The 56,894-nt window shown below is 61.8% G+C and carries 55 protein-coding genes and 2 pseudogenes (1 of these 57 running past the window's edge); 23 read left to right on the forward strand and 34 right to left on the reverse strand.

What is annotated here, in order from left to right; all coding sequences use genetic code 11:
• Positions 1–99 (reverse strand): annotated as a pseudogene (locus OZ411_RS14370) (antitoxin); the annotation flags it as partial.
• A 249-nt stretch (positions 100–348) separates the two neighbouring features.
• Between OZ411_RS14370 and OZ411_RS14375 the strand changes: the two are divergent.
• On the forward strand, positions 349–549 hold the full coding sequence (locus OZ411_RS14375) for a hypothetical protein (RefSeq protein WP_282528476.1): 201 nt from the start codon (positions 349–351) through the stop codon (positions 547–549).
• A 100-nt stretch (positions 550–649) separates the two neighbouring features.
• Here the strand turns inward: OZ411_RS14375 and OZ411_RS14380 are convergent, their stop codons facing one another.
• Positions 650–1,414 carry an MBL fold metallo-hydrolase gene (locus tag OZ411_RS14380; protein WP_282528477.1) on the reverse strand — a complete coding sequence of 255 codons (765 nt, stop codon included), beginning with the start codon at positions 1,412–1,414 and terminating at the stop codon, positions 650–652.
• Positions 1,415–1,425: 11 nt separating this feature from the next.
• Positions 1,426–1,863, reverse strand: coding sequence for an MSMEG_1061 family FMN-dependent PPOX-type flavoprotein (locus OZ411_RS14385; RefSeq protein WP_282528478.1), 438 nt, complete (start codon positions 1,861–1,863; stop codon positions 1,426–1,428).
• A gap of 259 nt (positions 1,864–2,122) precedes the next feature.
• Between OZ411_RS14385 and OZ411_RS14390 the strand changes: the two genes are divergently transcribed.
• Both OZ411_RS14390 and OZ411_RS43365 read left to right on the forward strand, forming a co-directional pair.
• The gene (locus tag OZ411_RS14390) at positions 2,123–3,133 is read left to right on the forward strand and encodes a helix-turn-helix domain-containing protein (RefSeq protein ID WP_282528479.1); all 1,011 of its coding nucleotides are present in this window, start codon (positions 2,123–2,125) and stop codon (positions 3,131–3,133) included.
• A gap of 241 nt (positions 3,134–3,374) precedes the next feature.
• Complete coding sequence (locus OZ411_RS43365) at positions 3,375–3,545, forward strand: hypothetical protein (protein ID WP_349017012.1); 171 nt, start codon at positions 3,375–3,377, stop codon at positions 3,543–3,545.
• A 1-nt stretch (position 3,546) separates the two neighbouring features.
• Here OZ411_RS43365 and OZ411_RS14395 read toward each other — a convergent pair whose 3' ends face one another.
• From OZ411_RS14395 to OZ411_RS14415, 5 genes are all read right to left on the reverse strand, one after another.
• The gene (locus OZ411_RS14395; protein ID WP_282528480.1) at positions 3,547–4,932 is read right to left on the reverse strand and encodes an MFS transporter; all 1,386 of its coding nucleotides are present in this window, start codon (positions 4,930–4,932) and stop codon (positions 3,547–3,549) included.
• 283 nt (positions 4,933–5,215) lie between these two features.
• Positions 5,216–6,688: an amidase gene (locus tag OZ411_RS14400; protein ID WP_282528481.1), complete on the reverse strand. Its 1,473-nt coding sequence runs from the start codon at positions 6,686–6,688 to the stop codon at positions 5,216–5,218.
• On the reverse strand, positions 6,685–7,461 hold the full coding sequence (locus OZ411_RS14405) for an ABC transporter permease (protein WP_282528482.1): 777 nt from the start codon (positions 7,459–7,461) through the stop codon (positions 6,685–6,687). Before OZ411_RS14405 ends, OZ411_RS14400 begins: the two co-directional genes overlap by 4 nt.
• A 5-nt stretch (positions 7,462–7,466) precedes the next feature.
• Positions 7,467–8,276, reverse strand: a complete 810-nt coding sequence (locus tag OZ411_RS14410; RefSeq protein WP_130225767.1) for an ABC transporter ATP-binding protein — start codon at positions 8,274–8,276, stop codon at positions 7,467–7,469.
• Complete coding sequence (locus OZ411_RS14415; RefSeq protein WP_282528483.1) at positions 8,273–9,427, reverse strand: ABC transporter substrate-binding protein; 1,155 nt, start codon at positions 9,425–9,427, stop codon at positions 8,273–8,275. Before OZ411_RS14415 ends, OZ411_RS14410 begins: the two co-directional genes overlap by 4 nt.
• 374 nt (positions 9,428–9,801) lie before the next feature.
• Between OZ411_RS14415 and OZ411_RS14420 the strand changes: the two genes are divergently transcribed.
• Genes OZ411_RS14420 through OZ411_RS14450 form a run of 7 tightly spaced genes read left to right on the forward strand, consistent with a single transcriptional unit; the run spans position 9,802 to position 16,128 of the window.
• Complete coding sequence (locus OZ411_RS14420) at positions 9,802–10,566, forward strand: ABC transporter ATP-binding protein (protein WP_282528484.1); 765 nt, start codon at positions 9,802–9,804, stop codon at positions 10,564–10,566.
• 2 nt (positions 10,567–10,568) lie between these two features.
• Positions 10,569–11,330: an ABC transporter permease gene (locus tag OZ411_RS14425; RefSeq protein WP_282528485.1), complete on the forward strand. Its 762-nt coding sequence runs from the start codon at positions 10,569–10,571 to the stop codon at positions 11,328–11,330.
• 24 nt (positions 11,331–11,354) lie between these two features.
• The gene (locus OZ411_RS14430; protein ID WP_282528486.1) at positions 11,355–12,344 is read left to right on the forward strand and encodes an ABC transporter substrate-binding protein; all 990 of its coding nucleotides are present in this window, start codon (positions 11,355–11,357) and stop codon (positions 12,342–12,344) included.
• Between the two features lie 14 nt (positions 12,345–12,358).
• The gene (locus OZ411_RS14435) at positions 12,359–13,375 is read left to right on the forward strand and encodes a zinc-binding dehydrogenase (RefSeq protein ID WP_282528487.1); all 1,017 of its coding nucleotides are present in this window, start codon (positions 12,359–12,361) and stop codon (positions 13,373–13,375) included.
• A 36-nt stretch (positions 13,376–13,411) separates the two neighbouring features.
• Positions 13,412–13,834 carry a PaaI family thioesterase gene (locus OZ411_RS14440; RefSeq protein WP_282528488.1) on the forward strand — a complete coding sequence of 141 codons (423 nt, stop codon included), beginning with the start codon at positions 13,412–13,414 and terminating at the stop codon, positions 13,832–13,834.
• Positions 13,835–14,626: a VOC family protein gene (locus OZ411_RS14445; RefSeq protein WP_282528489.1), complete on the forward strand. Its 792-nt coding sequence runs from the start codon at positions 13,835–13,837 to the stop codon at positions 14,624–14,626.
• Positions 14,623–16,128 (forward strand): class I adenylate-forming enzyme family protein, encoded by a 1,506-nt coding sequence (locus OZ411_RS14450; RefSeq protein WP_282528490.1) that lies wholly within the window; start codon positions 14,623–14,625, stop codon positions 16,126–16,128. Before OZ411_RS14445 ends, OZ411_RS14450 begins: the two co-directional genes overlap by 4 nt.
• 423 nt (positions 16,129–16,551) lie before the next feature.
• Here OZ411_RS14450 and OZ411_RS14455 read toward each other — a convergent pair whose 3' ends face one another.
• From OZ411_RS14455 to OZ411_RS14470, 4 genes are read right to left on the reverse strand one after another with little or no spacing between them, the layout of a single operon-like run.
• Positions 16,552–17,760, reverse strand: coding sequence for an LLM class flavin-dependent oxidoreductase (locus OZ411_RS14455; protein WP_349017013.1), 1,209 nt, complete (start codon positions 17,758–17,760; stop codon positions 16,552–16,554).
• A gap of 10 nt (positions 17,761–17,770) precedes the next feature.
• The gene (locus tag OZ411_RS14460; protein ID WP_282528491.1) at positions 17,771–18,832 is read right to left on the reverse strand and encodes a hypothetical protein; all 1,062 of its coding nucleotides are present in this window, start codon (positions 18,830–18,832) and stop codon (positions 17,771–17,773) included.
• A gap of 29 nt (positions 18,833–18,861) precedes the next feature.
• Entirely contained in the window at positions 18,862–19,698 is an 837-nt protein-coding gene (locus tag OZ411_RS14465) for an ABC transporter permease (protein WP_282528492.1), read from the reverse strand.
• Positions 19,698–20,480, reverse strand: a complete 783-nt coding sequence (locus OZ411_RS14470) for an ABC transporter ATP-binding protein (protein WP_282528493.1) — start codon at positions 20,478–20,480, stop codon at positions 19,698–19,700. The genes OZ411_RS14465 and OZ411_RS14470 overlap by 1 nt, the downstream gene beginning before the upstream one ends.
• 352 nt (positions 20,481–20,832) lie before the next feature.
• On the opposite strand from OZ411_RS14470, the gene OZ411_RS14475 reads away from it, so the two are divergent.
• The 3 genes from OZ411_RS14475 to OZ411_RS14485 are packed head-to-tail and all read left to right on the forward strand — an operon-like array spanning position 20,833 to position 23,483.
• Entirely contained in the window at positions 20,833–21,831 is a 999-nt protein-coding gene (locus OZ411_RS14475) for an ABC transporter substrate-binding protein (protein ID WP_282528494.1), read from the forward strand.
• A gap of 6 nt (positions 21,832–21,837) precedes the next feature.
• Positions 21,838–22,644 carry an ABC transporter ATP-binding protein gene (locus OZ411_RS14480; RefSeq protein ID WP_282528495.1) on the forward strand — a complete coding sequence of 269 codons (807 nt, stop codon included), beginning with the start codon at positions 21,838–21,840 and terminating at the stop codon, positions 22,642–22,644.
• Positions 22,641–23,483 carry an ABC transporter permease gene (locus tag OZ411_RS14485; protein WP_282528496.1) on the forward strand — a complete coding sequence of 281 codons (843 nt, stop codon included), beginning with the start codon at positions 22,641–22,643 and terminating at the stop codon, positions 23,481–23,483. Before OZ411_RS14480 ends, OZ411_RS14485 begins: the two co-directional genes overlap by 4 nt.
• Before the next feature lie 101 nt (positions 23,484–23,584).
• Here the strand turns inward: OZ411_RS14485 and OZ411_RS14490 are convergent, their stop codons facing one another.
• From OZ411_RS14490 to OZ411_RS14505, 4 genes are all read right to left on the reverse strand, one after another.
• Positions 23,585–24,367, reverse strand: a complete 783-nt coding sequence (locus OZ411_RS14490) for a class II aldolase/adducin family protein (protein ID WP_282528497.1) — start codon at positions 24,365–24,367, stop codon at positions 23,585–23,587.
• 16 nt (positions 24,368–24,383) lie between these two features.
• Positions 24,384–25,202, reverse strand: coding sequence for an NAD(P)-dependent oxidoreductase (locus OZ411_RS14495; RefSeq protein WP_282528498.1), 819 nt, complete (start codon positions 25,200–25,202; stop codon positions 24,384–24,386).
• 395 nt (positions 25,203–25,597) lie between these two features.
• Complete coding sequence (locus OZ411_RS14500) at positions 25,598–26,920, reverse strand: PLP-dependent transferase (RefSeq protein ID WP_282528499.1); 1,323 nt, start codon at positions 26,918–26,920, stop codon at positions 25,598–25,600.
• Positions 26,921–27,242: 322 nt separating this feature from the next.
• A complete protein-coding gene (locus OZ411_RS14505; RefSeq protein ID WP_282528500.1) occupies positions 27,243–27,824 on the reverse strand; it encodes a DUF4865 family protein in 582 nt (193 codons plus the stop codon).
• Between the two features lie 112 nt (positions 27,825–27,936).
• Between OZ411_RS14505 and OZ411_RS14510 the strand changes: the two genes are divergently transcribed.
• Positions 27,937–28,794 (forward strand): LysR substrate-binding domain-containing protein, encoded by an 858-nt coding sequence (locus OZ411_RS14510; RefSeq protein ID WP_282528501.1) that lies wholly within the window; start codon positions 27,937–27,939, stop codon positions 28,792–28,794.
• Between the two features lie 42 nt (positions 28,795–28,836).
• On the opposite strand, the pseudogene OZ411_RS14515 reads toward OZ411_RS14510, so the two are convergent.
• From OZ411_RS14515 to OZ411_RS14540, 6 genes and pseudogenes are all read right to left on the reverse strand, one after another.
• Positions 28,837–29,145, reverse strand: a pseudogene (locus OZ411_RS14515) (ferredoxin family protein); the annotation flags it as partial.
• Positions 29,142–30,770: an FAD-binding protein gene (locus OZ411_RS14520; RefSeq protein WP_282528502.1), complete on the reverse strand. Its 1,629-nt coding sequence runs from the start codon at positions 30,768–30,770 to the stop codon at positions 29,142–29,144. The pseudogene OZ411_RS14515 and the gene OZ411_RS14520, both read right to left, overlap by 4 nt.
• A gap of 328 nt (positions 30,771–31,098) precedes the next feature.
• A complete protein-coding gene (locus OZ411_RS14525) occupies positions 31,099–32,442 on the reverse strand; it encodes a phenylacetate--CoA ligase (RefSeq protein ID WP_282528503.1) in 1,344 nt (447 codons plus the stop codon).
• Positions 32,443–32,711: 269 nt separating this feature from the next.
• Positions 32,712–32,864, reverse strand: a complete 153-nt coding sequence (locus OZ411_RS14530; RefSeq protein ID WP_282528504.1) for a hypothetical protein — start codon at positions 32,862–32,864, stop codon at positions 32,712–32,714.
• A gap of 21 nt (positions 32,865–32,885) precedes the next feature.
• Positions 32,886–34,358, reverse strand: a complete 1,473-nt coding sequence (locus tag OZ411_RS14535; RefSeq protein ID WP_282528505.1) for a putative sulfate exporter family transporter — start codon at positions 34,356–34,358, stop codon at positions 32,886–32,888.
• Between the two features lie 175 nt (positions 34,359–34,533).
• Complete coding sequence (locus tag OZ411_RS14540) at positions 34,534–34,884, reverse strand: hypothetical protein (protein ID WP_282528506.1); 351 nt, start codon at positions 34,882–34,884, stop codon at positions 34,534–34,536.
• A 208-nt stretch (positions 34,885–35,092) separates the two neighbouring features.
• Between OZ411_RS14540 and OZ411_RS14545 the strand changes: the two genes are divergently transcribed.
• The 5 genes from OZ411_RS14545 (at position 35,093) to OZ411_RS14565 (ending at position 39,389) form a co-directional block, all read left to right on the forward strand.
• Positions 35,093–35,665: a flavin reductase family protein gene (locus OZ411_RS14545; RefSeq protein WP_282528507.1), complete on the forward strand. Its 573-nt coding sequence runs from the start codon at positions 35,093–35,095 to the stop codon at positions 35,663–35,665.
• 21 nt (positions 35,666–35,686) lie between these two features.
• The gene (epsC, locus tag OZ411_RS14550) at positions 35,687–36,652 is read left to right on the forward strand and encodes a serine O-acetyltransferase EpsC (protein WP_282528508.1); all 966 of its coding nucleotides are present in this window, start codon (positions 35,687–35,689) and stop codon (positions 36,650–36,652) included.
• Positions 36,653–36,842: 190 nt separating this feature from the next.
• Positions 36,843–37,859 (forward strand): ABC transporter substrate-binding protein, encoded by a 1,017-nt coding sequence (locus OZ411_RS14555; protein ID WP_282528509.1) that lies wholly within the window; start codon positions 36,843–36,845, stop codon positions 37,857–37,859.
• A 103-nt stretch (positions 37,860–37,962) separates the two neighbouring features.
• Positions 37,963–38,646 carry an ABC transporter permease gene (locus tag OZ411_RS14560; RefSeq protein WP_282528586.1) on the forward strand — a complete coding sequence of 228 codons (684 nt, stop codon included), beginning with the start codon at positions 37,963–37,965 and terminating at the stop codon, positions 38,644–38,646.
• Positions 38,634–39,389: an ABC transporter ATP-binding protein gene (locus OZ411_RS14565; protein WP_282528510.1), complete on the forward strand. Its 756-nt coding sequence runs from the start codon at positions 38,634–38,636 to the stop codon at positions 39,387–39,389. Before OZ411_RS14560 ends, OZ411_RS14565 begins: the two co-directional genes overlap by 13 nt.
• A gap of 286 nt (positions 39,390–39,675) precedes the next feature.
• Here the strand turns inward: OZ411_RS14565 and OZ411_RS14570 are convergent, their stop codons facing one another.
• Both OZ411_RS14570 and OZ411_RS14575 read right to left on the reverse strand, forming a co-directional pair.
• Complete coding sequence (locus OZ411_RS14570; RefSeq protein WP_282528511.1) at positions 39,676–40,605, reverse strand: TauD/TfdA family dioxygenase; 930 nt, start codon at positions 40,603–40,605, stop codon at positions 39,676–39,678.
• Between the two features lie 11 nt (positions 40,606–40,616).
• A complete protein-coding gene (locus OZ411_RS14575) occupies positions 40,617–42,011 on the reverse strand; it encodes an NAD(P)/FAD-dependent oxidoreductase (RefSeq protein ID WP_282528512.1) in 1,395 nt (464 codons plus the stop codon).
• Positions 42,012–42,475: 464 nt separating this feature from the next.
• On the opposite strand from OZ411_RS14575, the gene OZ411_RS14580 reads away from it, so the two are divergent.
• From OZ411_RS14580 to OZ411_RS14590, 3 genes are all read left to right on the forward strand, one after another.
• Positions 42,476–43,303: a methyltransferase domain-containing protein gene (locus OZ411_RS14580; protein WP_282528513.1), complete on the forward strand. Its 828-nt coding sequence runs from the start codon at positions 42,476–42,478 to the stop codon at positions 43,301–43,303.
• A 22-nt stretch (positions 43,304–43,325) separates the two neighbouring features.
• Positions 43,326–44,669 carry an LLM class flavin-dependent oxidoreductase gene (locus tag OZ411_RS14585; protein ID WP_282528514.1) on the forward strand — a complete coding sequence of 448 codons (1,344 nt, stop codon included), beginning with the start codon at positions 43,326–43,328 and terminating at the stop codon, positions 44,667–44,669.
• A gap of 82 nt (positions 44,670–44,751) precedes the next feature.
• Positions 44,752–45,567, forward strand: coding sequence for a MetQ/NlpA family ABC transporter substrate-binding protein (locus OZ411_RS14590; protein WP_282528515.1), 816 nt, complete (start codon positions 44,752–44,754; stop codon positions 45,565–45,567).
• A 13-nt stretch (positions 45,568–45,580) separates the two neighbouring features.
• Here OZ411_RS14590 and OZ411_RS14595 read toward each other — a convergent pair whose 3' ends face one another.
• From OZ411_RS14595 to OZ411_RS14640, 10 genes are all read right to left on the reverse strand, one after another.
• Positions 45,581–45,730, reverse strand: a complete 150-nt coding sequence (locus OZ411_RS14595) for a hypothetical protein (RefSeq protein ID WP_349017014.1) — start codon at positions 45,728–45,730, stop codon at positions 45,581–45,583.
• 61 nt (positions 45,731–45,791) lie between these two features.
• Positions 45,792–46,634: a MetQ/NlpA family ABC transporter substrate-binding protein gene (locus tag OZ411_RS14600; protein WP_282528516.1), complete on the reverse strand. Its 843-nt coding sequence runs from the start codon at positions 46,632–46,634 to the stop codon at positions 45,792–45,794.
• 170 nt (positions 46,635–46,804) lie between these two features.
• Positions 46,805–48,430 (reverse strand): chaperonin GroEL, encoded by a 1,626-nt coding sequence (gene groL / locus OZ411_RS14605; protein WP_282528517.1) that lies wholly within the window; start codon positions 48,428–48,430, stop codon positions 46,805–46,807.
• A 106-nt stretch (positions 48,431–48,536) separates the two neighbouring features.
• Positions 48,537–48,824, reverse strand: coding sequence for a co-chaperone GroES (gene groES / locus OZ411_RS14610; protein ID WP_282528518.1), 288 nt, complete (start codon positions 48,822–48,824; stop codon positions 48,537–48,539).
• Positions 48,825–49,101: 277 nt separating this feature from the next.
• Complete coding sequence (locus OZ411_RS14615) at positions 49,102–50,199, reverse strand: ABC transporter substrate-binding protein (RefSeq protein WP_282528519.1); 1,098 nt, start codon at positions 50,197–50,199, stop codon at positions 49,102–49,104.
• A 222-nt stretch (positions 50,200–50,421) separates the two neighbouring features.
• Positions 50,422–51,615, reverse strand: coding sequence for an MFS transporter (locus OZ411_RS14620; protein WP_282528520.1), 1,194 nt, complete (start codon positions 51,613–51,615; stop codon positions 50,422–50,424).
• A 27-nt stretch (positions 51,616–51,642) separates the two neighbouring features.
• Complete coding sequence (locus tag OZ411_RS14625; protein ID WP_282528521.1) at positions 51,643–52,425, reverse strand: ABC transporter permease; 783 nt, start codon at positions 52,423–52,425, stop codon at positions 51,643–51,645.
• Positions 52,415–53,272, reverse strand: a complete 858-nt coding sequence (locus OZ411_RS14630; RefSeq protein ID WP_282528522.1) for an ABC transporter permease — start codon at positions 53,270–53,272, stop codon at positions 52,415–52,417. The genes OZ411_RS14625 and OZ411_RS14630 overlap by 11 nt, the downstream gene beginning before the upstream one ends.
• Positions 53,269–54,090, reverse strand: coding sequence for an ABC transporter ATP-binding protein (locus tag OZ411_RS14635; RefSeq protein WP_282528523.1), 822 nt, complete (start codon positions 54,088–54,090; stop codon positions 53,269–53,271). The genes OZ411_RS14630 and OZ411_RS14635 overlap by 4 nt, the downstream gene beginning before the upstream one ends.
• A 29-nt stretch (positions 54,091–54,119) precedes the next feature.
• A complete protein-coding gene (locus OZ411_RS14640) occupies positions 54,120–55,196 on the reverse strand; it encodes an ABC transporter substrate-binding protein (RefSeq protein WP_282528524.1) in 1,077 nt (358 codons plus the stop codon).
• Positions 55,197–55,664: 468 nt separating this feature from the next.
• On the opposite strand from OZ411_RS14640, the gene OZ411_RS14645 reads away from it, so the two are divergent.
• A protein-coding gene (locus OZ411_RS14645) for an ABC transporter substrate-binding protein (protein ID WP_282528525.1) crosses the window boundary here: on the forward strand, positions 55,665–56,894 show its 5' portion. 96 nt of this gene lie beyond the right edge of the window; the window shows 1,230 of its 1,326 coding nt (coding positions 1–1,230); it begins with the start codon at positions 55,665–55,667; its stop codon lies off the right edge, out of view.

A 56,894-nucleotide genomic window follows, 5' to 3' on the forward strand; every position in this document is an offset into this window, starting at 1 on the left:
AATATCGATGACCAACTCGGCCCCGAATTCGCTTTGGATGACGACGTCGATGGGCCGCTTGTCCTCGATCACGGGATGCGGCCGGAACAGAAAGTCGCGGTGTGAGAGATCAAGGAATGGAAGCCGCGATTTTCGAACAGTTTCAGGATGTTATCGTCGATCTCGTATCAAGGTGGCCTAGGGAGAAGCTTCGATCATCGTTGAGCCGCATTTATGATGAAGCGACACACATCGTCCGCGACGCCAAGCGCGCCAAACAGAAGGGCGAGCTCAGCACGAACGATGCTGGCCCGACACGGACGCAAACGACGCACCACACTCGCTCATGTCGTCGCGGTGCCGTCTGCAGTGGCCGGCATCGATCTCCTGGCGACCATGGCTGAGCGAATCGGCTTCCGCTTCGCGGCAGTCGCGGGAGTATCGGTCGTTCCTATTCCCTATGGCGCGGAGAGATTTACTATTGACCTTCTCCACACGCGCCGCGCCATGAACGACCCGACGCTGCGCTGGTTCAGCGAACTGGTGAGTCGTGTCTGCAAGAAGCTATGAGATCGATACCCCAAAGTGCAGACCGCACCCGATCTTTCGAGCGCGTGTCAATGATCGATGCAACACCGACGTGGCGAGCCATCAATACCGAGACTAGCAATCATCCGTTCCTGCCGGCGGTCAAAGTCAACTGATCGCCGTCCTGCGGGACCAGCAGCTGCTGCGGTCCAATCTCCTCGTTGCGCGCGTATTTCAGCAGGTCGTCCCGGCTTACCGTCGCATGATCCAGGGCCTCCATATGTGTTGCGATCACCACCGTGTCGGGCGCGAGCCGGCATGTCGCGACTGCTTCCGCGGCATCCATCGTGATGAGATCACCATCCCATTTTGCGCCGCAGGGGTGGATGACGATGATTTCCGGTCGGCTTTCTACGATAGTAGCCTCGACCGCCGGATAAAGCACGGTGTCGCCGGCCCAATACAGTGACGGCTCGTCCTTCGCCGTCATGGTAAAGCCCATCACGGATCCCATCTTCTGCACGACCGGCCCCAAACCATGGCTGCCCTCGCGCCGCTGGAAGTGGATGCCTTGCCAAATAACTGTATCGACGAGAGGTGTGACGTTGTTGAATCCATGGGCCCGGATCTTGTCTTCATCGCCGGGCTGACAAATCAACGGAAGATGTTTTGGCACCAGCTCCTGCGCGATAGGATCGAAATGGTCGGCGTGCAGGTGCGATACAACGACGAGTTCGACCCCATCGAGGATCTCCTCCGGGCTCATCGGCAGGTCGACGAGCGGATTAGGGGCGCGCCCGGTGAAGGAGGGCCGGGAGCCCTTTGGCGCAAAGAATGGATCAATCAGCACCGATCTGCCCAGAATGTCCAGCTTCAGGGTCGCATTGCGCAAGAGCCTGAACTTCATCATCGTCTCCTTTAATAGAGGTTGTTGCGCGCGTCGGCGTCGATGCGAGCCTCGATATCGACGACACTCACGCCTGATGCTCCCGTCTGGTCCGCCAGTATCCGGCCAAGCGTCGGAAACTCCGAGCGGTCGAGGCGATACTCGCCGCTCCACAACCGCGCGCGCTTTAGCGCCTTGCTGCAATGGAGAAATGCCTCCTGAACGGTGACGACGATTGCGAGTTTTGGCACCCTGTCGCGCACCGCCATCGAGTCCAGCAGCGGCTGCGATCGTGTCAGGCGTGCCGTTCCGTTCACGCGGAGCAACTCGTCAATGCCCGGTATGATGAACAACAGACCGATGGAGGAATCAGTGAAGAGGTTTTCGATCGTGTCGAGGCGGTTGTTTCCGGGTCGATCCGGAATGGCCAAATGCTGCGGATCGAGGATGCGGACGAAGCCCGGGCGCATCGCCGCGCGGGCTCACGTCGTGGCCGCGTGCGGGATGGGATGAGCCGACGATCACCAGTGGCGACTTCGCAATGAAACGGCAGCAATGGGCATCGAGCCGATCGAGCTGCTTGGCGCGAACTAGGGCGGAAGGCTGCGCATATGGCGGCCGCAGTTCGTCGGTCCCGGCGAGATAAGTCAGATCTTCAAGCATCGGACGACAGGCTCCTCAAACGCCGAGGAAGCTGTGGCATGTCCGAGCCGTTGACCAGTGGCACGAATGCCGGCTATCGTAAAAATAATGCCAAACCCAGCGACCCGTTCCAGCAGGTCCGATACGTCACGGCGCAAGCAAACCGTGGCCGTGCTCGCCTATGACGGGGTCAACGCCTTCGAGCTTGGCCTGGCAGTCGAGGTCTTCGGCATGGCGACCAACTGGTACCGTGTCGTGATCTGCTCGGAACGGCCGGGACAGCCCTTGAAGGCCAATAACGGTCTCAAGGTCATTGTCGACGGAGGAATCCGGACATTGTTCCGCGCCGACACGATCATCGTGCCGGGCTCGCTCGATATCGTGGACTCCCCACCTCCGGTCTTGCTCGAGGCGCTCAGGCGCGCGCACCGGCGCGGCGCGCGGATGGCCTCGATCTGCGCCGGCGCCTTCATCCTTGCCGCGGCAGGACTCCTCGACGGCCGGCGCGCCACCGCGCATTGGGCGCATACTGAGACCCTTGCACGGAGATATCCGCATATTCAAGTCGACGCCAACGTGCTCTACGTCGAGGACGGCAATGTCATTAGTTCGGCCGGCCGCGCCGCGGGGCTCGACCTATGCCTCCACATCGTGCGCCGGGACTATGGCGCCGAGATCGCCAATCGTGTCGCGCAGCGGCTCGTGATTGCTCCGCACCGCGACGGAGGACAGGCGCAATTCATTCCGCAGCCGGTTCGCAAGGCTGAAGGTGATGTCCTCGCCTCGACATTTGTCTGGGCCCAACGCCATCTCGACCGCGACCTGACCATCGCAAATCTGGCGTCGCGAGCAAGGATGAGCCGTCGCACCTTCATCCGCCGGTTCGAGGACGCCACCGGCATGTCGCCGGGCGAGTGGGTCGTACAGGCGCGCGTGGCCAAAGCACGCGAGCTCCTGGAGGGAACACGGCTCCCGATCGAGACCGTCGCGACGGAGACCGGATTCGGCTCGGCGGATGCGATGAGGCACCATTTCAGGACACGCCTTGGCACCAGCCCCGCGCTCTACCGGGCTGCTTTTCGAGCGCCGGCGCGATAGCGACCAGGCCAGCAGATAAAGTAATTCTACCGAAAGTCATTTCGATGGCAAACGACCGCTTCCGATCGGGCTGAGCAAAAACATCACCCTTGTCCGACGATCAACGCATTTGAGCCATAGAACTAACCGCAGTCCTGCGACGTTGACCGATCAATCATAACGGGGGCGGCACGATGGGTCCGGAGGGTGGCACGCGATTGTCATAGGTAGTGGCGCCCGCGGCGTCCTGCTGGCCTTTCAATTGCTGACGACGTCCCCGTCCAACTTCCGCGCAACGCTGATCGAGAAGCGGCCCGAAATCGTCCGCGGCCAAATCGCGCCGCAAGGATGCATCAAGTGCGCTCATCGGCTCATCGAGCAACAACAATTCCCGCTCGAAAGAGAGTGCGCGCGCCCTCTCTTGGAATGGTGACTTACCTTGTTCGGACGATGCCAATCCAAGCAATAGCGGCGGCGACAACAAGCATAGCTGCTGAAAGCACGGCGGCAGCATGCATCCCTGGCACGATGTGTTCGTTACCACCAGCAATCAGCGCGCCGAAGACGGCCACGCCGATAGCTCCCCCTGCCTGTCGCGCAGAGTTGAGCACCGCGGAAGCCGTGCCGGACCAGCTTTTTTCCACACTGGACAGCATCGCGTTGGTCATCGCTGGGACAGCCAGACCCATACCGGCTGGAATCGCAAGGAACGGTAGCAGCATAGCGAAATAGCTGCTTTGCGAATCGAGTTGCAGCAACAGGGCAAAGCCAGCAGCACAAACAAGCGCACCCAACACCATTGGTCTGCGATCACCATACTGACCAGCCATCCAACCGCTGAACAGATTAGCCACGATAAGGGTAGCCGTAAGTGGTAGGAAAGCAAATCCAGCTCGATCGGCAGTGTAGCCCTGAACGTTTTGCAGATACAGGCTGACAATGAATATCAGACCGTAATAAGTGAAGTTGATGGCAATGCCGAATAGTACGGTCGGACTAAAGTTGGGGCGGCGAAACAAACTTAGAGGCAGCATCGGATAAGCCGCATTACCTTCGATGTACACGAATATCAGTGTGCACAGGACGGCAGATGCCAAACCGCCAAATACCCATGGGTGAAAGAAGCCGAGTGCACCGGATTTGATCACTGACGCGATCAGACAAGTCAGCGCCACAACAGCGAAAATTTGCCCACCTATGTCAAAGTATCGTCGCCGGTCGCGCGGGACTTCCGTGAGACGCGCCGTTGTTGCTACGCCTAGCAGACAAAGTGGTAGGTTAACGAAAAAAATACTGCGCCAGCCCAGCGTACTAAGCAGCAGCCCGCCAACAATGGGGCCACAAGCTACTGAAACTCCGGCGGTTGCGGTCCAGATGCCGACAGCGCGAGCCCGCAACCGTGTATTGTTTGCGCAAGCGTGATTGAGAAGAGCGAGCGAAGGAGGAACCAATATAGCCGCGCCAATGCCATGCATTATGCGGGCCGCAATTAACTGCTGAACCGATTGGACCGCTCCGCAAATAGCCGAAGCCACCGCAAATATGGCAAGGCCAATTAAGTAGGCTCGCCTAGCACCCAGCCAATCGCCAAATGCTCCAGCCGAGAGAAGCAGCACGGCGAATGTCAAAGAATATGCGTCTACTACCCACTGCAAGTTAGAAATGCTCGCATTGAGTTCGATACTCAACTGAGCCAGAGCGACATTGACAATGGATACATCCAATTGCACTACGGCAAAGCCGATGCTGGTGGCTGTGATAACCAAAGCGATGGGTGTGGCCTCGGAGGGAGCAGATTGCTCTCGTTCCCGATAGGGCACGGTAAGTCTCCATGAAGACTAGATTGACTTGCCCTGTCCGACACTTGCCATTGAAGGGCTCGATAGAGCTATTGTCCGTTAGCTGCCGATTCAGAAAAGTTGAGTAGCATGCCGCGTTGTCACCTACAGATCGATGTCGACCATTGAGAGCGCGATCTCTAATAGCCACCTATGAGGCACATCTGGTCTTCGGTGCTGACAGCCTCCTCTCGGATATCTTCGTTAGAGTAAACCGATGTCCACCATGCGCCAGGAGCGTCAAGAAGATCGACTCATCAGGCGACTAGCTGAAAGCCGAAGGAGCGACGAATGGATAAGACCGCTCCAATTCTGAAGCAAAGGCAAGGGTAGTGCGATCGTGCAGATGCGGACCGATGATCTGCACGCCGATCGGCAACCCATTGACCGAATCAATCGGCACTGCTGTTGCTGGCAAAGACGGGAGCGTTGCGAGGCCGGCCCAGAAGAGCTGGTCGTTGTAATCCACGTCGTGACCATTGATCCGCAGCGTGCGTTCCTCGCGCGATTTCGCTTCGTCAATCGGAAATGCTGCGCTGACCGTGGCCGGTGCAATCACCACATCGAACCGTTCGAAGAAGTCAGCCCAATCTCTCTTTAAGTGCGCGCGTCTCTCTTCGGCCAGGAGCCAATCGCGGTGGCGTTGCGCATAGGCCCGAGCCGTCTGCAGGACATAAGGAGTGACGTTTGCTCCCTGCTCCTCGCTGCGGCGTACCGCATCGTCAAATACCGCAACGGGCAGCCGGGCCGTTGCGGAGCCGCGCAACAGCTGCACGTAAGTCGCATGGTATGATGCATGATCGGTGAACGGGAGAGACTCCTCGACGACGCTCGCGCCCTCCTCCCTCAATCGAGCAGCCAGAGCGCGTATCGCCGCACGATAGGGCTCGTCAACCTCCGCAACCGGCGAATTAGTGACGATCGAAATGCGGAAATCCCTCAGTCGGGTCGCCCGCGGCTCTGGCAGATCGAGGCGCCATCCGCTGGCTGCATCGCCTGCCGGTCCCGCCAGAATATTCAGAGCGAGCGAGAGGTCGGCGACCGAACGCGCAAGTGGTCCACTCGTGACAAGATCGTTGCCGATCAGACTGCCTGCGCGCTCGTTGCCGAGATCGGGAACGATTCCAGGCGTCGGCTTATGACCGAACACGCCACAGAAGTGAGCCGGCATGCGGATGGACCCGCCGGCGTCGCTACCAAGTTCAAGCGGCGTCAGTCCGGCAGCAAGTGCAGCACTGGCGCCTCCGGACGAGCCGCCCGGGGTTTTACTGAGATCCCACGGATTGCGCGTGGTACCATAGATTGCATTATAGCTCTGCCAATCGATCAGATTCAGCGGAACGTTCGTCTTGCCGAAGATAATTGCGCCTGCGGACCGCAACCGATCGATAATCACGGCGCTGCGCGGCGCAATGAAATCTCTCAGCGCGGGATCGCCATAGGTCGTCGGCCAACCGGCGATATTGTTACTCTCCTTCACGGTGACAGGTAGCCCATGGAGCGGCCCCCAGGTCTGGCCCTTCGCCGTCGCGGTGTCCGCCTCGTCGGCGCGTGCACGTGCAGCGGCGAGGTCAGTGAAGATGACGGCATTTATCGAGCCATTCACCTTGTCGAGCCGCTCGATATGAAATTCGAGCAGCGCCCTCGCCGAAAACTCCTTGTTTCTTAACCGAGCGAGGAGTTCAGTCGCCGATGCAAAAGCGAGGCGTTTATCGATCTTGCTGGATCGTGACGTCATAGACGCTCCCCGGTTGGCAGATCACTGGGCACATATTCCCAGAATACGACGCGCCTTTGCACCGCCCGAACGGCGAAGCTGCTGAAGACGCCGAAAACGGCAAGGATGAGAACGCCCGCGAACATCGCAGCTACGTTCATGTTCACCGTCGCCGCGCCGATCAGGTAACCAACGCCGCGCTCGGCCGCGACGAACTCGCCGACAACAGCGCCGATCAGTGCCAGCACGATACCGATCTCGAGGCCCGCGAAGATCGCGCCCGCAGCCGCCGGCAGCTTGATATGAAGAAATATCCACCAGGACGGACGTGAGAAGGATCGCGCCATCGCCACCAGCTCCGGATCAGTCCGACGGATGCCGCCAATCGTGTTCACGAGCAGCGGAAAAAAGCAGATCAGAGCGACCAGAACGACCTTCGACGCGAGACCAAAACCGAACCAGACGAGGATCAGCGGCGCGAGTGCGACCTTGGGCGTTGCTTGTATCGCCACAATATAAGGAAAGACGAAGCGCTCGAAGAGTTGGCTTTCGGCCACCAGCACACCCGCTACGATCGCGAGGATCGAGCCAATCGCGTAGCCAATGAGCGTAGCCGAGACGGTGAACACAACATGCGGCCAAAACTCTCCCGAGGCCAGTCCCGACCACAGGGCTTGAGCCACGGCCAAAGGCGCAGGTAACAAATAAGGCGGGAGGCCGCCGGGACCGGTGGCGTAGCTCCATGCTGCGAGAATGAGCGATAGCGTCACCAGTGGCGGCAGCAGCCACTTCAACCACTTCATCGTGCCGTTCCACTATTGCTGGCGACGGCGTCGAACAGACGACGCAGTTCGAGCGCCAATGTGTTGAATGTCCCGCCTCCCATCGTCTCAAGCGTGCGCGGGCGCGGCAGATCGACCTTGATGTCCGCCAAAATGCGCGCCGGGCGCCCGGCGAGCACCACGACGCGGTCGGCCAGGAACAGCGCCTCCGGTATCGAATGTGTGACGAAGATCGCGGTCCGCCGCTCCGTCATCCAGATGCGCTGAAGTTCAAGCGACAGCCGCTCGCGCGTCATCGCATCGAGAGCAGAGAAAGGCTCGTCGAGCAGCAAAAGACGGGGATCATGCAGAAGCATACGCGCTAACCCCACGCGCTGCGCCATGCCGCCGGAGAGTTGATCGGGATAAAGATGTGCGCTTTCGAGCAGCCCCGTCATCTCAAGCAGGCGATCGGCCCGCGCCGCTTCCTCGCTGCTGGCGCCGCGGGCAAAGCCGACGGGCAACAAGACGTTATCGCGCACATTACGCCACGGAAGTAATGTCGGCCGCTGAAACACCATGCCGACATCGCGATGCGGACGACGGACCTCCGTGTTGCCCACCATCACCCGTCCCGCCTGCGCGATTGCAAGTCCAGCGAGAAGCTTCAGGAGCGTCGACTTGCCGCCACCGGAGGGGCCCAGCACGGCAAGGAACTCCCCCGCCTCCGCCGAAAGCGACAAGTCGTCGAGCACCGGAGCGTTCGCGCGCCCCGGATATGAGAAGCGGACGCCGGACAGCGCAACCAGCGCCGGCCGGGACGTCGCCTCAAGTCCAACAGCGGTCATGGCAGCGCGCGAGCGCGGGCGACGAGAGCGTCACGATCAAATTTGACGAAGCCTGGGACCAGTTTGTTGCTGAAATAGGCATCGAGAGGAATGTCTTCGGACGCGAATTCGCCATAGCGATACATCTCGCCGACATAGGTGCGGATGACGTTGAGATCGTAGGCACCCGGCACGCGCGCCTTACCGTCCGAATCGCGTAGCAATGGCTCGACCCATCGCTGCAGCAGGCGGACATTGGCTGCCAGAGCCGCGGCGGCGTCACCCTGCGGCCGCGCCGATGGATTCTTTCGCCAGAATGCCTCGACACAGCCGCGTGGGTTGGTATCGCAAACCACGAGCGCCTTGGTCCAGGCGCGCCCGAAGCGCTCGAGTAGATCCGGATTGTCGTCGAGCGTCGAGCGATGCGCGATATATCCGTTCACTACCGTTTGGCGGAACGCAGGCGGATAAGCGAGCCTGCGCGCGGCCACGCCTTCCTGCTCCAGCAAATCGATCCATGTGCTGTTGAAGTTCAACGCCTGCACGCGGTCTTCGCGCAGCGCGTGAAAGCCGGCGCCAAGAACACCGACTGCAACGATCTGCACGTCCTTGCCCGGCGTCAAGCCTGCCGCACGGAGCAAAGCACGAGTCTGCGGGATCGTCCCCCACGTCAGCGCACCAACACCGATGCTCTTGCCACGCAGGTCGGCGATCGTGCGAATATCAGAGTCTGCCTTGACAGCGAGTTCGAGCGTATTCCTCGGACCAGCATTGTAGAAATACGAGACCGGCAACGGCTCGCTCCCTGGTTTGTGAGCAGAGAGCAGCGTCTCGGGAAGCGGCAGTGCGATCGTAATGTTCTTCTGCAAGAGTTGCGGCAGCAATGCGCCAGCACCGGCGAGCACCACATATTCGACGTCGAGATTTTCATCGCGAAACAATCCGAGTTCATCCGCAATGGATTGCACGCTGCCTTCTGTCACCGTTGGCGGGATGCCGAGACCAACTTTCACGCGGTCGGCCGCCTGTGTCGGCGCCTGCGACGCCTGAACCAGAACTGCTGCTGCGGCGAGCCAAGTGATCGTGAAAAAACGCCGAAAGGAAAATGTGCCCGGCAACCGTTCGCCCTTGAAACAATTTACCACCTTCGGCGTCACTCGAGAGAAAATCATGCCAAATCCTTGATTTACAAAGGCTATTTCGCATGACAAAAGTATCGCGTCAACGCATCGCTTAACGTGCACGACATGGTTTTACGACCACCTGCATGAAAGCCGGTCATTGCGCGATACGAACACTCGTGTTCCGCCGAGCTTCCCTTTCATCCACGGTGCTCCGCAGCGGCCGAAAATCTTTGTCCAGAATATTATCCTCCCACTTGCCTCAGATTGAGAACGAAATCACTCGATAGGTCCAAGAACCGAAAGTATCGTTCTTATTCCATGCGGATCGGCGAGATTACTTTTCGCAACTGCATCTTTTGACTAAGTGTGGCTCACCGCGCCCTCCACTCTCAGGGTTGCGTCATCACCCATTGAGCCATTTGATGAACTTCCACTTGCCTGCGCACGACGTCAAAACGCCCGCTATTGCGTTGAATGGCATCGAGAAAAGCTTCGACGCGCTCAAGGTCCTCGAAAACATTTCGCTCGTGGTCTCTCCAGGCGAAGTCGTGGCACTGATCGGAACGTCGGGCTGCGGCAAGAGCACATTGCTGAACATCATCGCGGACCTCCTGCAGCCGGACCGCGGCGAGATCAGCGTGAATGGCGCCGTCAACAATCTGCGAAGCGACCGCGATCGCATCGCCTACATGTTCCAAGAAGATCGTCTGCTGCCCTGGCGAAGCATCCGCGCCAATGTCGCATTCGGCCTCGAGGCGCAGCACATGGACAGATCGACGCGGCGCGCGAAGGCGGAGGCCATGCTGGCACACGTCGGTCTGTCCGATTTTGCAAAATCGTGGCCGCACCAGCTCTCCGGCGGAATGCGCAGCAGGGTTGCGCTTGCGCGCAGCCTCGTCGTTGAGCCGCGCATCCTGCTGATGGACGAGCCATTTTCCAAGCTCGATCCACAGACGCGCAGCCAGATGCATGGCGAGGTCATCCGCCTGCAAAAGATTCACGGCATTACGATTCTGTTCGTCACCCATGACATTGAAGAAGCCGTGGTGCTGGCGGATCGCATCGTCATGATGAGTCCGCGGCCGGGCCGCATCCGCAGCATCAAGACGCTGGACCTACCGCGTCCACGTATCCCAACCGACCCCGTCGTGAGCGAGCAGATCCGCCAGTTGCGGATCGAGGCATAGATATGTCTTCGTTGACACGCTTCACTGGCGTATTTCTGCAGCGTTGCCTGTTGTTCGGCGCTATCGCTTTGCTGTGGTGGTATGCCGCAAGCCAGGTGCCGTCGTTTGTCTTGCCGGGACCAGCCAAGGTCCTCGGTGCCATCGGCGATCTCCTGCAAAGCACGACGTTTCGCCACGATGTCGGCGCTACCATGAGCCGCGTCTTCAGCGGCTTCGCGATCGCTGCCGTCACCGGCACACTGGCCGGCCTCATCCTCGGCTCCAATCGCACTCTCGCGACCTTCTTCGAGCCGATCCTCGCCATTCTCAACACCGTCTCGTCGGCCATCTGGGCGATCTTCGCGATCATCTGGTTCGGCATATCGGACGCCACGACCATCTTCGTCGTATTCATGACGGCCTTTCCACTGATCCTCACCAATGTCTGGCAGGGAACGCTGATGGTCGACCGGCAATATGTCGACCTGGCACGATCGTTCCGAATGTCGCGGCCGCAAATTCTTTTCAAGGTCTACCTGCCGAGCATTCTCCCTCATTTCTTCTCGGGTGCGCGCCTCGCCTTCGGTTTCGGATGGCGGGTGTCGCTGGTCGCCGAGACATTGGGATCGTCAGACGGCATCGGCTATCGCCTGCGCCAAGCCGCCGATCTCGTGCAGAGCGACAAGGTGTTCGCCTGGACGCTGTTGCTGGTCGCGTTGATGCTGGCGCTCGAAGCCGGCCTGCTCAAACCGCTGGAACGCGCACTATTCCGATGGAAATCTTGATCCCTGAGGCATGAGGCTCTCTCCATGAAGCTCCGAAAATTCCTGCTTGCCGCTGCGGCTGTCGTGGCTGTCGCCGCCGCAATGCCGGCTGAGGCCGGCCAAAAGGTTCGCATCGGCTATTGGACCAGTGGTGTAAGCCTCGGGTTTGGTTCAGTGCTGCAGTCCAAGGATTTCCTCAATCAGCGCGGCATCGATGCGGAATTCGTCCACTTTCCGGACGTGAATGCGCCGTTGCGCGCGCTCGCATCCGGCTCGATCGATCTGGCCTTCGGTGCCCCGCTCGCTGGTGTCTTCAGCACCGCCGCGGAAGGCGTGCCCATCAAGATCTTCACGGCGACACAGCCCGCCGACGTCCAGGTCGTGGTGCCCAGCGACTCGCCGATCAAGTCGATCTCCGAATTGAAAGGTAAGAAGATCGGCATGTCGCCCGCGGGCTCGTCGGTTGCCGTCATCGCCGGCACGGTTCTGTCGGGCAATTACGGCATCAAGAGCGAGGACTTCACTTTGGTCGGCGGCAACGAGTCCCGCCTCGTTCAATTCCTCGCCCAGAAGCAGGTCGACGCCGCGGCGCTTCGTTCGGTGACAGTCGCGCAGATCGACGGCGAATTGAAGGTGAGGAAGCTCGGCAGCTTCGTCGATGAATGGCGCAAACTCACAAAGTCTGACGCCCTGCCCTACAACGGCGTCGGCGCAGTGAGCACGGCGCTGATCACCAGCCAACCTGACACGGTCGCCAATGTCATTGCCGCCCTGCGCGATACGCTGGCGTGGGGCGCGGCGCACAAAGACGAGGTTGTCACCATTCTGGAGAAGAGCGCCAACCTGCCCACCAAGGACGCCCGCGTCTATGTCGAGAACTGGGACGCCATGTACCGCGTTGCGTTCGAGCCCTCGGACATCGCCAGCCTGAAGCGCCAGCACGAAGTGCTCGCCGCCGGCGGCTTCATCAAAGGTGAACTCAACGACGACCTGTTCGTTACCGGGCCTTACGAACGCTCCAAGGCCCTCAAGTAAGGATATCGCATCTCATGACCAGCACGATGAAAGCCCTAGTGCTCCGCGCCCATGGTGACCTCGATCAATTGCAGATCGTCACGGACAAGCCTGTTCCGCAGTCGACTGCAGGTCATGTCGTCATTCGCGTTGGCGCCTCCTCGTTCAACTATCACGACGTCTTCACAGTGCGCGGCATGCCCGGCATCAAAGTTCCGCTTCCCGTGGTGATCGGCCTCGATCTCGCCGGCACGATCAGTGCGATCGGTAACGACGTCACCGGCTGGAAGGTCGGCGACCGCGTGCTGGTCAATCCGCTTAAGCCCGGAGTCGGGTTGATGGGCGAGATGACCGACGGCGGCATGGCTGAATATGTCGCTGCGGATGCGCGCCAACTGATCCGCCTGCCCGATGCCGTAACCTTCGAGCAGGCGGCCTCGCTTCCCGTCGCCTATGGCACGGCGCATCGCATGCTGATCACACATCGCACGATAAAGGCCGGCGACAAAGTCCTGATCCTCGGCGCGAGCGGCGGTGTCGGCACCGCCAGCATCATCCTGGCCAAGCTGCTCGGAGCTGAGGTCATCGCTTGCGCCGGCAGCGACGAGAAATGCGCGCGACTGAAGGCGCTCGGCGCCGATCACGTCGTCAACTACCAGACCACGGATTTCTCGAAATGGGCGATCGCGCGATACGGTAAGCCGGAGCGGCGGACGCATGAAGGCGGTGTCGATGTCGTGATCAACTTCACCGGCGGCGATACCTGGCTGCCGTCGCTGCGTTGTCTCAAGCGCGGCGGCACCTTGCTGGTTTGCGGCGCCACTGCTGGATACGACCCCAAGGAGGATCTCCGCTACGTCTGGAGCTTCGAGCTTAACATCCGCGGCTCCAACAGCTTTTACGAGGAAGACCTCACGGCACTGCTCGATCTGATCGCAGCGGGCAAAATCGATCCGTTGATCGATCGCGCCGTGCCTCTGGATCAGGCCGTCGAAGGCCTGGCCCAAATCCGAGACCGCACGGTGCTCGGCAAGGTCGTCGTCACGCCGTAACCGGCTTTGTCTCCCCCCTCGAAAGATTCATATCCGATGGCCAACAACAATTCCCCTTCGATCGATGACATCCGGGTGCGCTTGCTCAAGGCGCCCTATCACCAATGGCTCGGGCTCGACGTGACGTCGGTCGGCGACGGCGAAATCGAACTTACCGCCAAATGGCGCGAAGAATGGGTCGTAAACGTCGAAGGCGGCTACACGCATGGCGGCATTCTTGCAACGCTCGTCGATCTCACCGCCGACTGGGCACTGGTGTCAAGCAACGGGCGCGGTGTGCCGACCATCGACCTGCGCGTGGACTATCACAGCCCGGCCAGAGGCGACCTGCGTGCGGTCGGCAAGGCGATCAAGCTCGGCAAGCAGTTCTCGGTCGCCGAAGCCAAGATCTACGATGCCGCCGGCAAGCTCGTCGCGAGCGGCCGGGGTGTCTATCTGACGCCACAGCAGGATCGTTAGATGAGCATCCAGCTCGATCACATAGTGATCAACACGCAGTTCGAAACGGACACAGCCGCGCGGCTGTTCGAAGGCCTCGGCTTTCAGCTTACGCCTCGCGGCTTCCATCCGACGCTCGGCTCTATCAATCACCTCATGGTCTTCGAGCATGCCTATCTCGAATTGATCGGACTTCCCCGCGGCGGCGACAAGGTACGCCAGGAACTGATCGACAGCCCGATCGGCCTCAATGGGCTCGTCTTTGCCAGCAAGGATGCCGGCGCAACACGCGATGCTGTCGTAAAGGCGGGCTTCGACGCGCAACCAGTGCAGAACTTTGCGCGCCCGCTGACCATTGAGGGACAGGAGTACGAGGCACGGTTTTCTGCCGTACGGCTGGCGCTGGATTCGTTCGCGGCCGGGCGCGTCTATTTTTGCCAGCATCACACGCCTGAACTGATTTGGCGAAAGAACTGGCTCGATCATCCCAATGCTGTCACCGGGATCGTCGAGCTGACCGTCGCCAGCACCGATCCGGGAGCCACACGGGAGCGGTTCGATCGTCTCGGCGCCATCGACGGAGATTTTGCACTCACGGTAGCCGATACCGCCACCCTCGCCGCCAGATTCGGAGAGCTTTCCCAAGTCGGCGCAGAGCGGATCGAGCGCTTCGCCGCCGTGACATTGCGAAGCTCCGATCCGCAGATCGTTGCCGCCCGCGCGGCGTCCCTCGGATTGCCACACGATTCGACGAGCCAACGCACGGTGGTTGCGCTGCCGGCTTTCGGGGCGCTGATCGAGGTCGTCGCATGACTACGGTAAGCAATCTCGGCAAGATAATCGATCCTGCGGCCGACAGGAACCGGCTGGCCTTCATAGGCATCGACGCTAAGCTTGCGGAAACACGTTGCACCTTCGGCGAATTGGATGACCTCGCCGATGCCGTGGCGAGGGGCCTGCACAAGCGCGGCTACAGCCAGGGTGATCGTATCGCAATTCTTGCCGCGAACTCCGTCGAGTTCATCGCCGTAGTGCTCGGCATCATGCGCGCCGGGCTGGTCGCCGTTCCCATCAACTATCGCTTTCCGAAAGAGTTGATTGACTATGTTGCCAACGACAGCAACGCGCGCCTGCTATTTTGCGACGAACAGCGGCTTGCGTTGGCTCCACAAGGCATCGCGCATACCTTGCTTTCACGGAGCGGATTGAACAGTTTGGCGGACGCCGCCGATCCCAGCGCTTTCGAACCATTTGCGCCAAGCGCCGACGAACCGGCGCTCATTCTCTACACATCCGGATCGACCGGCCGGCCCAAGGGCGTCGTCCTCAGTCATGCGGCGCACCTCTGGGTGGCACGAACGCGGCGGGAAACGGAACCGCTGGCAGACGAACGTGTGCTGATCGCCGCGCCGCTTTACCACATGAATGCGCTGGCGCTGTCCTTTCTGGCGCTGGCATCGCACGCCACGACCGTGCTGCTGTGGCAATTTTCGGCTGTCCCCTATATCCGGGCGATCGATCGCTATCGTTGCACCTGGCTCACAGCGGTACCGCCCATGATCGCGATGATGCTGCGCGAGCGGGACGCGCTGGCATCTGCGGATCTGTCGTCGGTACGGGTGATCAGAATGGGCTCCGCGCCCGTGAGCAAGAGTCTGCTCAAGCAGGTTCACCGCATGCTTCCAAACGCGCGAGTCATGAATGCCTATGGCACAACCGAGGCCGGACCGATCGTCTTCGCCGGCCACCCGGACGGCAGACCCACGCCTCCTCTCACATTGGGCTACGCCCATCCGAAAGTGCAATTGCGTTTGCGCGACGAGAGCGGACGGGAGAGCAAGGAAGGTGTTTTGGAGATCAAAAGTCCAGCCTTGATGAATCGATATCACAACCGCCCCGAACTCGGCACGGTCTTCACGCCGGATGGCTACTACGTCACCGGCGATGTGTTCCGTCTTGACGATGACGGCTTCTACGCTTTTGTCGGACGACGCGACGACATGTTCGTCTGTGGAGGCGAGAACATCTATCCTGGCGAAGTCGAAGCCATGCTCGAGCGGCACCCTGCTGTGGCGCAGGCCTGCGTTGTCCCGGTCGACGACGACATCAAAGGTCAGAAGCCCGTCGCCTTTGTCGCTCTTCGCGCACACGCTTCCGCGACCGAGGACGAAATCAAGAAATTCGCCCTCGAACACGCCGCAGCTTTCCAGCATCCGCGCCGCATCTGGTTTGTCGATAGCATGCCGCTTGCGAGCACACAGAAGATCGATCGGTCTTTGCTCAAATCGGAAGCTGCGGCGCGCGTTCGAGGTTGATCTGCGCAAACGCGCGCGTATCGTCGAAGCGATTACAGCATGTACTCGGGGTTCGCCTTTCGGAGCAACCTGTCTTCAGATGAGGGGTTTTCAACCTTCGCCCAAGACAGGAGTATCCCCATGACGGACGAGTGAAGCAAATCGGTCGAGTTCAAGGCGTTGTCGACCGCCTCGCAATCGTCCTATCGCCAGTGTATCTCCTCCATCCTCTACCGGCCGTATGCGCGCGAGGCCGCTGCGAAGATCGTGCGGAGATCCGCGCCGCCAAACTGCTCGGCGTGGCCGAGCAAGCGTGGGCCTCACAGCCCCTTCTTGTCCTCGGGGAGCACGCAACTAAGTGGCCAGTCACGTGTAAGACGGACGCAGTGACCTCTCCTTTTAAATTCAGGAAAAGGGACAATTTGGGCGGTCTCCAGATCTGGCTCATGTAGGCTTTGGCCGGACACCGGCTTGATGCAGCAAGGGCAGAACCTGACTGCCGAAGAACTCCAAATCTTCACGAAAGTCGTAGAAGGAGATTTGCATTCCGTCGCAGCCGGCGCGATTTAGGGCGATCAGCCAATCGGCTACCTGCTGCGGGCTGCCGATGAGATGGACGTTGCCGCCGAGGATGCGGTCCCGTGGGACATGGTTTTTCCATGCCGCGGCGTCCCCACTTTTGAAATGGTTGGCGTAGCCCGCGGCGGCTTCCATGTCGGCAAGATCGATAATCCGGTCATAGTAGGCCCGCGCCTCAGCCTCTGTCGACCGGCAGACGATCATCGGGTTGATGATGGTTCGTATCTGGCGGCCATAGCCGCGCGCCTTCGCTTTCAGGCTTGCCGTATGCTCCGGCAGAACCTCCAGGGCACGATTGATGTTGGCCCCTCCGGGGCTGGTGATGAACACAAGGTCGGAGTGGCGTGCCGCGAACGAGAACCCGGCAGGCGAGCCGGTCGCATTGACGAGAATGGGGCGGCCGTATCTTGGCTTGGGCCGCACGAATGCTTCCTCGAGCTGCCAGAACCGCCCGCGATGCGTGAGGTTCTGCTCGGACCGCCAGAGCGACTTCAAGATGGCGACGAATTCGCCGGCCATGTCGTAGCGCAGATCGTGGTCCAGGCGCCGCATGCCGAACATAAGGGGCTCGGCCGGATTGAAGCCCGTCACCACGTTGATGCCGAAGCGTCCTTTGGAGATGTGATCGGCCGTCGCAGCGAAGCGCGCAAGATGCATCGGGTGCCATGGCCCGTACAGCACATGGATAGTCGATAGGAGCAGCAGCCGCTTGGTTATGGCCGCAAGCGCCGTGACCGTGATGAACGGATCGATCGAATCTTCGCGAAAACGGATGGCGCCGCCATAGCCACCCGCCCTCACCCATTCTGCCAGGCCAAAGACGAGGTCGAAGCCGAGCGCTTCGGCCCGCAGGGCCAATGCCGCGTTGTATTCGAAATCCCATGATGTCGACCGGGGAGCTGCCGACGCCGACCAGCCTCCGCTCTGCGTAGGCAGGAACAGGCCGAGAATCATCGGCTGGCGCAACACGCGCGCCAGCGGGCTGTCCTCGACATCAGCGGGAGACGCGGGCTCCGCGAGAAGCGGCTCGGAGCTCATCGCGCAATCCCCCACGACCGGGCGCGCTTGCCGCAACCTGCCCGCATCAGGCCGTAACCACGATCTTCGAGAGATCAGGAATATCGCCGGCGGCGATCTGCTTCTGCGCAATCGTCAACGGCGCACGGTCGTAATACGACGCCGCCTCGATACGGCTGGTAAGGAGCTTCTGCTCCTGCAGGAAATCGAGCACGCCCTGGCTTTCGGCAATTTCTGCGTCGGTGACGGTGAAGTCGAGCGTCCTGATATCCTTGACTGGCGATCGCAGGTAACGATCGGCGTCGGTCGCGACTTTCAGCAGATTGGCCTCGAGGCGCGAGGTCTTGGCGAACCATTCATCTGCCTGGCCGAGATTGTTCGACGTCCACCAGATCGCAATGATCCAGGCCTTGAGGAAGTTGACGGCGCCCTGCTCGCCGTTCTTCTTCAACCACTCGCCGCTCAATCCCTGAATGCCGGAAGCGCCCTTGGGATCGCGCCACAATTCTCTACCAATCTTCTGGCGGAGGAGTTGCTCGTAGGTTGGATCCCAGGTCGTCACGCCGTCGACCAGCCCGGCCTTCAGGGCTTCCGCCTGTTCGGCGACATCCTGATTCACGATAGTGATTTCCTTAAAGGGTTGCTTGATGCCTGCGGCGACGATCGCGCGGATGCTGCGGGGAAACACCGTCGTGCCGAACGGACCGGACAGCTTCTGTCCCTTTAGATCCGCAAGGTTCGTGCCCTTGAAATCGTTACGCACGACGATGCCAAAGCGCTGGTCGTGGGTGCGATGCAGGACCTTGGCACCGGGAATGCGCGCCGCCGCGCGCAAGGTTGGCGCATCGGCCGCGTAGATATTGTCGATGCTGCCCGCCACGGCAGCTTCGCCAAGCGGGCCGCCAAAGGTGAACGTCTTGAAATCCGCCTGAAGACCGTTCAGTTCGAGAATGTTGGTATGCCGCAACGTCTCGAATATCTGCCCGCCGCCGGCCCAAAGCGTCTGATAGCCAAGCGTGACCTTGGCGGGGGTGTCGGCGCGCGCGGTCATGATGGCCGGATGCGGAAATAATCCTGTTGCACCTGCGGCCGCTGCGCTCGCGCCGATCAGAAATGTCCTGCGTTTCATGTGATCTTGCCTCTTCGGGAATGAAAGGATCAATTTGTCTCGGGCTCTTTGACGAGCAGAACGCGCTCGGCCAGGAGCATCAATGCGTTCATCGCGAACCCGATCAGGCCGATCACCACCATGCCGGCGAGCACCTTCTCAGTCTCGATCGTGGTGCGGGCGAGCTGGATCATGTAGCCGAGGCCCGACGTCGCGGAGATCAATTCGGCCGCGATCACGCAAGTCCAGCCTGTGCCCAATCCAATGCGCAAGCCGGTCATGATGTGCGGTAATGTCGCAGGTATCAGCACCTGGCGGATAAACAGCCAACGCGGCGCGCCGAAACATCTGGCGACACGGACATACACCTTGGCAAGGGAGCGCGCGCCGTCATAGGCGTTGGTGAAGATCGGAAAGAAGGCACCAAGCGCGATCAGAAACCATGACGGCTTGTCGCCAAGGCCGAACCACAGGATGGCGATCGGAATCCAGGCGATGACCGAGATCGGGCGGATCAATTCCACCAGCGGCAGGACATAGCGCGCAAGAGCGGTGAGCCGGCCGAGCAGCAGGCCAAGGCTTATCCCAAGAGCGGCCGCGATCGAGAATCCGACGGAGACCCTGATGATGCTGGCGGAAACGTCACGCCACAACATTCCGGTGCTTGCCAGATCCGACAATGCCCGGGCGATGGCGGATGGAGGCGGAAACAGATTGGCATTGATGAGACCGAAGCGCGCGCCCAGCTCCCAGGCGATGAGCAGGACAGGAATGGGCAGCAGGTATTTCGCGCCGACAAGGCCAACTTCGAAAATCTGCCACCTGCTCAGCGCGGCGACATCCGAGGGCCGGTCGGCCGAATAATTGCCTATCTCCGAAACGGACATCAATGGGCTCCCGCGGGCGCAGTCTCGGGGACATCGCGCACGAGATCGGAGATGCGCTGCTTCAGTTCGAGGAACAATGAACCGCGAATTCGAATATCGGGCTGTCGTGGCCGCGGCAGGTCAATATCCAGGATGGATCGGATACGACCCGGGCGCGATCCCATCACCACGATGCGATCGCTGAGGAAGACCGCCTCCTCGATATTGTGCGTGATAAGCACGAACGTCTTGCGGGACTTACTCCATATCGCGAGCAGTTCCTCCTGGAGCTTGTCGCGCGTGAGCGAGTCCAAGGCCGCAAATGGCTCATCCATCAGCACCACATCTGGATCGGGCGCGAGCGCCCTCGCAATGCTGACGCGCTGCCGCATGCCGCCCGAAAGCTGTGATGGATAAGCGTCCGCAAATCCGGAAAGGCCGACAAGGTTGAGAAAATGCGAGACGCGCCGGTCGAGTTCTGGCCTCCCTACCCCTTTTGCACGCAAGCCGAACGCAACGTTGTCCGCAACGGTGAGCCACGGAAAGAGCGCATAGTCCTGAAACACCATCGTTCGGTCGGGGCCGGGTTCGGCAATTTCGGCCCCATCCTTCAGAACCGAACCGGTCGTTGGCCGCACAAATCCGCCGAGGAGATTCATCAGGGTTGTCTTGCCGCAGCCGGAAGGCCCGATGATCGTGAGGAATTCGCCGGGGCGGATATCCAGTTCAATGTGCTGAAGCACGGTCAGCGGAGCACGTCCGCTTCCTTCAAAGACCTTGGAGACGCCGCGCACCACAAACATCTGTTTTCCCGAAACCTTCGATGCAAGCTTGTATCACCTCGGGCACAATCAAAGTTTTTCGAATTTCGTGTCGCACGGGATCGAGTTGTCCTGCCACTCGCACGCAGAGGAAATGATTTGCCTTCTGTAAGTTGGATCATCTTGCGAGACTCTTGTGACTTTCACACGTGCAGGCTTGGTCGCGTTAAAAAAGTCCCCTGGGCTCAGAGCCAACACTTTCCACGCGCGACTGCTTTTCGAGAAACTTAACCTCTGATCTGCGCCTTTTAAGCAATTGCCAGGCGGCGGCTGTTCTCCGCAAATGAAGTTGAAAAGCCGCCGGTGCGGCTGCATCACATTTGAGGTCTGCCCTATGCTGTCGAGGCTTTTGGCCGTGCTCGTGCTGTTGTCGGCGATGCAAGCCGGCGGCGAAGCGCGCGCGGAAGGACGATTGAGGATCGTCGAGCAATTCGGAACGGTCTATCTGCCGCTGCATGTGCTGCGTGACCAGAAACTGATCGAAAAGCACGGCAAGGCCGCTGGCCTCGACATCCAGGTCGAGTGGACCAAGCTCAGCGGCGGCGCCGCCATCAACGATGCGCTACTGTCGGGCTCGGTCGATATCGGTGCGGCCGGCGCCGGACCGGTGATCGTGCTGTGGGACCGCACCAAGGGCTCGGCTGAGGTCAAGGTGATCGCCGCGCTCGGTGAGCAGCCGAATTACCTGATCACCAGCAATCCCAACGTCAAGACGCTGAAGGATTTCACTAAGGCCGACAAGATCGCGTTGCCGGCCGTGATCGTCTCGCAGCAATCACGCCTGCTGCAGATCGCCGCGGAGAAGGAATTCGGCGAGGGCAAGTATGGCGCGCTGGACGAGCTGACCGTCACGCTGCCGCATCCGGACGCAACGGCGGCGCTGCTGTCGGGCTCGTCGTCGATCACTGCGCACTTCTCCAATCCGCCGTTCCAGGAACAGGCGCTGCAGAATCCGAAAGTCCACAAGGTCCTGAGCTCCTACGACATCATGGGCGGCCGGATCACGCCGACCCTGCTCTACGCGACCTCTAAATTCCGCAATGAGAATCCGAAGACGTTCAAGGCGCTGTACGACGCGCTGAACGAAGCCTCGCAATGGATCGAGACCCACAAGGCCGAAGCGGCGGAGACCTATATCCGCGTCGAACAATCGAAGCTCGAGCCGGCTTTCGTGAAATCGGTGATCGACAACGAGGACGTGAGCTTCACGACGATCCCGCAGGGCACATTCAAATATGCCGCCTTCCTCGCCAAGATTGGCGCGATCAAGAATAAGCCGGCGAGCTGGAAGGACTACACCTTCGAGGTCCTTCACGACAAACCGGGAAGCTGAAGGCGGATGCCCCCGATCCATCTGTCCAATGCGTCGTTGGCGCCCGCCGTGCTCGAGGTCGTCAGGCTGACGCTGGACTATGAGACAGAGAACGGCCCGGTTCGCGCGGTTGAGAATGTCAGCTTCACCGTCGGAAAGAGCGAGCGGCTGGTGCTGCTCGGTCCCTCCGGCTGCGGAAAGTCGTCCATCCTGAAGACGATCGCCGGCTTCATCCAGCCGACGGCAGGAAACGTCCTGCTGGATGGCCAGCCGGTGAAAAAGCCGGGACCGGACCGGCTGGTCGTGTTCCAGGAGTTCGACCAGCTCCTGCCCTGGAAGACCGTGCGCGAGAACGTCGCGTTTCCGCTGAAGGTCGCCCGCGGCAAGTCGGCGTCGGAAGCGCGGGCGATCGCGCAAGACGCGCTGGTCAAGGTGGGACTGGAGCGGGCGCTGGATGCCTACCCGCACACCCTGTCCGGCGGCATGAAGCAGCGCGCAGCGATCGCGCGGGCGCTCGCCGCTGCGCCCGAGATCCTCCTGATGGATGAGCCGTTCGCCGCACTCGATGCGCTGACCCGCGCCAACCTGCAGAACGACCTCCTCGAGCTCGCGGACGAGCTGAAATTCACCCTCGTGTTCGTGACGCACGCGATCGAGGAAGCCGTTCTCGTCGGCACCAAGCTGCATCTGCTCAGCGCGCATCCGGGCCGCACGATCGGAACGTTCGAGACTTCCGGCTTCGGGCGCGACGCGCTCGGCACGGCGGAATTCCAGGATGTCGTCCAGGACATCAACGACGCGCTGTTCCGCCGTCCGGCCGGAGTTGCCGCATGACTGATGGAGCCGCTGACCTGCCGGTCACCCGCGGAGCCCAGCCGCTGGCGCGCCGTCGTCTGCTGGCGCTGACCCGCTCCGCGGCCTTCCGTCGCGGCGTCGTGCTGGCCGGCCTTGCGCTGCTCTGGCAGATCGCCGCGACGGTCGCCGCAAGCCCGCTGCTGCTGCCGAGCTTCACTGAGACGGCGGCTGCGCTGTGGGACGCCCTGCTGCACGACAATCTGATCCCGGTGACGCTGGCTTCGCTCAGCGTTCTCCTGAAGGGCTATCTGCTCGCGATCGTGCTCGCGGTCATCCTGGTTTCGCTCGCGGTCGCCAATTCCTATCTGCGCGAGGCGCTGCTGACGCTGACGGCGATGTTCAATCCGCTGCCGGCGATCGCGCTGCTGCCGCTCGCGATGCTCTGGTTCGGCCTTGGCGAGACCAGCCTGATCTTCGTGCTCGTCCATTCCGTGCTGTGGCCGTTCGCGCTCGCGACCTTCACCGGCTTCCAATCGGTTCCCGATACCCACCGCCTGGTCGGCCGCAGCTATGGCCTAGGTGGCGCGCGGTATGTCGCCTACATTCTGATCCCGTCGGCCCTGCCGTCGATCATTTCCGGGTTGAAGATCGGCTGGGCGTTTGCTTGGCGCACGCTGATCGCCGCCGAACTGGTGTTCGGCGTCAGCTCCAGCCGCGGCGGCCTCGGCTGGTTCATCTTCCGCAACCGGAACGAACTGCTGACCGACAAGGTGTTTGCCGGCCTCGTCAGCGTGATCCTGATCGGCCTCGTGGTCGAGTTCGGCCTGTTCCGCGTGCTCGAGGCCGCCACCGTGCGGCGCTGGGGCATGCAGCGCTGATCCGGTCGGCCTTGAAGTCGGCCTAGTCCGTTCGGGAAGAAGCAGGCGCGGAGCTCCTGCTTCCCTTTCAACACGAGAGCCCTCACGATGGTGTATAAATCCTAGTCGAGCAGATCGGGCTCCGCGGCGACGATCCAATCCCACAATGGTTGGAAACTGAAATAGCCGCCTTTGTGCGTGCCGACCTGGGTCGCGGTCAGCTTTGCAACCTCGTGCGGGATCGGCTTGGGCGTGCCGGCCGCCTCGGCAAGCAATTGCGCCCGTGCTGCGTTGTCCATCGCGATGTACCACCATGCAGTGGCCTCGATCGTGGGACCGACGGTGAGGAGGCCATGATTTTGCAGGATGACCGCCTTCTTCGACCCCAGCGCCTCCGCGATCTTCCTGCCCTCCTCCGCTTCTAGCACCACACCGGAAAACGGGTCGAATAGCGCGTGATCCTCATAGAACGCGCAGGAATCCTGTGTCAGCGGATCGAGCAGCCGGCTGAGTGCCGACCAGGCCTTGCCATAGGTCGAATGCGTATGGGCGGCCGCGATCACATGCGGATGAGCGGCATGGATCGACGAATGAATCACGAAACCAGCCTGGTTGATCGGCTTGTCCCCGATCAGAATATTACCGTCGTGATCGACGAGCTGCAGGTCGGAAACCTTGATCTGGCCGAAGAATTTCGACAATGGGTTGATCCAGAAGCGCTCCGGAAATTCCGGATCGCGCACGGTGACGTGCCCCGCGAGGCCCTGGTCGAAGCCGTAGCGGGAGAACAGGCGGAAGGTGGCGGCAAGGCGCTGCTTGCGGTGGAGCCTCTCCTCCTCGAACGAAGCCGACGGCGCGCGTTCGACCAGCGAATATTTCCTTGGCTTCTCTACGATCTCGTTCATGATTGTTGCTCCTTGTTCAGTATTCGAGCTCCCGATCGAAGACGTCCGCAAGCGGCGCGCCATGCGCGTAGGCATCGAGGTTGACGAGCGTCTTGTCGGCCAGACGCTTGATGTCCTCGCCACCGGTCCATGAAACGTGCGGAGTCAGCACGATTTTGGGATGGGTGTAGATCGGATCGCCATCCGGCGGCGGCTCAGGATCGGTGACGTCGAGCGTTGCGCCGGCGAGCTTTCCAGCGTCTAGTGCGCGCAGCAACTCGTGCTGGTCGATGATCCGGCCACGCGCGACGTTGATCAGATGCAATGACTTCCTGGCACGGGCCAGCACCTCGGCATTGATCAGATGCGTGGTCTTCGCGGTGGCCGGCAGCGCGATCACAAGGTGATCCGAAAGCTCGATCAACGTCTCGATAGTGTCGACGGGCTGTACGCCCGGCAACGTGTACTGCCACGGCGTTCGCCGGAGTACCTTGACCGCAACGCCAAATGGCCTCGCGCGCTCGGCGACCGCGCGGCCGATCGCGCCAAATCCCGCAATCCCGACTGTCTTGCCGTCGAGCGAACCAAGTGAGGTGAGCTTCCAATCGCCCCTACTCCGCGCGCGGACGTCGTGAATGCGTTTCTCGAATCCGAGGATCGCCGCAAGGACATATTCCGCGATCGGATCGGCTGAGATGCCGCGACCAACCGTTACGACCGGCCCATCCAGCAGCCATGCTGGAAAGAAATCGACGCCCGTCGATGCGGTCTGGATCCAGCGCAGGCGGAACGGCCATCCGGCGGGCTTCGCCGATGGCGCTTTGTTCCAGCCGGCCCCCGGCCGTGTAAGCAGCACGTCCGCCTCCGGCAGAATCTCCCAGGGAGCACGATCCACGGGATGGTCTATGATCCATGGACGGGACCAATGATCGCCGAGTGCTGCACGCACTACCGGTCCGAGTTGATTGATGATGATCGGGGGCCTGATACTTGTGGCAGTGGTTCTAGCTGCGGTGCGGGGTGTGTTCATTTGGTGAACTCGTGGTCGCGACAGTTGCGAACTGAGCCCTCGCCAGGAAGAACGGTTCGCATGGTGTCGTCACGGTCAACTGCTTCATTCAGCGCCATCCAGTCGCTGAGCTCGCCGATCTCGACAGCGTCCCCCGTCTCACTGACAGGCAGCCCGGTCGCCCAGCATCAGATGTACAAATATTTTCAACTTCAGGTCCGTTTCTTGACAGATCGTACTGATCAGGCGGCCTTGCGCGCGCCGTCTGTTTCGGCGAGAGCGAGCGCCTGCGTGAGATCGGCCAGGATGTCGTCGGGATGTTCGATTCCGACCGACAAGCGAACGTATCCGGGGGTTACTCCGGCCGCAATCTGCTCCGCCGGGCTGAGCTGCTGATGCGTGGTCGAGGCTGGATGGATCGCGAGCGAACGCGCATCGCCGATGTTGGCGACGTGATAGAAGAGTTTCAGCGCATCGATGAATCGGCGCCCCGCTTCGACACCGCCCTTCAGCTCGAAGCCGACTAAGGCGCCATAGCCGCCCTTCAGGTAGGCGTCAGCCCGCCGCCGGTTCTCGCCACTCTGCAGACCCGGAAAGATCACATGCGAGATCGACGGATGTTTGGCGAGGAAGTTCGCGACCTTGATCGCATTTTCATTATGTTGCCGCAGCCGCAAGGGGAGCGTCTCAATACCCTGGATGAATTGGAATGCGTTCTGCGGTGCAATCGCGGCGCCAAGATCGCGCAATAGCTTCACCCGTGCGCGCAGGATATAGGCAATCGGACCGAACGGCTTGGCCGCCTCTGTCCAAACAGCCCCGTGATAGGCTTCGTCCGGCTGGGTCAGCAATGGGAAGCGCCCCGCATGCGCCTCCCAGTCAAAATTGCCGCCATCGACGATCGCCCCACCGATGGAGGTACCATGGCCGCCGATATATTTCGTGGTCGAATAGACTACGATCGCTGCGCCATGCTCGAAAGGTCGCGCGATGATCGGCGCTGCCGTGTTGTCAAGAATCAACGGCACGCCGAGCGAGCGACCAATATCGGCGACCTCCTTTATCGGGAACACATTGAGCTTGGGGTTTGGCAGCGTCTCGGCGTAATAGGCCCGCGTTTTCGCATCGGTGGCGCGGCGGAAATTTTCTGGATCCGCGGGATCGACGAAGCGGACTTCGATTCCGAACTGTTTCAGCGTCTGTGAGAATAGGGTCCAGGTACCGCCATAGAGATCGGTAGATGATACGACGTTGTCGCCGGCCTGCGCGACATTGAAGATGGCAAAAGCCGAGGCGGTCTGGCCTGAAGCGAGCGCCAGCCCGCCGACGCCGCCCTCGATCGCCGCAAGCCGCTCCTCGAGAACATCCTGGGTTGGGTTCTTGATCCGCGTGTAGATTTGCCCGATCGCCTCCAGTGCAAATAGCCGCGACGCATGATCGGAATTCTCAAACTGATACGAAGTGGTCTGATAGATCGGCACCGCCACCGCGCCGGTCGAAGGGTCTGAACGATATGAACCGCCGTGCAAGGCAAGCGTCTCGACGTTCTTCGTTTCGACGGTCATTCCGAAATCTCCCTTGAATCCGTGAACTCTGTGTCATCGGAGTCGAAATGATGCTTGCCGATCTCACCGCTGTCGAGGCGTCGCGAAAAATAGCGATACGCGTGCTGTCGCTTTGCTTTGGTGCGACGCTATTCTTTCGGCCGACCCGGCAATCGCAGTTTGTTTGTTTTGCGTAGACCTTCGCCAGTCGGCCCGTCGAGCCGACGCGGTGCACGACCGGGCACCAACGGCAACGGTCGTTCGCATGTTCGTGGCGAGAACGTCGAGCGAATAGCATGAGACGCCCGAAATGGGTCGGCATGCCCGGCCTCAAGACGATAGCTCATCGATCGCCCGCCCGCGGCAGCGTATCGAGCAAGGGTCGGGCTAGATGCAGGATCTGGTAAGCAACACCGGCGCTCTCTCTGTCCGGCTCGTTTTCCGAGAGCAAGATCCGCGTGAAGGTCCAGTTCTGCGCATCGACGCTGACGACGGCAGCGACCGAACCGGGCTGTTCGGCAGTCGCGCGATTATGCTCGATCTCGGCAGCGAAGGCTGCCGTGAGATCGGCGTCCATCGCAATGCTCCGCTCCTCCTTGTAGGCGAAGCGCGCAAGCCGTCCGCTGCCCCGGCGAGCGTCAAGAGCAAAACCGGGCTGGATCTCTGCGCGCCCGAAGCTATCCGTCACGATCTTGTAACGACCACTCACCAGGAAATCGCGGAAGGCTTCGTCCTGTCGCCAAAGATAGAGCGATGAGTAGTTACTGGCGACGGCGCCAAAGCGCCCGCGTTCGCGCAGCAGGAACCCCTTGAAACAGAGCTCGGGTACTCCGTCCCACAGCGGGCCGCGCTGCCTCGCGCGCTCGCGGATGAGCGCGACATCGTAATCGGCCGGCAGTCGGTGGGCGTAATAAGCGGTGATCATCGGGACACTCCTCATCGCGTAGTTCTGAATGCCATGAAGATAGCCCACCGTTTATCATTGAAAAATGTCATGGAATGATGTTTCAATGATTAGGAAAGCGAATGACTAGATTATGAAGGCCCTGGACATAGAGGCTGTGCAGGCGTTCGTCCTCACCGCCGATCTGAAAAGCTTTACCCGCGCCGCGGAAGCGATGGATAGCACCCAGTCCGCCGTCAGCCTGAAGATCAAGCGGCTGGAGGATGCGCTCGGCCGCAGGCTACTGGACCGTACGCCGCGCCTGGTCCGGCTTTCGGCGGATGGAAGCGCGTTCCTGCAAGCCGCGCGAGCGCTGATCGATGCGCATCATGGTGCGATCGGCTGCTTCGGCATCGAGCCGCACCGCCTCGTGGTCGGCATCAGTTATCACATCGTCGGCGCGGAACTGCCGCTCCTGTTGCGGCGGATGCGCAATGCCGAGCCGCGATTTGTGCTCGAAATCCGCGTCTCGACCTCGCGCGATGTTCTCGATCAGTTTGATCGCGGCGACATCGATGCGGCCGTGGTCTTGCGTCACGACAGCCGACGTCGCGGCGGCGAGGTCATCCTCGAAGAGAGCTTCGGCTGGATGGCCTCAACCGATTTCGAGCATCATCGCGGCGAACCGCTCCGTCTTGCTGCCCAGGCCGACCCCTGCAGCGTGCGCAGCATGGCGGTAGACGCGCTCAACAAGGCAGGCATCACTTGGACCGAGGTATTCGTCGGCGGCGGGGTCGCGACCATCGGCGCGGCCGCCGCGGCCGGTCTTGCGGTCGCGGCCCTCGGCCGCAGGGTCGCCCCGCCCGGAACCATCGACGTCGGAGCGCAGCTCGGCCTCCCGCCATTGCCGTCTCGCGACGTGGTGCTCCATGCAAGCCGCAGAGACCATGAGACAAGAAACGCGTTGAAAACGCTTACGGCTGCAATCCGGGCCACAGCGGTTAGGCCATAGCCGCTTCGGACGGTCAACGCCGCATCGGATTCCGTGGCCAAACAGCAGATAGCTGCGATCAATGCCGCGCTGATCCCTTGTCTCATCGGTCCAGCCGACCGCCCTGCGGTAGCTGCCAAGCAGCGCATTCTGTTTCAGGACTGCGAGATCGACCTCCTGCGGCACGTCCGCAAAGGGCGAGACGAACAGCGCATCCTCGGGACAATAGAGTTCGCAGAGGAAGCAGGTCTGGCAATCGCCCTGGCGGGCGATCACAGGAATCCCGTCGGTCTTGTCGAAGACGTTGGTCGGGCACACATTGACGCAAATATCGCAGGCCGTGCAGCGCTCGGCGTCGATAATTTCGATCATTCCGCAGCCTCCGCATAGACGGTGTCAGCATGTGCGCGCACCGAGGTCCAAACCTCGTCGAGCCCACCGGCCGTGATGTATTGGCGCTGACGGTCGTCCTGATGCGGAAAATCGTCCCGCCGGTGCATGCCACGGCTTTCCTGTCGCGCCAACCCCGAGCGATACATCCAGCGCGCCGTCGCCAGCATGGCCGCGCCTTCGCGCGCCCGAAGCAGGTCATCTTCGGCCGCCGCGTTCGCCTGCGACGCCTCGACCCAAAGCGCATCGAGGCGCTCAAGCGACGCAGTCAAACGCCCCGCCTCGCGGAAATAATTCAGCTCATAGGGAAAGACTTCGTCCTGAACCGACTTTGCGAGCGCCGCTGGCTTATAAGCCCTTTTAGAGCGCGGGCGTAGCGCAACTGTCCCGGCCGAAGAGAAGCTGCGCCGGGTGGCAACCCCGACTTGTCGCGCATAGTCGGCGGCGCCCTGCCCTGCGAACGTGCCTGAGGACATTGCCCAGGCGGCGTTGTGGCTCCCGCCACCAGTAAACCCACCGCAGATCAACTCGCGGGTCGCTGCATCACCTGCGGCGTAGAGCCCCGGCACGCTCGTAGCGCAGGTGTCGTCGACGATCCGAAGCCCGCCGGTACCGCGCACCGTGCCCTCGAGTCGCAAGGTGACTGGAAACCGATCGGTGAAGGGGTCGATGCCGGTGCGGTCGAACGGCAGGAAGAAGTTCGGCTGCGAGGCCCGCATGTCCCGCCTCACGGTCCTGTCTGCCTTATCGAGGCGCGCATAGACCGGTCCCTGCAGCAGTGCGCGGGCGATGGCCGAGCGGCCGCCTTTCGAGGCTGCGCCAGGGACGACGCTGCCATCCTCATATGTAAACGTCGCCCAGCCATAGAACAGCGTCTTGGTCACCGAGCCGAAGGCGGGCGAGATCGCGTATGGATTGGAAAATTCCATACTGGTTAGGTCGGCGCCCGCTTCCGCGGCCATCAGATAGCCGTCCCCGGTCAGCACGTTCGAGCCAAGCGTCTTACTGAGGAACGCGCAGCCCCCGGTAGCGATCACTACCGCTTTGGCATGTACGGTCCAGCGGTCGCTCTTCTGGCGGCGAAGCCCGCTGGCGCCCGCGACCGCACCATCATCGTCCACGAGCAGTTCGAGCGCTGGGGAATGGTCGAGAATAGTGACGCGAGCCTGCTTGGTGCGCTTGCGCATCAGCCGCATGTATTCGGGCCCCTGCAGGGAATTGCGCTGCGGCTTGCCGTGGTCATCGACCGGGTAAGGATAACCCCAATCGGCTAACTGGTTGCTCTGCTCATAGGTGCAATCGAGCACTCGCGCCATCCAGCGCCGGTCCTGCAAATAGCCCCCCATCTTCTCGCGACCAGCCATCGCGGCTTCGCGCAGCGCAGGATCGGGATCGATGTACCAAACGCCGGTGCCGGCCGCCGCGGTCGCACCCGATGTGCCACAAAATCCCTTGTCGGTGAGCACGACGCGCGCCCCGCGCACGGCCGCGCTGACTGCGGCCCAAGTCCCTGCCGGTCCACCGCCAATCACCAGGACATCCGCGTCGAACTCAACCGATCCGACCGGCGTTAACGCGCGTTCGGTGCGATACTGTCGATAAGTCATGGATCATTCTCCGTACGCAATTGCCTGCGGCGGCGCGCAGCATGCGGACGGGAAGGTTACGCGATCGAACGCTGCTGGCAATTTCAGATATTCACGAAGACTTGGGTAAAGCTTTCCCAGTGGCCGCTGGCGAGAGAAAATTCGTGTGGGCTCACGCAGGCACTGGTGAGCCTAAGAATCCTCTGCTTCCCTGGAGTTAAGCAAGCGATCGACGATTCTGCGATCGCGGGCTGCGACACCTCCAGGCGACACCCTCGTCGCGTGGCTTGGCCTGAATAGGTCCCGCCGCGATGAACATCGCTCGCGGCCCGACGCCGCACATCGTCGCTCAGGTCCAGACACCGGAACGGCGATCTTCGACCCGCTTCGCCTTGTGGGTGGCGCGCGGCAGCGAGTCCGGCGGCAGCACCCTGACAATGGCAGAAACGCCCGTCACTGCGCGAAGCTTACGCGCAAACTGGTCGGATAGCTCCTCGACATGGCCGTTGTAGCCGTGACGATACTCGATCTCGACCGTGAGCCGATCGAGGTGATCGACGCGGTCGACGATGAGACGGTATTCCCCCGTGAGTTCAGGGTCTTGACGCGCCACGGCCTCAACGTCGCTCGGAAACAGGTTGACGCCCTTAATGATCAGCATGTCGTCAAGGCGGCCGTGCACTCCGTTGAGGCGGATTGCCGTGCGTCCGCAAGCGCAGGGGTCGGGATTGAAGCTGACGATGTCGCCGGTGCGAAAGCGCACCATCGGTCGTGCCCGCTTCTTCAGCGTGGTGAGCACCATTTCGCCGCGATCCCCAGGCTTCACCGGCTCGCCACTCTTGGGATCTAGCACCTCGACAAGGATGTGATCCTCCGCCCAATGCAGACCGTTTTTGTGCTCGCACATGCCGGCGCACGATCCGAAGATGTCGGAGAGTCCGTAGTAGTCGTAGACCGACGCCCCCCACAATCGCTCGATGCGATCTCGCGTCTCCGGGATCGATCCGCCTGGTTCACCGGCGACGAAGATGCGCCTGACGGCAAGATCCTTGCTCAGGTCGTAGCCTTCCTTTACGGCCGTTTCCCCGAGATACCAGGCGTAGGACGGCGTCGTCCAGATCACGGTGGCCTGGAACTGCTTCAGGATCTGCAGCAGGCGCTCGGAGGGGATCGTACCAGCATGGATCGTGAGCGCGCCAAGTTTCTGGGCGCCAAGCACGCAGGGCCCGCCGATGAATAGCGAGAAGTTGAGCGAATGAACGTAGCGGTCGGTCGGGCGCATGCCGGATGACCAGAACTGTCGCGCTTCATAGTCGATCCACTCGTCGAAATCTTGTGCGGTGAAGGGCGATGCCGTCGGCACGCCCGTCGAACCCGACGAGGCGGAGATATAGACGATATCGCGCTCAGGCACTGCGACGAGATCGCCGAAGGGAGGAACGGCAAGCTGTCGGTCGCGCAGCACGCGCTTGTCGATGAATGGAAAGCGCCTGATGTCATCGAGGCTGCGGAGTTGGTCGGGGCCGACTTTCGCTGCGTCGAATGCCGCACGGTAGGCCGGCGAGCCGGCATAGGCATGCGCAAGATGGTTCTGCAGCAGCGACAGCTTGAGCTCATCCCATGCCGCCCGGCTTTGGGTCTCGAGCTTGGGTTCCCAATAAAGTCGATCGTCCGAACTGGCAAAGTCGGTCATCATGATCTCATGCATCTGCTCGCGGTCGCGGCACCTTCCGTCCGCTCTGCTCGCTCGGGAGCATCTTACGCTCTCAATGACGGCCGGTGAACTCGATAATAGCTCGACGGAGCGCTGAAACGGTGGACGCTGTGATGCGCTGAGTTTCCGTCAGATGAAAACCGCCATCGAGGTTTGTGGAAAGACCTCAGCAAGAACGGACTATCAGTACCCTCGGCATCATCTGCCGTGGCAGGGAGGGATTACCGCTATCCTGAAGGTTTATGAGCTCAGACCGCGATCGGCACGAAGTGGTTGATGAGCACCAGGATCACCAGCGCGACCACACCGACGCCGAGGCTCCAGCCGATCAGTTGCTTCTCGACGGGGAGCAGCGGTTCGCCGGCTTGGTTCGATTCACGTTCGAATTCTGTCTGTGACACGTCCCTCTCCTTTCACGGCTTTCAGCTTGCGAGCGGCGGCTTAACGCCGCTGAAGAAAAGCCACGAGATCAGCAGGCCAACCCAGATCACGAAGCCGAACAGGCTGACGAAATAGACGGCAGCCAGCTTGCCGAAACCCTGCTGCCAGAGCTTTCGGAAATCCGACAGCACGCCGATCGAGAAGAAAGTCAGGATGAAGAAGATAACGCGGAACACGTTGGCTTCGCCGGCCGCCGCCGGCAGCGCCTTGGCGATCTCGGGCGTGGCGCCGAGCGCAAGGTACAGCGAGATTGCGAACACCACGACGAAGCCGAGGATGAATTTTGGGAAGCGCTGCCAGATTTCGCCCGGTTTGGCCTTATCGGGACCTTTGTCGATGTAGTTCGTCCAGATGTAGCCGAGGATAAATGCCCATACGCCGATGAAGATGTCGATGAAGACCTTAACGGTCGCCGTCGTCGCCAGGATCCAACCAGGCTGATACTTGATGCCCTCGGCGGCAGCCTTCGCCGTGATCAATGCCTCCGTGATGCCACCACCGGCCACCGCCGCGCCGTCCGTCTTGACCGCAAGCCCGATCCAGGCGCCAGCGACCAGCGGCTCTTGCCACAGGAAGGTCTGTGCCAGGAATGGCAGGATCAATACCTCGACCACGGCGAACACCACGACCAGCGAGGACACCAGGACCGGCACCGCCGGCCGCGCCCGGATCGCGCCGCCGGTTGCGATCGCAGCCGCGACGCCGCAGATCGAGATGCCGGAGGCGAGCGGCACCGACCACTCGCGGCTGAAGCCGAACCATTTTCGCGCGACGAAATAGACCACGGCCCAATAGATCAGGTAGGCCTCGATGATCGCGGCGGCGCCGCGGATCAGAATCGAGGACGCGAGGTTGAGCCGGCCTGCCGCGGTGACCGCCACGGTCGCGCCGAGGATCACGATCGCGATCTTGATGTAAAGCTCGGGCCGGATCGCCTCCTTCAGCCACTCGGCAAAGCGGGGAAAGAGATTGGCGATGACAAGGCCCGCGAGTAGCGCCACGACGAAGCCGCCTTCGTTAGTGAGCTTAAGCGACCAGGCGATGCCGAACTTCTGTTGCTCCGCCGGCGTGACGGCGGCGACATAGGCATAGCTGCCGGCGATCCAGCTCGCATAGGCGATCGCGAAGGTGACGGTGAAGGCGGCGACGAATTTCCGGACGTCGCCGCCGAGCGCGGCAACGCCGATGCTGAGCACCACAAGCAGCGCCGCATAGGTTGCAAACAGCGATGCGCCGCCGCCGAGCCAGGCATAGCCTTTCGCAAACGGCGCCAGCGCTTGCGAGAGGCTGGTGTAGACCGAGGTCGTCACCGCCCATCCGAGTAGGTCGACGCCGCTCAGGCTGAACAGCGCCAGCGCAAAGACCAGCAGGCCGATGGCAACCGACAGCCAGTCTTCGGTCAGCCGGTCTTTTACCGTCACATGATTGGTTGTCTTGACTGCGATATCGGACATGGTCTCACCCCGCGCCATCCATCGCGCAGGCGCCGCACACTCCTGCGGCAACCTGACGCGTTCCAGCTCGACCAGTATGGGTGACGGCTATCTATCTGCAATCTCACAGAATTTCTTTGTTGGTCGGGCGTAAAGAAAGCCATGCTGTGAGGACTGATATGGAGAGAACAATTCGCTACGCGTCGTAGTTTGACGGTTGCCAGGCAACCAGCGTCACGAACCCCGGTGTCCACTTCCAGACGATGGCGGAAACCTTGAGCGGCTTCGGAATGAGGCCAAGCCGCGCGGAAGAGAAAACGCATTTGGGACATCGTAGATACGCATCGCAATCCAAACCATCAGAGGCATCCGCTACAGGATTTGCATCTACGTCTGCGACATTGATCGCAAAACCGCCGCGGCTGATGATTTCGATGGCAAAGTCCCAACTTGGCCAGCCCCCGGATGACGTTGAAAATATTCTTTGCCGTGCGGCGCGCGCGAAGAAACCAGAAAACTCTCTGACACCGGACAAATGGAAAACCACTCTATTTCTGTTCGGCTGAATTCGTGGGACAGTTTACGTCGTGTGAAGCAAGCTTGCACTTCCCGGGGTGGCACTGTCCTCGCATAACCCGATCACCTTCAAGGCGCGCTCGATCGGGCAATACGAGATCAGCGGCACGGCGCTGCCCGCCAAGGGATTCTTCTAGCGGGACACGGAATTCGGCTGGGATCGACGAGAGGAGCACCCGATGGGCAAAGCGGATATCCATCTCGTCGACGAGAATGACGAGGTCGAACGGCAGTTTCGTACAGTCATGCGCCGCCTCGCCGGCGGCGTCAGCATCGTCACTGCTGGGCGGGACTGCGACATCACCGGCATGACGGTGACCTCCCTCACCTCGCTCAGCGCCGCTCCGCCAAGATTGCTGGTCAGCATCAACCGGCAGGCCTCGTCCTTCAGCCTGATTGAGCGCGATCGGCTGTTCGGCGTCAACATCCTCGGGGCGGACCAGCAGGTGCTGGCGGCCCGCTTCAGCAATCGCCGGCTGAACGGCGGGCAGCGTTTCGAGGGAACGCCATGGTTCGCCGGCTCCTCCGGTGTTCCGCTGCTGGCGAAGGCGCTTGCAACGGTCGAATGCGAGGCCGAGGAGATTATCGAGCGATACTCGCACGGCATCATCATTGGCCGCCTGCTCAGCATGGAGCTGTCGCATCGTCTGTCCGGCCTCATCTACTGGAACGGCCAATATGTCCAGATCGATCACGACGCGGATCTGGACCGACTTGCAGAGGTGAGCATCCCCTTGGCGCATGTCCGCTGAGGGGCAACGGGGCGAAACAGCATGAAGCGTGAAATTCCGACACACCCGCAATTCGTCGCAGCCAACGACAGCGGCGCGTCGACGGCACGCTGGCAACTCGACCGCATCGTCGCCGATTTGCGCGTCTCGCGCGAGGAGACCCACAGCATCCGCCGCGATGGCGAAGCGCGCCGCGCGCCGTCTCGCGATGCGCTGGAAGCCGTCCTCAACGGGCTGACGGAGGCGCTGTTTCCAAGGCACTATGGACGGTTCGATCTCGACGGTGAGAACATCGACTATTTTGTCGGTAACACGCTGAGTGTTGTCCTGGATTCGCTGTGCGAGCAGGTCCATCGCGGCGCACTGTTCGTCGGCGACGAGTTGTTGCCGGGCTTTCGCCGGGAGGATGCGATCGAGCTCACGCGCAGCTTCGCTTCCCAACTGCCTTCGGTGCGCGGCGTCCTGATCAACGACCTCCGAGCGGCCTTCGTCGGCGATCCGGCCGCGCGCAATTTTCCGGAGATCCTGATCGGCTATCCCGGCATGACCGCGATCATCCACCACCGCCTCGCCCATATCCTGCATCGCCAGGGCGCGCGGCTCGTCGCGCGGCTGATAGCAGAGATCGCCCATGCCCGGACCGGCATCGATATCCATCCGGGCGCCAGCATCGGATCGGGCTTCTTCATCGATCACGGCACCGGGGTCGTGATCGGGGAGACCGCCGTGATCGGCAATAATGTGCGCATCTACCAGGCCGTCACGCTCGGCGCGCGACATTTCCCGACCGATGACGAAGGCAACATCATCAAGGGCGACGCGCGCCATCCGATCGTGGAGGACGACGTCGTTATCTACGCGGGCGCGACCATCCTCGGCCGGATCACCATCGGCCGCGGCTCCACCATCGGCGGCAATGTCTGGCTTACGCGCGACGTGCCGCCAAACAGCGTGGTGACGCAGGCCACGGCCCGGAACAAGGTCGGTACAGGTGTCGACCCGAGCTAGGCTGCCGAAGCCGTTAGATGTGTGAGGGGTACTGTCGTCCGTACCTCGAGAGAGTTACGGAATTACTTTCTATTTCTAGGCATGAAGTTAGCATATTTTAGCTGACAAGGCCCGAATAACGTGATGGACCAAACGTTCTCGAAAAGAGACGTTGCGGCCACATTTCCCCTGATCGCTCGGAAGGATGACGATGCGCCTCGTAACAACCATGTTTGCTGCCCTGACGGCGGTCGGGATCGCACTCGGTCTGTCGGCTTCCGCCCAGGCGCAGCAATCGCTGCGCGTCGGCTTCATCCCGGTGATGGGCGCGGCGCAGGTTTTCGTTGCGGATGGCGAAGGCTGGATCAAGCAGGCGGGACTGGCGCTGACCACGAGTACATTCGAATCCGGTCCGAACATGATCCAGGCGCTGCAGTCCAGCACGCTCGACGTCTATGTCGCCGGCCTTGCGCCGCTGCTGGTCGCCCGATCAAAGGGCATCGACGTGCGCATCGTCGCCGCGACCGTGGTCGAGGAAATGGGATTTGCGACCAGCGCCGCGTTTTCTCCGCAGATCGAAGGCAAGGATCCGGCGGCTACGTTCAAGGCGTTTCGTGAAAAGAACGGCCGCCCGGTCAAGCTCGCGACCCAGCCGATCGGCTCGGGCCCGAACACCGCCTTGCAGCACTGGCTGTGGGAGGTCGTGAAGGCTGACAAGGCGGATGTCCAGATCGTCGAGATGGGCATCGACGCGACCCAGCGCGCGATCGCGACCGGCGCGGTCGAGGGCGGCTCGGTGCGCGAGCCCGCGCTCTCCATCATCCGCAAGCAGAATCCGGCGATCAAGCTGATCGCGACCGGCAAGGATATGTTCCCGAATTTCCCGGGTGTCGTGGTTGCCGTCATGGGTCCCTTCGCCGACAAGAACCCCAAGGCCGTCGACGGCCTAGTGCGCTCGGTCATCCGCGCCACCGCGCTTCTGAAGGAGCATCCCGAACGTGCCGTGAAGCATGTCGGCGCCGCCTTCGGCAACGGCCTCGTGCCCGATGACATCCTGTTGGAGTCGCTGAAATCACCGCAGACCCAGTTCACGTCCGATCCGCGCCGCATCGAGGAATCGACGCGGCAACTGCAGGAGTACCAGGTGAAGATCGGCGCCCTGCAAAAGGCCGAGCCGCTCGAAGGGTTGTTCGCCTTCGACGTCTATAACCGCGCCGCGGCCAATTAACGACGTCTGTCATTTACGTAACGGACGCGGGCCGGTGACACGGATACGATCGCTGACGCTGGGCGCGCTGGGATTTGCCGGCTTCCTCGCGCTGTGGGAGGCGATGCCCGCCTTCCATGTCGTGCCGGCATCGGTGCTGCCGCCACCGAGTGCGCTGCCACGGGCGTTCTGGCGCGAGCTTTCGAGCGGCATCTGGTTCGCTGCGCTGACGACGAGCCTGCGCAACTACCTCGCAGGGCTTGCGATCGGCAGCCTGCTCGGCATCGCTCTCGGCGTTGCCACTGGCATGTCGAAGACACTGGAATCCTTTCTCGCCTGGATCGTGCGCATCCTGCGGCCGATCCCCGGACTTGCCTGGGTGCCGTTCGCGATCCTGTGGTTCGGCATCGATCCGGCAGCCGCCATCTTCATCATCTCGACCGGCGTGTTCTGGATCTGCTATTTCGCGGCCCTTGGCTCTGTCCACTCGGTGAACCGCGACCTGATCGAAGTGGCCGATGCGTTCGGATTCGGTCGCGCGGATCAAAAGCTGATCAAGGTGATCCTACCTGCCGCCGCGCCGGGCATCCTGGTCGGCCTGCGGACTGCGCTGGGGCAGGCCTGGATGGCGGTCGTCGCCTCCGAGATCTTTGGCGTGCCCGGTCTTGGCCAACGCATGATGCAGGCTTCCAACCTGCTGGCGAGCGACGTCGTCGTGATCTACATGGCGACGATGGCCGCGCTGTATGGGCTGATCGACACCTCCTTCATCGCGCTGCAATCACGGGTGCTGCGATGGAAGCGATAATCTCGCTGCGCGGTGTCGGCCTCACGTTCGCGCGCGATGGCGAGCGGACGGAGGTGCTTCGCGATCTCGACCTTGACATCGCGCCTGGCCGTTTTGTCGCCGTGCTCGGCCCCTCCGGCGTGGGCAAGTCGACGCTGTTGCGCGTGATGGCCGGACTGCTTCAGCCGAATGCCGGAGAGGTCAGCGTGAATGCGCGCGCGGAAGGGTTTAGGCTCCCGGTCGCGTTGGTGTTCCAGGACGCACGCCTATTGCCATGGCGCACGGTGCTTTCGAATGTCGGCTTCGGCCTCGAGCACGGCAAGGTCAGCGCCCACGAGCGCCACGAGATGGCGCGGGCCGCGCTCGCGCTGGTCGGCCTGCCCGGTTTCGAGAAGCGATATCCGCATGAGATGTCCGGCGGACAACGTCAGCGCGTGGCGCTGGCGCGCGCGCTCGCGGTCGATCCCGACATCCTGTTGATGGATGAGCCATTCGCCGCCGTCGATGCCCTCACCCGCGAAGCGCTGCAGGACGAATTGGTGCGCATCCATGCCGCCACCCACAAGACCGTCATCTTCGTGACCCACTCGATCACGGAAGCAGTCTATCTCGCCGACGATGTGATCGCGATCACCGGAAAACCGGGACGCCTCGCCGCGTCCATTCCTATCGACGTTGCCCGGCCTCGCCGCCGCGACGATCCAGCGAACCGGGAGCTGATTGCCCGGCTGCGCGCCATCCTCGGGGACGAGGATCCGGCCTGAGCTGACCGTTCCAAATTGAAGCCCGTCGCCCGGGTGGAGCGAGCGCGGAAGCCAGGACGTCTGCATCAACACTTACGAACGGACCCCGGTTACGCCGACGCTCCACCTGGGCTACGAAACTGAGGACGCCCCGCTCCAAAGGGCCGTGACCTTCGCAGCAGGGCCACCAGCCGGCGGAAGCGACGGCGCAGTCGGCGCGCCACGGGCGCAGGTTCTTCCCTGCGCAGCGATGCCGGTGAGCCATGCGCCAGTTCGAGCAACATCAGCATCTCTATGCTTGACATGGCTACGCGGCCTTCGCGGCTTGCGGCTTGGTGGCCTTGATACGTGTCACGCTGTGGCGGCCATCGATGCTGACCGGTACCTCGCCATCGATCGTGGCGCGGCGGACGACACGGTGCTGGTCGCCATAGTCGTTGACCGCGTAATGCTGCGTCGCGCGGTTATCCCAGATCGCGACGTCGCCGGCCTTCCAGCTCCAGCGCACGGTGTTTTCCGGCGCGGTGATGTGCGACTGGAACAGATCGAACAGCTTCTGGCCGTCGTACTTCGGCAAGCCGACGAACCGCTGCACGAAATTGCCGAGCACCAGCGTCCGCTCGCCGGTTTCAGGATGAATACGAACCACCGGATGTTCGGTCTCGTAGACGGTGCCGGTAAAGACTTCGTCGAAGTGCTTCTTGTCCGCCTCGGTGGCGCGCGACTTCACTGCGTAGTCATAGGCATTGCTGTGGATCGCCCAGAGCTCGTCGGCAAGCCGCTGCAGCGGCGGCGGCAGGTCGAGATAGGCTGCGGCCGTGTTCGACCAAACCGTATCGCCGCCATAGGGTGGGATCACCACGCCGCGAAGCACAGAGATCTTCGGATAGGCGTCGACGAAGGTGACGTCGGTGTGCCACTGGTCGGCGCGTCCCCCGCCCCGGCCCGAGTCCAATTCAAGGATCGAAGACGTGCCCTTGGCCGCGCCGATCGTCGGATGCGGCACCAGTCTGCCGAGCCGAACGGCGAACCGTTCCTGCTCGGCGTCGTCGAGATGATCCTGGTCGCGGAAGAAGATCACCTTGTGCTCGAGCAGCACGTTGTTGATCGCGGCGATCGTCTGGTCAGGCAAATCGCCCGACAGCTTGATGTTCCGGATCTCCGCCCCGAGACGGGCCGCGCGCTTGACGATGTCCGCGCGCGGAATGACGTTGTCGATGAGGTCAGTTTGAGCCATGGTCGTGCTTCCTATTCCGCCGCAACATTCTGCGGCGATTGCCAGACTGCAGGTGCGTAGAGATCGGCTGCGAAATCCTCCGCAATCGTACCGTTGATCCGTTCCTCATGCGCCGCGAGATCGGCAAGGAACAGGTCGCGGCTGATGCGCGCCACAATCGCCGGGATGTCGCGCTTGAAGCTCAAGACATCGCCGACCGGCACGCCGAAGCTGACAAAAGCCGCCGGGTTGAACACGTGAATCTCTTTCAGGTACGGCGCACGGCCAGGCTCCTTCTCCAGGTACTCGTGCCCTGCGCCGAGATAGGGATAGGCCGCCAGCGTCTCGTCCTGCTGATCGTCCGGAGGCGCGAAGCGATCGCGCCAGCGCAGGATTTCGTGCGCGAAGTCGCGCAGCTCCGGCTGCGCGGCGAGATCGACGGAATAGCCGGTGGCCACAATGGCGAAGTCGAATGAGAATTCCCCGCTCGGCGTACCGACCACCAGCCCCGCTCCCGCGGGCTTTGCGGAAATCCAGGGCGATGCCAGATGCAAATGAAAGTTCGGGAATTTCACCGCGCGCGTGATTGCATCCGGCGGCGGCGTCGAGCCCGCGCGGCGGAAGCGGACCGCCTGCTGCCATCGCACGGCGTCGGGCAGCGCACCGTAATTGTCATAAGCGCCGGGATAGCCGCGGATGCGGATCACCGGCAGCGCGGCGAGTGCTTCGCGCCGCGCGAACAGGTGCACTTCCTTGGCGCCCGCTTCCAGCGCAACCGCTGCGGCGTCGAACGCCGACGCCGCGCTGCCGAGCACAGCAATCGCCTTTCCACGTAGAGACTCGAAATCGATCGCCTCCGAGGTATGAGCATAGGCACTCCTCGGCAGATTCTGCTTCACGACGTCAGGCACAGCGGGACCGCCATTGCTGACGAAGCCAGTCGCGAGCACGAGCTTCCTCGTGGTCTCAATGCTCGGCGCACCGTCCTTTTCCAGATGAAGCCGCAAGTGATCGGCCTGCGGCTCGATGCGGATCAGCCGCGTGCCGTAGCGAACGGGGACGCCGAGGATGTTGCGATACCAGTCGAGATAGGCAGCCCAATCCAGGCGCGGAATCCGGTCGAGAGCCTCATAGGCCGCCGCACTGTAGCGTGTTTCGTACCACGCCTGGAAGCCGAGCCCAGGCACCCCGAGCTCGGGCCCCGGCAGGTTCTTTGGCGTGCGCAGCTTGTGCATGCGCGCGCTGGTCCGCCACACGCCGACGCTGCCGCTTTCCACGGCTGCATCGATCACGGAGACCTTGCCGATCCCAGCACGCCGGAGCGCAAATGCAAAGGCGGTCCCCGATTGTCCGCCGCCGACAACGAAGACGTTGTGATCGATCCCGTCGCGGTCCGGCACCCAATTTTGCGGATCGGGTCCGATCAAGCGAAGGGTTTCTCGGGCTACGCTGTCGGGATCGGATTGCGGCATGCTGATCAACCTCGCGATTACAACCAAATCGTAGGGGCGACCGATCTTCAGTCAATGAAATGAAACCAGCTTTGTTTGCGAGGACAGGCAATGATCGCGTCGTCGTCGATGCGGGCGCTGGAAGATTTGCGACGATCGCGCTGCACCGACGCGCGACGCGTGCTTTGCCCGATCAAAATTGGCCTTCGTCGCTCCAACCGGCATGTGCGTAGGTCACGCAGATTGCCTCGCATGTCGATATATCCGTCGCGGCATAGGGTCTCGTCTCCGATTGACGAGCAATCCAAAAGGTTCATGCTCGCTACCGATACAACTATGCAAATTCATTTCATCGACATACTCGCGATCGAAGACGTAGAGTTTGCAAGCTGCGGGCTCGTGCTCGAGCACCGAATGCAGTGACGATGGACAGTCCGGAAATGTCGCAACCGAGGGGCGTCATCAGCCTTGAGCAGGATACTCCCGAACTTGCCCGCGCCTATGAACAGGCCGGCGTCGTTCAATTCCATCACGGCAAATTACTGATCGGCCCGCTTGCGCCGAAGGCGGGCGAGCACGTGCTCGATATCGGCGCCGGGACTGGTCGGCTCGCGGAGTTCGTCGCCGGCCTGGTTGGTCCGCAGGGCCGCGTCGTCGGCATCGATCCGCTGGAAAACCGTATCGAGATTGCACAGCTTCGGCAGTCGGACAGTCTGACGTTCGAGACCGGACGCGCGGAGGATCTGACCCGTTTCCGCGACGGTGAGTTCGATGCGGTCTATCTCAACAGCGTGTTGCACTGGATCGCGGACAAAGACCGCGCCTTGCAGGAAATCCACCGCGTACTGAAGCCCGGCGGCAGGCTCGGGCTCAACGTGCAGGATCCTTCGCGACCGCACCAGTCGCGCCAGCTTCTTCGTGCAGCAATCGTGCAGGCCGGACTTGGCGATGCGCATCGAGAATCGAATCCTGTTCTCGGCGTCACCGATGACGGGCTCAAGGCGCTGTTAACCAGCGTCGGCTTTATCGATTACCGCAGCGACCTCCGATCGCTGATCGATCTGCATCGCGATGCAGACTCGGTTCTCAGATGGTCGGAAGCGAGCGCCTTCGGCAACTTCCTCGACGGCTTCTCGAAACCCGAACGGGACCGCGTGCGCACTGCGTTCGCCGAGTTGGTCGAAGCCAATCGCATTCCCGAGGGGTTGAGGCTCGAACGCTATTTGCGCTTTGCCTTTGCGCGCAAAGCGCCATCGTCCAATTCATGAAGAACATCCGAAGGCTTCAGGCATGAGCGATCGACGTCAGCTAACCCTCAATCTCTTCATCTATCCCGGCGGCCATCACGAGGCCGCTTGGCGCTACAAGGGCTCCGCCGCGGAACGGATCCTCGACATCAGCTATTATCAGGAACTGGCGCAGCGCGCCGAGGCGCACAAGTTCGATGCGATCTTCTTTGCCGATGGACCTGCACTCGCCGACAATGTCCGCTATGCGCAGCGCTTCCGGCTCGAGCCGATCACCTGGCTCGCTGGGATCGCCGCCGTCACCAAACGCATCGGCCTGATCGCGACCGCGTCGACAACCTACACGGAGCCTTACAATTTGGCGCGGCTGTTTGCCTCGCTAGACCATATCAGCGGCGGCCGCGCCGGCTGGAACATCGTCACGACCAGCGTGCCGCAGGCGGCGCAGAATTTCGGGCTGCCGGAGCACCCGCCGCATCACGAGCGATACGAACGCGCTGAGGAGTTCCTCGACGTCGTCACCAGGCTCTGGGACAGTTGGGAGGACGATGCCCTCGTCAATGATCCCGTCTCCGGCGTCTTCGCCGATACCGCCAGGGTGCACACCATCGACCACGTCGGAAAGCATTTTCGCGTCCGCGGACCGCTCAACATCTCGCGGCCGCCGCAGGGGCGGCCCGTCTACGTGCAGGCCGGCTCGTCTGACGACGGGCGCGCCTTCGCGGCACGCTTTGCTGAGGCGATCTTCACCGCGCACCAGACGTTGGCGAGCGCGCAGGAGTTCTACGCCGACATCAAGCGGCAGGCGCGCGCCTTCGACCGTCAGCCGGATCAGGTCAAGATCCTGCCCGGCATCAGCCCGTTCATCGCCTCAACGCAAGTCGAGGCCGATCGGCTGCAGGACGAGTTCAACGAGCTCATCCAGCCGGAATATTCGTTGACCCAACTGCGCCAGATGATCGGACTCGATCTCTCCGGCTTCGACCTCGACGGGCCGTTCCCGCGGCATCTGATCGATACGAACAGCGCCCGTGGCGTCGCCAGCCGCTTCAAGCTTGTGGTCGACATCGTCGATCGCGAGAAACCAACCATCCGGCAACTGGTGCAGCGCCTGGCCGGGGCCCGCGGTCACTGGGTGATCGCCGGGCCGCCGGAGAAGATCGCGGACAACATCCAGACCTGGTTCGAGAATGGCGCGGCCGATGGCTTCAACGTCATGCCGCCTTGGCTGCCTGGCGGCTTCGACATCTTCGCCGAACAGGTCGTGCCGATCCTGCGCAAGCGCGGCCTGTTCCGCGAGGAGTACACCGGCAAGACATTGCGCGACCACTACGGCCTGAACCGACCCGGCAGCGTGTTCGCTGACAGCATTCAGGCGATCGCATGACCGCCTAATCTTTCCGGATTATGCCCCGCGTCTTCCGCGGGCATTCGTGCACTCCACGCATCACAACTTCTCCGAGACTGCAATGAATGTGCCTCGTTTCCTGCTACTTTCGGCCGTTCTCATCATCGGTGCGCTGGCAGGCGCCCCATCCCGCGCCGAGCCAGCCAAGACTGAGCTCAAGCTCGGCTTTGTGCCCGGCCCCTATATCGACGAGTTCAAGGCCGGCGTTCAGCCGGAACTCGAGAAGAAGGGCTACCGCATCAAATATTTCGAATTCTCGACCGGCCTCGAGGCCAACAACGCCGTGTTCAAGAGCGAGATCGATGCCAATGTCATGCAGCACACCGTCTTCCTGAACTCCTACAATGAACGCCAGAAGACCGATCTCGTCGGCATCATACACGTGCCGACGCCCCCGATGGGCCTCTATTCCAAGAAGCATGCGCTCGGCACGCCGATCAAGCCCGGCTCGACGGTGGCGGTCCCCAACGACCCCGTCAACCTGCAGCGTGCGCTGTGGATCCTGCGCGACCTCGGCCTCGTCGAAATCCGCGACAGCAAACCGGTCGACGTCACCGAACTCGACGTGATCAAGAATCCGGGCGGCATCAAGATCGTACCGCTGGAAGCCGCGCAGGCGCCCCGCGCTCTTGACGATGTGGACTTCGCCGCAATCCAGGGCAATTTCGCGATCTACAGCGGGTTGAATCTGACGAACGCCTTCGCGCTAGAAAAGATGACGACGCCTTATATCAACGTCGTTGCGGTGAAGCGCGGCAACGCAGAAAGTGCATGGACGCAGGATATCGTCGCAGGCTACAAGTCGGAGACCTTCAAGGCCGCGATCCGCAGCGACCGCTTCTATGACGGCTTCACACTGCCGGACTATCTGAAGTGACGAGACGGCTCTCTCAGGCCGCCCGCGCCTGCAGGCGACGGACGCGCGGAATCACATGCTCGGCGAAGCTGCGCATGTTTTCGTCGACGGGCTGGAACTGCAGCATGAAGAGCTCGACGCCGATGGCGTGGAAGTCGAGTATCCGGCTTGCTACAACTTCCATGGGTCAAGGCCCAAATTCCAAATCGCAGAGGTGACGCCATTGGATTTGCTCTCCCTGGAGATCAGCCCGGAAAGCTGACGAGTGTGCCGTAGAGTTCGCGCAGCTTGGCTTTGACTGCGTCTGAATGCCGGTAAATTGCAATGAAGCGCTTCAACCGTTCATCGTCCTTCAGCTCCGGCCGGGTAACGAACTGGAAGGCGTAGATCGGGTCGTTCTCGAACACCAGACCGACGGCAGGATCAAGTCCGGCGAGCTTCGCGAAGGTGGGATAGGTCGCTGCAGCATCCACCTCCTCGAGGGAGCGGGCGATCTGCGGACCTTCAAGCTGGACGAGCTTCAGCGGCTTGCGGTACGCCGCAATGTCTTCCAGCTTGGCGCGATGATCTGCTCCGGGCTTCAGCTCGATCAGACCCGCTTGGCGCAGCAGCAGCAAGGCGCGGCCGGTGTTGACGGCGTCACTGGAGATCGCGATGCGGGCGTTATCCGGAAGCTCCTGGAGCGATTTGTACTTCTTGGAATAGAGGCCGAACGGCGTGCTGAAGGCGACGCCGACCGGAATCAGCGCATATCCCTTCTGCGAGATGGTGAACTCAAGGAACGGCACGTGCTGGAATAGGTTCGCTTCGAGCTCCCGCTCGGCGACTGCGCGGTTGGGGGTATTCCAGTCATTGAACTCGATCAGTTGTATATCGAGTCCCTGCGCCTTCGCCTCCTTTGCGGCGATCTCCGCGGCCTGGTTCGAGATGCTCGTGGCAAGGCCGATCCGCAGCGGCCTGTCGTCGGCGCCCGCGATCGCGCTGCCTGCGGCGATGGCAATCGCCAGCACCCCGAAGAGGACGTGACGGATTGCCGTGCCCTGCTTTGAGCGGCGGTGTTTCGCAGCGACGATTGTGGGGTCAGCCATGCTCGACCAGGTTTCCTTGAAATACGACCTCCTGATGGGGTTACGGGCGGCCTCTGCAATAAAGGCTGTCGCATGAGCGGCGGGACGAAATATCGCCGGCGCGCCCACGCGACAGTCAGTTGGTTCCGAGACGACGATCAACCAGCGATGCGCGGCGCCGGTTCGTCCACTCAGAACTCTCCCCCTCCCCCCGGAGGAGGAAACGCCGGCTTGTCCTTGGGCAGTTCAGCGACGAGTGCTTCCGTCGTCACGATCAAGGCGCCGACCGAAGCCGCGTCCTGGAGCGCCGTGCGCACGACCTTGGCCGGATCCACAATCCCTGCTTCGAACAGATCGACATATTGCTCGGCCTGCGCGTCGAAGCCGAAGGTTGGCGACCTGTGCTCCAGGATCTTTCCCACCACGATCGAACCTTCGACACCGGCGTTCTCGGCGATCTGGCGGATCGGAGCCTCCAACGCGCGCAGCACGATGTTGATACCGGCCTGCACGTCAGGATTGGTGTGCGTGAGCTTGCTGACGGCGGATTTGGCACGCAACAGCGCGACGCCCCCGCCGGGCACGATGCCTTCGGCGATCGCCGCCCTGGTGGCGTTGAGCGCGTCGTCGACGCGATCCTTCTTCTCCTTGACCTCGATCTCCGTCGCGCCGCCGACCCTGATGACGGCAACCCCGCCGGACAGCTTCGCCAGGCGCTCCTGCAGCTTCTCCCGATCATAGTCCGAGGTCGTCTCCTCGATCTGTGTCCTGATCTGCGCGATGCGGCTGTCGATGTCCTTACGCTTTCCGGCCCCGCCCACGACCGTGGTGTTCTCCTTGTCGATCCGGATGCGCTTGGCACGGCCGAGCTGGGACAGCGTCACATTCTCGAGCTTGATCCCGAGCTCTTCGGAGATCGTCTGACCAGCCGTCAGGATCGCGATGTCCTCCAGCAACGCCTTGCGGCGATCACCAAAGCCAGGCGCCTTCACGGCAGCGACCCGCAGGCCGCCGCGCAGCTTGTTGACCACCAAGGTTGCGAGCGCCTCACCCTCGACATCCTCGGCGACGATCAGGAGCGGCTTACCTGTTTGCGCCACGGCTTCGAGCACTGGCAGCAAGGGGTGAAGCGAGCTCAGCTTCGCCTCGTGGATCAGGATATAGGGGTCCTCGAACTCGACGAGCAGTTTATCGGCGTTCGTTACGAAATAAGGCGACAGATATCCGCGATCGAATTGCAGCCCTTCGACGACGTCGAGCTCGGTATCCAGGCTCTTTGCTTCCTCCACCGTGATCACGCCGTCATTGCCGACTTTCTTGACTGCGGTCGCGATGATCTTTCCGATCGCCGTATCGCCATTGGCGGAGATGGTGCCGACCTGGGCCACCTCTTCCGACGATTGCAGCTTCCTCGCCCGTTTCTCGATGTCCTTGATCGCTTCGGCTGCGGCGAGATCGATGCCTCGCTTCAGATCGAGCGGGTTGAGGCTCGCGGCGACAGCCTTGGCGCCCTCGCGCACGATCGACTGCGCCAGCACCGTCGCCGTCGTCGTGCCGTCTCCGGCCAGATCGTTGGTCTTGGAAGCAACCTCGCGCACAAGCTGGGCACCGATATTCTCGTATTTGTCCTCCAGCTCGATCTCCTTGGCGACGGTGACGCCGTCCTTGGTGATACGCGGTGCCCCGAACGCTTTTTCGATTACGACGTTGCGGCCCTTCGGTCCTAACGTCACCTTGACGGCATTGGCGAGCACGTCGACGCCGCGCAGCAGGCGTTCACGCGCATCGGCGGAGAATTTGACATCCTTGGCAGCCATTAAACGATGCTCCTCGTAGCAATTGTTGCAAAGTTTGCCTGCATCCGCCGCCGGAGATGCCTGCCGTGCAGGCTCGTCTGCTCGCGGAATGCGGCGATAATCATTCTCAGGCGATGATCCCGAGGATGTCCGATTCCTTGGCGATCAGGAGATCCTCGCCGTTGATCTTCACCTCGGTGCCCGACCACTTGCCGAACAGCACGCGGTCGCCCTTCTTCACGTCGAGCGGCTGAAGTTTGCCGGTCTCGTCGCGCGAGCCGCTGCCCACCGCGACGACCTCTCCCTCCTGCGGCTTCTCCTTCGCCGTGTCCGGGATGATAATTCCACCCTTGGTCTTGTTGCTCTCTTCGATACGCCGGATCACGACGCGATCATGCAGGGGACGAAAACTCATCAGAATGCTCTCTTCGAACGAACGGTCTCTCGAATGTTCATCCGCGCTGTCGATGCACGGCGAACAAATGCAGTGACGAAAAAGCTATGGCGGGGACAATCTGGTGTCCATGTCAAATTCCATCGCGTACGTAGACAATTTCTGCCGGACTGAAAGCGTCCCTTGAAACAATTTCGGCTGACGTATTTTGTGCGCGCCGCTTCGTCCTGCTGCCACGGTGGTGACTTCAGCGAGCAGGCGCAACGGTCAACGAAATATAAGCCGGCGACGGGAACTCTCAGGCTGCGATGTCGACGACAACGCGCCTGGCAAGCTTCACAGGATCGGTGCTCGGCTTGATGATCGATGCCCGCTTGAGATCCCCGGTGATCTTCACGACTTCGCGTCGCAACGCCTCGCCGGCCGGATGATGGCTGTGGGTGTGACTGCGCAGCATCGCGGCGAGATCGGCGACCGCGACTTTCGGCGTGTATTTCGAGAACACCTCCGCGGCGTCGTCGGGCTGTTCAGCGACATGGTGTGCGGCGTCGCGGATGGCGTGTGTCAGTGCCGCAACGGCGGCGGGATCTGCGGCCCAGAGCGAAGAGCGGACGCCGAGGGTGCAGCAGGACAGATCGGCATAGTCCCCGCTCAGATTGGAGGCGATCTCGACAATGCTGCCGTTGCCGCGCCGCTCGGTCAGCCATGCGTTCGGATCGGAATCGGCGATGGCATCCACCTCGCCCCGTTGCAAGGCAACCAGCAACAGGTCCGCGGGGAATTCGCGCCACTGAACATCGGTCTGCGGGTCAAGCCCATTGTCGGACAGGAGGATGGCAAAGAAGTTGCGCGGCGGTCCGGAAATGCTGGAGACGCCAATGGTCTTGCCTTTCAGGCTCTTGATGTCCTTGACGCTCGACTCCTTGACTGCGAACAGCCGGGTGCAGCCGCCATGCAGACCTGTGGTGAGCTTCACGTCGATGCCCTGCTCCAACGGCTTCAGCCAGTTCAGCAGCATGCTGGAGCCCGCATCGGCCTTGTCGGTGGCGAGCGCCTGCAGCATCTGGTCGGTATTGCCGGCAAGCTGAAGGAATTCGACGTCGATATTGTAACGGGCGAAATAGCCGCGATGCAACGCAACCGGGACTGCCGCCGTGCAGATGCCGGTGCCGTTATAGGCGAAGCGAATATGTCGCGGCGGTCCCTTCGCTTGCTCTGCGCTATCGCTGGTGCGGCAGATCAGTGGGTCACCCAGAGGCGCCGGACCGCGGCCAAACGCCGGCAGGGCTCGTGCGGCTTGCATCAATCCGAGCGGAGCGCCGACGCCGACGAGCCCCGCCAACGCGAGTAGATTCCGCCGTGACGGCGACGCCGGTCGATCCTGATCTGATGTCATCGCGCGATCTCCCTGTCTTGCTGCGCCATCCCGCTGATGTTGCGCGCCGACTCGGCAGCAGAAACATCGGCGCGGCGAGAGCAAGAATGCTCGCTCCGCTCCTTGCTTCTGTCCATCTCAAATTCCAGCACAGACGTAGAGAGTTCATGTCGCCCTAAGGCGGCGATCGGAAATTTGTCTCGCGACTGGGGCAACACGCCGACCGCCTGAGGTCTACATGCGCTACCGCACGGCAACAGTCGCAATACCGGGACGACGGCGGCCGAGCAGAGCCAGGAGCAGAAACATGCCGCATGAACAGAGCGCAACAAGTCCGAGCAACCCATGGCTTCCGAAGCGCACGAGTAAATCGGCAAGAAGTGGAGGAGAGACGGCAGAGGCGAGATTCAGCGGTAAGGCGATACGAGAGGTCGCCTTTGCAAATTCCAACTTGTCGTAGAATACAAGGAGTATCGTCGCACGCGCTACAATCAGCGTTCCGCTGCCCGCGCCGCAGAGCAGGATGAATATCGCGACCGTCCGATAAGATCCGCCACTGATCATCAGAATTAGCATCGCAACAAGAAGCGCCGCGGCAGCGACAAGGCCAGTCGTGATTCCGTCCCATCGCCCGCGGCCGAGGAAATCGATGGCGCGAGCACTCACCTGAACCACGCCCAGCATCGAGCCAAAGGCGACGGCTTCTGATGGCGAAAGCCCCTCGGCTTTCAGCAGTTCGATCATCACGGCACCAAGGCCGAATGTCACGAAAGCATTCAGCGCGATCGCGGAAACCATCAGATAGAATGTGCTCTTCGGAACTCGCGGCGCGTTCGTTCGGATCGTTGCCCGCGCGCCTTCGTCTTCAATTCTCTTTCGACGTGGCATGCCCCACGCGTACAACGGAAGACAAACCACGATCATCGTGGCAGCATAGATGACGCACGTTCCGCGCCAGCCTGCCAGCGCAGCAAGGAGCGAAGTGGTCGGCCAGAAAATGCTGCTGGAGAGGCCCGTCACCAGCATGAGAGCGCCGATTGCGCTTTTTGCGCTTCGGCCAGCGACTTCATTGAGCATGATGTAGGCACCTGTCGTGAGCGTCGCACTGCCGGCCATGCCGAGAATCATCCAGCCGGCGAAATAGAACGCCGGCTTATGCGAGACTGACAGCACGCCAAAGCCCAGTGCAGCCACGACCGTGCCGACCATCATGACATGCGGCGCGCCAAATTGGACGAACGCCCTTCCGAGCGAGGGGGCGCATAGCCCCATCGCGACGTACAGGACCGACGTGCCGGCAAACACGGCCGAGATATTCATATGCAGGTCAACGGCGACTTGTGTACCAACGATCGCAGGAAGCCCTATTGTTCCCCAGCCGATGAGTTGCGTGACGGAAAGCACCAATAGGACACCGGTCGTTGTTCTATCGAACATTAGCACCCGCATTCCGAACGTATGGGTCTAATTGCCAAGGGCGCGCCAAGGAATGACGAGCCGCTCCAGCCAGGTCGCGCTGCGGTCGATCGCGAATCCGACCGTGCCGACCACGACGATGCCGAGCATCACAAGGTCCATTTCGAACCGTTCGCGACCAGCGATGATGAGGCCACCGATGCCCGGCCCCGCGGCCATGAAATATTCCGCGCCGATCGTCGCGAGCCAGGCATAGATCAGCGCGAGATGGAGGCCGGTCAGCAGTGACGGCACGGCCGCAGGCAGATAGACCGATGTCACGAACTGGAGCCGGTTGAATTTGAAGACTTCGCCGACCTCGACCAGCTTCGCAGGCGTGCCCTGCACGCCCTCGACGATGTTGAGGATCACCGGGATCGCGGCCGCCAATGCGATGAACACCACCTTCGCCGTCTCGTCAAATCCGAACCAGAGCGAGATCAGCGGGATCCAGGCCAGTAGCGCGATCTGCTTGAGCCCGTTGAACCAGGTCGTGACGATCCGGTCGGCGATCCGCGACAGGCCAAGCACGAGACCCGCCGCTACGCCGATGCTGGAGCCGAGCGCGAAGCCGAGCAAGTCGCGCCGCAGGCTCGTCGCCAGCGCACGGACGAGTTCACCGCTGGCGAATTCCTGCCAGGCCGTTGCGACCACGCTTTCAAGCGGCGGCAGGAACTGGCGATTGACCAGACCGGAGTGGCTGGCGATTTCCCATAGCGCCAACAGGACGACGGGCAGCACCAGCCCGCGCCGCACGCTTTGAAACGCACTTGCCGAGAGCTCAGACGCCATTGGTCCGCCAGCGCTGCAGCCGCCGCTCGACGATCGCCAGCGCCTTGTCGCTTACGAAGCCGATCAGCCCGATCACGATCATCGCGACCAGCACCGTGTCGAGCCAGAACATCTGGCGGCCCCAGACCAGGAGATAGCCGAGCCCTTCCGATGACGCGAGGAGTTCGACGCTGACCAGCGCGATCCAAGCGTGCGTCAGGCCATAACGCAGCCCGGTGAAGATCTGCGGGACGGCGCCGGGCAGCACGACATAGCGCAGGGTCTGCAATGGCGTGAAGCGGAAGACCTCACCGACCTCGACCAGCGAGCGCGGCACATTGCCGATCCCCGCACTGGTGTTCATCACGACCGGGACGAAGGCCGCCTTGGCGATGACGACGATCTTGAGCGTCTCGCCGATTCCGAGCAGCAGCATCGCGAGCGGTATCCAGGCCAGCGCCGGCACTTGCGCGATCGCCGTGAACAATGGCCGGACATAGTCGTCCACGGTCTTTGAGAGCCCCATGGCCGATCCCAGCGCGAGACCGGCCCCAGCGCCGGCGGCAAAGCCGTAGAGCACCCGCAGCAGGCTGAAGCGCGCATGTTGCGCCAGCTCGCCGCTCGATAGCATGTCGACGAAGGTGTGCCAGACGTCCGAAGGCCTCGGCAGAATCTGCTCTGGCAGCCAGCCCTGGCCGGTGCCGAGAATCCAGACCGGCAGCGCGATGGCAGGCAGAACGAGCAGCCAGCCAAGCTCCGGCGCGCGGCGCGTAACGCCGCGCCAAAACTGGCTTGCGAGCGAGCGGATCAAGCCGTCGGAGGATGATGGCCCCGCCCCTGGCCTCGCTTCCAGTGCAGCGTCACTCATGCTGCCCCCTCCGCTGCCGTCGCTGTGCGGATCGGCTCGCTCGTGTCGTCGCTCTCCAATGTCCGCAGCACCGCTTTGCGGACCCGAATCAGGCTGTCGTCGCCGCGCGTCCGTGGTCGCGGCGCGGGGATGTCGAATATGTCTGAGATTCTGCCCGGTCGCGGCGCAAGCACCACCACCCGGTCGCCGAGGAAGACGGCTTCATCGACGTCATGGGTGACCAGGATCATCGTGATCTTTTCATGCGCCCAGATCTGTTGCAACTCGATCTGCAGCCGCGCACGGGTCAGCGCGTCGAGCGCGCCGAAGGGCTCGTCGAGCAAAAGCACCCGCGGCCGGTTGACGAGACCGCGCGCGATCGCCGCCCGCTGGGCCATGCCGCCGGAGAGTTGGTGCGGATAGGCCTGCGCGAAGCCGTCGAGGCCGACAAGCGCGATATGGGCGGTGATGGAATCGCGCTTGGCGCTTTCGCTCATCGGCGCGTTCTTCAATCCCAGGGCTACGTTCTGCCAGACTGTCGCCCAGGGAAACAGCCGCGGCTCCTGGAACACGATGCCGCGGTCCAGGCCCGTGCCGGTGATCGCCTCGCCGTCCTGGCTGATACTGCCGCGGTAGTCGCGGTCAAGCCCGGATATCAGCCGCAGCAGCGTGGACTTGCCGCAGCCGCTCGGCCCAAGGATGGCCACGAACTCACCGGCTGCAACCTCCAGGGAGACATCACGCAGCACATCGATGCGCGCGCCGTTGACCGTGAACGATTTGGAGACGTCGCGAACCGCGAGTTGGCCGCGGGTAGACGCCGACCGCTGTGCAGGCACGTCATCCCCTGCCCCGTGAGAGACGATGCTCATTGGCCGGCAGCGAGCGGCTTGCCACTCGCGTCATATTCCTGCCAGTAGCCGACGAGCCCCTGCTCTTTGAGCGCTGCATCAAGGAATGATCGATCGAACCAGCCATCGATGTCGACGTTGCGGCGGAGCAAGGCATACTCCTTCGCCTGCTTGGCCTGGAAGCGGTAGCTCTCAATGATCGACGCGTCGATGATCGGCGAATTGCGGTATTTCAATTCCTGGCCGGAGAAGTCGTAGCGATAGCCGGAGGCCGGAAAGCCAGTGCGAGACGAGATATCAAAGAACGCTTCGCGATTGGCCTCGTCCGACGACCAGCGTGCGGCACGCACGATCGCCGAGACGATCTTCTGCGTGACATCAGGGTGAGCCTTGATGAAGGCCTCCTGGCCGATCAACGTCGAATGACGCTCATAGGCGGGGTTGTCGCCCTTGGTGGTGTAGATGATCTCCGCGATCTTCTTCTCGGCGAGGCTGGCGAGCGGGAAGTTGCCGAAGGCCGCATCGATGTCGCGCGAGGTCAACGCTGCATTCGTCGTCGCTGTATCCATGTTGATGACCTGCACGTCTTTCTCCTGCAAGCCGTAGCCAGCGAGCACCTTGACCGCAGCGAGATGGTTGTTGGTGCCGCGGAAGATCGAGACCTTGCGCCCACGGAGATCCGCGACCTTGCGCACCGGCGAACCGAAGGGGACTGCGAGGTAAGTCGGTGCGTGGGCGCCCGAGGCGAGCAGGATTTTCGTCTTCAGACCATTGGCCCGTCCAATGATCTGCGGCAGATCGCCCTGGATCGCGAAATCGAGCTGGTTGTTGGCGAAGGCTTCGTTCACCGCCGGTCCAGCTCCCTTGAAGAACGACCATTCGATCTTGACGTCGGGAAGATCACGCAGCTCTTGATCGAAATAATGCTCGGAATGCGCGACCGCCGCCGATGACCCGCCGGCGAACTGACGGTTGTCGGCGCCGACGGAGGCGAATCCGATCCGCACCGTCAGCGGTTCGGCAGAAGCTGTTCCGAGCAGGCCGCCCAGCAGCGCGGTTGCAAGCAGCAATTGAAGCGCACGGTGGATCGTCATCGTGGTCTCGTGAGTTCCATCAAGTTTCTCTGGAGCAGCCACTACCGGACGCGTCCATCAGCGGCTTACATCGACGACGCAGTATGACGAGCGGCGCGTGCCACGCGCAACCTCACAGATTTTCATTGTTATGCCGGTCGGCGTTACTCCTCTTCTGCATGGCGTGGCTAAGACGGAAGATTGTTGTTCCTGCCAGTCTGCGCTGACTCGCGCTTCCAGAGATCGGCCGAATTGCCCTCGGATTTTCATCATCCAGCCTGACGTGGGTCATGCTGCGACGCGTATGTGTGTCGAGGAATTTTCTTTTGTCCGTGATCATGAGCGCGAGCAATCGCATCCACGGAACGGTGTGTGCGCAGAACGACGTTTTGATTTCACTGAGAGCGGCGACCTTGGATTGATTGTCCGCTGATTAGGTGAATTATTTGCGCAACGGATATCCATCTCCTTACCGGCAGATCAGCCATAATGACTTATCCGACTCGCCGGCAAGTGACCCAAGGCCTGTTGTTCGGAAGCATCAGCGCTGCCATCGGCACAGCCGGCGCTCGCGCCACCGGAGCGGCACGCCGGGGCGGCACGCTCAACGTCGTGATCCAGCCCGAGCCGCCGATCCTGGTCAGCCTCACCCATACGGCCGGCCCGACCACCCGCGTCAGTCCGAAGGTGACCGAAGGACTCGTTACCTTCAATCTCGACTTCAACCCGCTGCCACAGCTCGCAACCGAGTGGCGCAAGAGCGATGACGGGCTGCGCTACACCTTCACCCTAAGGCGTGGCGTGAAATGGCACGATGGCCACGACTTCACCTCCGCCGACGTCGCCTATTCGATCGAGCTGCTGAAACAGCACCATCCCCGCGGCCGCGGCACCCTGGCCTCGGTCCGCGAGGTGCGCACACCCGAACCGCATATCGCGGAGATCGTGCTCGATAAGCCGGCACCGTATCTGTTGGCCGCCCTCACCGCCTCGGAATCGCCGATCGTGCCGCGGCATATCTACGAAGGCAGCGATCCGCTCGCCAATCCGAACGGGCGCGCGCCGGTCGGCACCGGCCCGTTCGTCTTCAAGGAATGGAAGCAAGGCAGCCACGTCCTGCTCGAACGCAACCCAGACTATTGGGACCCCGGCAAGCCCTATCTCGACCGGATCGTGATCCGCTTCATTGCCGACGCCAATGCGCGCGGCGTGGCGCTGGAGACCGGAGAGATTCATTTCGCCCCGGACACACCTGTGCCGCTCGGCCAGATCGAGACGCTGAAAGCGAATCCGAATCTTGTGATCGAAACCCGCGGCTATGACTATCAGCCGGTCGTCTACCGGCTCGAGTTCAACCTGGCCAATCCTTATTTCGCCAAGCCCGAGGTGCGACGCGCGGTCGCTCACGCGATCGACCGCGACACCATCGCCCGCGTTGTGTTCTACGGCTGGAGCCAGAGCGCGCCCGCCGCGATCAGTCCGGCGCTGAAGCAGTTCCATAATCCCGATATCCCGCGCCACAACTTCGATCCGAAGAAGGCGGAGGCGCTGCTCGACGGCGCCGGCCTCTCGCGCGGGCCCGACGGCACGCGGTTCAAGGTGTTCCACGACTACATGCCCTACAGCGAAACCTATCAGCAGCTCGCCGCCTACACCCGCCAGGCGCTCGCCAATATCGGGATCGGTGTGACCTTGCGTGCGCAGGACGTACCGACCTGG

It is taken from the genome of Bradyrhizobium sp. Arg237L (genome assembly GCF_029990105.1).
Classification (GTDB): domain Bacteria; phylum Pseudomonadota; class Alphaproteobacteria; order Rhizobiales; family Xanthobacteraceae; genus Bradyrhizobium.

Coding starts and splice junctions, on each gene's coding strand:
- OZ411_RS14625 (WP_282528521.1), bottom strand. CDS start 52,425: ATGGCGTCTGAGCTCTCGGCAAGTGCGTTTCAAAGCGTGCGGCGCGGG.
- OZ411_RS14390 (WP_282528479.1), top strand. CDS start 2,123: ATGCCGGCTATCGTAAAAATAATGCCAAACCCAGCGACCCGTTCCAGC.
- OZ411_RS14380 (WP_282528477.1), bottom strand. CDS start 1,414: ATGAAGTTCAGGCTCTTGCGCAATGCGACCCTGAAGCTGGACATTCTG.
- OZ411_RS14430 (WP_282528486.1), top strand. CDS start 11,355: ATGAAGCTCCGAAAATTCCTGCTTGCCGCTGCGGCTGTCGTGGCTGTC.
- OZ411_RS14565 (WP_282528510.1), top strand. CDS start 38,634: ATGGAAGCGATAATCTCGCTGCGCGGTGTCGGCCTCACGTTCGCGCGC.
- OZ411_RS14385 (WP_282528478.1), bottom strand. CDS start 1,863: ATGCGCCCGGGCTTCGTCCGCATCCTCGATCCGCAGCATTTGGCCATT.
- OZ411_RS14480 (WP_282528495.1), top strand. CDS start 21,838: ATGCCCCCGATCCATCTGTCCAATGCGTCGTTGGCGCCCGCCGTGCTC.
- OZ411_RS14420 (WP_282528484.1), top strand. CDS start 9,802: ATGAACTTCCACTTGCCTGCGCACGACGTCAAAACGCCCGCTATTGCG.
- OZ411_RS14615 (WP_282528519.1), bottom strand. CDS start 50,199: ATGACATCAGATCAGGATCGACCGGCGTCGCCGTCACGGCGGAATCTA.
- OZ411_RS14555 (WP_282528509.1), top strand. CDS start 36,843: ATGCGCCTCGTAACAACCATGTTTGCTGCCCTGACGGCGGTCGGGATC.
- OZ411_RS14545 (WP_282528507.1), top strand. CDS start 35,093: ATGGGCAAAGCGGATATCCATCTCGTCGACGAGAATGACGAGGTCGAA.
- OZ411_RS14450 (WP_282528490.1), top strand. CDS start 14,623: ATGACTACGGTAAGCAATCTCGGCAAGATAATCGATCCTGCGGCCGAC.
- OZ411_RS14415 (WP_282528483.1), bottom strand. CDS start 9,427: ATGATTTTCTCTCGAGTGACGCCGAAGGTGGTAAATTGTTTCAAGGGC.
- OZ411_RS14500 (WP_282528499.1), bottom strand. CDS start 26,920: ATGACCGTCGAAACGAAGAACGTCGAGACGCTTGCCTTGCACGGCGGT.
- OZ411_RS14520 (WP_282528502.1), bottom strand. CDS start 30,770: ATGACTTATCGACAGTATCGCACCGAACGCGCGTTAACGCCGGTCGGA.
- OZ411_RS14560 (WP_282528586.1), top strand. CDS start 37,963: ATGCCCGCCTTCCATGTCGTGCCGGCATCGGTGCTGCCGCCACCGAGT.
- OZ411_RS14465 (WP_282528492.1), bottom strand. CDS start 19,698: ATGTCCGTTTCGGAGATAGGCAATTATTCGGCCGACCGGCCCTCGGAT.
- OZ411_RS14470 (WP_282528493.1), bottom strand. CDS start 20,480: ATGTTTGTGGTGCGCGGCGTCTCCAAGGTCTTTGAAGGAAGCGGACGT.
- OZ411_RS14400 (WP_282528481.1), bottom strand. CDS start 6,688: ATGACGTCACGATCCAGCAAGATCGATAAACGCCTCGCTTTTGCATCG.
- groL (WP_282528517.1), bottom strand. CDS start 48,430: ATGGCTGCCAAGGATGTCAAATTCTCCGCCGATGCGCGTGAACGCCTG.
- epsC (WP_282528508.1), top strand. CDS start 35,687: ATGAAGCGTGAAATTCCGACACACCCGCAATTCGTCGCAGCCAACGAC.
- OZ411_RS14510 (WP_282528501.1), top strand. CDS start 27,937: ATGAAGGCCCTGGACATAGAGGCTGTGCAGGCGTTCGTCCTCACCGCC.
- OZ411_RS14435 (WP_282528487.1), top strand. CDS start 12,359: ATGACCAGCACGATGAAAGCCCTAGTGCTCCGCGCCCATGGTGACCTC.
- OZ411_RS14640 (WP_282528524.1), bottom strand. CDS start 55,196: ATGACGATCCACCGTGCGCTTCAATTGCTGCTTGCAACCGCGCTGCTG.
- OZ411_RS14630 (WP_282528522.1), bottom strand. CDS start 53,272: ATGAGTGACGCTGCACTGGAAGCGAGGCCAGGGGCGGGGCCATCATCC.
- OZ411_RS14485 (WP_282528496.1), top strand. CDS start 22,641: ATGACTGATGGAGCCGCTGACCTGCCGGTCACCCGCGGAGCCCAGCCG.
- OZ411_RS14425 (WP_282528485.1), top strand. CDS start 10,569: ATGTCTTCGTTGACACGCTTCACTGGCGTATTTCTGCAGCGTTGCCTG.
- OZ411_RS14535 (WP_282528505.1), bottom strand. CDS start 34,358: ATGTCCGATATCGCAGTCAAGACAACCAATCATGTGACGGTAAAAGAC.
- OZ411_RS14595 (WP_349017014.1), bottom strand. CDS start 45,730: ATGGAAGTTGTAGCAAGCCGGATACTCGACTTCCACGCCATCGGCGTC.
- OZ411_RS14475 (WP_282528494.1), top strand. CDS start 20,833: ATGCTGTCGAGGCTTTTGGCCGTGCTCGTGCTGTTGTCGGCGATGCAA.
- OZ411_RS14580 (WP_282528513.1), top strand. CDS start 42,476: ATGTCGCAACCGAGGGGCGTCATCAGCCTTGAGCAGGATACTCCCGAA.
- OZ411_RS14460 (WP_282528491.1), bottom strand. CDS start 18,832: ATGAAACGCAGGACATTTCTGATCGGCGCGAGCGCAGCGGCCGCAGGT.
- OZ411_RS14410 (WP_130225767.1), bottom strand. CDS start 8,276: ATGACCGCTGTTGGACTTGAGGCGACGTCCCGGCCGGCGCTGGTTGCG.
- groES (WP_282528518.1), bottom strand. CDS start 48,824: ATGAGTTTTCGTCCCCTGCATGATCGCGTCGTGATCCGGCGTATCGAA.
- OZ411_RS14440 (WP_282528488.1), top strand. CDS start 13,412: ATGGCCAACAACAATTCCCCTTCGATCGATGACATCCGGGTGCGCTTG.
- OZ411_RS14600 (WP_282528516.1), bottom strand. CDS start 46,634: ATGGCTGACCCCACAATCGTCGCTGCGAAACACCGCCGCTCAAAGCAG.
- OZ411_RS14525 (WP_282528503.1), bottom strand. CDS start 32,442: ATGACCGACTTTGCCAGTTCGGACGATCGACTTTATTGGGAACCCAAG.
- OZ411_RS14590 (WP_282528515.1), top strand. CDS start 44,752: ATGAATGTGCCTCGTTTCCTGCTACTTTCGGCCGTTCTCATCATCGGT.
- OZ411_RS14505 (WP_282528500.1), bottom strand. CDS start 27,824: ATGATCACCGCTTATTACGCCCACCGACTGCCGGCCGATTACGATGTC.
- OZ411_RS14620 (WP_282528520.1), bottom strand. CDS start 51,615: ATGTTCGATAGAACAACGACCGGTGTCCTATTGGTGCTTTCCGTCACG.
- OZ411_RS14585 (WP_282528514.1), top strand. CDS start 43,326: ATGAGCGATCGACGTCAGCTAACCCTCAATCTCTTCATCTATCCCGGC.
- OZ411_RS14490 (WP_282528497.1), bottom strand. CDS start 24,367: ATGAACGAGATCGTAGAGAAGCCAAGGAAATATTCGCTGGTCGAACGC.
- OZ411_RS14570 (WP_282528511.1), bottom strand. CDS start 40,605: ATGGCTCAAACTGACCTCATCGACAACGTCATTCCGCGCGCGGACATC.
- OZ411_RS14445 (WP_282528489.1), top strand. CDS start 13,835: ATGAGCATCCAGCTCGATCACATAGTGATCAACACGCAGTTCGAAACG.